The organism is Streptomyces sp. NPDC087263 (genome assembly GCF_044744645.1).
Lineage (GTDB): Bacteria > Actinomycetota > Actinomycetes > Streptomycetales > Streptomycetaceae > Streptomyces.
Map to the genome: position 1 here is coordinate 341014 of NZ_JBIUYT010000004.1, position 56858 is coordinate 397871.

Annotated in this window: 50 protein-coding genes and 1 pseudogene (2 of these 51 only partly in view); 28 read left to right on the forward strand and 23 right to left on the reverse strand. The window is 70.5% G+C overall.

All coding sequences use genetic code 11. The annotated features are described in order from the left end of the window. The 3 genes from ACIPC1_RS14890 to ACIPC1_RS14900 form a co-directional block, all read right to left on the reverse strand. A protein-coding gene (locus ACIPC1_RS14890; protein ID WP_365430183.1) for an SCO5918 family protein crosses the window boundary here: on the reverse strand, nt 1-169 show its 5' portion. Its footprint begins 161 nt before the window's first position; only the first 169 of its 330 coding nucleotides appear in the window; the start codon lies at nt 167-169; the stop codon falls past the left edge of the window. A gap of 85 nt (nt 170-254) precedes the next feature. Continuing rightward, nucleotides 255-1799 carry a DEAD/DEAH box helicase gene (locus tag ACIPC1_RS14895; protein ID WP_402516859.1) on the reverse strand — a complete coding sequence of 515 codons (1545 nt, stop codon included), beginning with the start codon at nt 1797-1799 and terminating at the stop codon, nt 255-257. A 386-nt stretch (nt 1800-2185) separates the two neighbouring features. Then, the gene (locus tag ACIPC1_RS14900) at nt 2186-2389 is read right to left on the reverse strand and encodes a cold-shock protein (RefSeq protein ID WP_055611897.1); all 204 of its coding nucleotides are present in this window, start codon (nt 2387-2389) and stop codon (nt 2186-2188) included. A 429-nt stretch (nt 2390-2818) separates the two neighbouring features. On the opposite strand from ACIPC1_RS14900, the gene ACIPC1_RS14905 reads away from it, so the two are divergent. Beyond that, nucleotides 2819-4153 (forward strand): hemolysin family protein, encoded by a 1335-nt coding sequence (locus ACIPC1_RS14905; RefSeq protein ID WP_402516861.1) that lies wholly within the window; start codon nt 2819-2821, stop codon nt 4151-4153. Beyond that, nucleotides 4150-5175 carry a hemolysin family protein gene (locus tag ACIPC1_RS14910; RefSeq protein WP_402516863.1) on the forward strand — a complete coding sequence of 342 codons (1026 nt, stop codon included), beginning with the start codon at nt 4150-4152 and terminating at the stop codon, nt 5173-5175. The genes ACIPC1_RS14905 and ACIPC1_RS14910 overlap by 4 nt, the downstream gene beginning before the upstream one ends. A gap of 36 nt (nt 5176-5211) precedes the next feature. Here ACIPC1_RS14910 and ACIPC1_RS14915 read toward each other — a convergent pair whose 3' ends face one another. Beyond that, entirely contained in the window at nt 5212-7167 is a 1956-nt protein-coding gene (locus ACIPC1_RS14915) for an Ig-like domain repeat protein (protein WP_402516865.1), read from the reverse strand. A gap of 325 nt (nt 7168-7492) precedes the next feature. Here ACIPC1_RS14915 and ACIPC1_RS14920 point away from each other — a divergent pair, with 325 nt between their 5' ends. The 4 genes from ACIPC1_RS14920 (at nt 7493) to ACIPC1_RS14935 (ending at nt 11438) form a co-directional block, all read left to right on the forward strand. Beyond that, nucleotides 7493-7987, forward strand: a complete 495-nt coding sequence (locus ACIPC1_RS14920) for a hypothetical protein (protein ID WP_402517634.1) — start codon at nt 7493-7495, stop codon at nt 7985-7987. A 220-nt stretch (nt 7988-8207) separates the two neighbouring features. Beyond that, on the forward strand, nt 8208-9539 hold the full coding sequence (locus ACIPC1_RS14925; RefSeq protein WP_402516867.1) for an acyltransferase: 1332 nt from the start codon (nt 8208-8210) through the stop codon (nt 9537-9539). A 341-nt stretch (nt 9540-9880) separates the two neighbouring features. Then, the gene (locus ACIPC1_RS14930; protein ID WP_402516869.1) at nt 9881-10900 is read left to right on the forward strand and encodes an acyl-CoA desaturase; all 1020 of its coding nucleotides are present in this window, start codon (nt 9881-9883) and stop codon (nt 10898-10900) included. Nucleotides 10901-11036: 136 nt separating this feature from the next. Further along, nucleotides 11037-11438 (forward strand): DUF5994 family protein, encoded by a 402-nt coding sequence (locus ACIPC1_RS14935; protein WP_402516871.1) that lies wholly within the window; start codon nt 11037-11039, stop codon nt 11436-11438. On the opposite strand, the gene ACIPC1_RS14940 is transcribed toward ACIPC1_RS14935, so the two are convergent. From ACIPC1_RS14940 to ACIPC1_RS14980, 9 genes are all read right to left on the reverse strand, one after another. Continuing rightward, complete coding sequence (locus tag ACIPC1_RS14940) at nt 11404-11997, reverse strand: DUF5994 family protein (protein WP_402516874.1); 594 nt, start codon at nt 11995-11997, stop codon at nt 11404-11406. The genes ACIPC1_RS14935 and ACIPC1_RS14940 overlap by 35 nt on opposite strands. 189 nt (nt 11998-12186) lie before the next feature. After that, nucleotides 12187-12366 (reverse strand): hypothetical protein, encoded by a 180-nt coding sequence (locus tag ACIPC1_RS14945; RefSeq protein ID WP_402517674.1) that lies wholly within the window; start codon nt 12364-12366, stop codon nt 12187-12189. Between the two features lie 22 nt (nt 12367-12388). Then, complete coding sequence (locus tag ACIPC1_RS14950) at nt 12389-12745, reverse strand: PRC-barrel domain-containing protein (RefSeq protein WP_384377630.1); 357 nt, start codon at nt 12743-12745, stop codon at nt 12389-12391. Between the two features lie 233 nt (nt 12746-12978). Continuing rightward, entirely contained in the window at nt 12979-13377 is a 399-nt protein-coding gene (locus tag ACIPC1_RS14955; RefSeq protein WP_402516876.1) for a hypothetical protein, read from the reverse strand. A gap of 171 nt (nt 13378-13548) precedes the next feature. Next, nucleotides 13549-14154 carry a hypothetical protein gene (locus ACIPC1_RS14960; RefSeq protein WP_402516879.1) on the reverse strand — a complete coding sequence of 202 codons (606 nt, stop codon included), beginning with the start codon at nt 14152-14154 and terminating at the stop codon, nt 13549-13551. 200 nt (nt 14155-14354) lie between these two features. Then, complete coding sequence (locus ACIPC1_RS14965; RefSeq protein WP_402516881.1) at nt 14355-15071, reverse strand: GAF and ANTAR domain-containing protein; 717 nt, start codon at nt 15069-15071, stop codon at nt 14355-14357. A gap of 78 nt (nt 15072-15149) precedes the next feature. Then, complete coding sequence (locus ACIPC1_RS14970) at nt 15150-16022, reverse strand: ANTAR domain-containing protein (RefSeq protein WP_402516882.1); 873 nt, start codon at nt 16020-16022, stop codon at nt 15150-15152. A gap of 91 nt (nt 16023-16113) precedes the next feature. After that, on the reverse strand, nt 16114-16548 hold the full coding sequence (locus ACIPC1_RS14975) for an STAS domain-containing protein (protein ID WP_402516885.1): 435 nt from the start codon (nt 16546-16548) through the stop codon (nt 16114-16116). 656 nt (nt 16549-17204) lie between these two features. Further along, on the reverse strand, nt 17205-17852 hold the full coding sequence (locus tag ACIPC1_RS14980; RefSeq protein WP_402516887.1) for an Lrp/AsnC family transcriptional regulator: 648 nt from the start codon (nt 17850-17852) through the stop codon (nt 17205-17207). A 161-nt stretch (nt 17853-18013) separates the two neighbouring features. Between ACIPC1_RS14980 and ACIPC1_RS14985 the strand changes: the two genes are divergently transcribed. The 7 genes from ACIPC1_RS14985 to ACIPC1_RS15015 all read left to right on the forward strand — a co-directional run bounded on the left by ACIPC1_RS14985 (nt 18014) and on the right by ACIPC1_RS15015 (nt 25276). After that, nucleotides 18014-19600, forward strand: coding sequence for an ABC transporter substrate-binding protein (locus tag ACIPC1_RS14985; protein ID WP_402516890.1), 1587 nt, complete (start codon nt 18014-18016; stop codon nt 19598-19600). Between the two features lie 4 nt (nt 19601-19604). Next, nucleotides 19605-20777, forward strand: a complete 1173-nt coding sequence (locus ACIPC1_RS14990; RefSeq protein WP_402516892.1) for an ABC transporter permease — start codon at nt 19605-19607, stop codon at nt 20775-20777. Between the two features lie 68 nt (nt 20778-20845). Next, entirely contained in the window at nt 20846-21712 is an 867-nt protein-coding gene (locus ACIPC1_RS14995; protein ID WP_402516895.1) for an ABC transporter permease, read from the forward strand. After that, nucleotides 21709-22494: an ABC transporter ATP-binding protein gene (locus tag ACIPC1_RS15000; RefSeq protein ID WP_402516897.1), complete on the forward strand. Its 786-nt coding sequence runs from the start codon at nt 21709-21711 to the stop codon at nt 22492-22494. The genes ACIPC1_RS14995 and ACIPC1_RS15000 overlap by 4 nt, the downstream gene beginning before the upstream one ends. Continuing rightward, complete coding sequence (locus ACIPC1_RS15005) at nt 22491-23453, forward strand: oligopeptide/dipeptide ABC transporter ATP-binding protein (RefSeq protein ID WP_402516899.1); 963 nt, start codon at nt 22491-22493, stop codon at nt 23451-23453. Before ACIPC1_RS15000 ends, ACIPC1_RS15005 begins: the two co-directional genes overlap by 4 nt. Before the next feature lie 114 nt (nt 23454-23567). Beyond that, the gene (locus ACIPC1_RS15010) at nt 23568-24713 is read left to right on the forward strand and encodes a M24 family metallopeptidase (protein WP_402516901.1); all 1146 of its coding nucleotides are present in this window, start codon (nt 23568-23570) and stop codon (nt 24711-24713) included. A 68-nt stretch (nt 24714-24781) separates the two neighbouring features. Beyond that, complete coding sequence (locus ACIPC1_RS15015) at nt 24782-25276, forward strand: YybH family protein (RefSeq protein WP_402516902.1); 495 nt, start codon at nt 24782-24784, stop codon at nt 25274-25276. Here ACIPC1_RS15015 and ACIPC1_RS15020 read toward each other — a convergent pair. Continuing rightward, on the reverse strand, nt 25231-26187 hold the full coding sequence (locus ACIPC1_RS15020) for a helix-turn-helix domain-containing protein (protein ID WP_402516903.1): 957 nt from the start codon (nt 26185-26187) through the stop codon (nt 25231-25233). The two genes, ACIPC1_RS15015 and ACIPC1_RS15020, sit on opposite strands and share 46 nt — an antisense overlap. Nucleotides 26188-26309: 122 nt before the next feature. On the opposite strand from ACIPC1_RS15020, the gene ACIPC1_RS15025 reads away from it, so the two are divergent. Beyond that, nucleotides 26310-27380 (forward strand): saccharopine dehydrogenase family protein, encoded by a 1071-nt coding sequence (locus ACIPC1_RS15025; RefSeq protein WP_402516906.1) that lies wholly within the window; start codon nt 26310-26312, stop codon nt 27378-27380. On the opposite strand, the gene ACIPC1_RS15030 is transcribed toward ACIPC1_RS15025, so the two are convergent. Both ACIPC1_RS15030 and ACIPC1_RS15035 read right to left on the reverse strand, forming a co-directional pair. Then, nucleotides 27350-28282 carry a YihY/virulence factor BrkB family protein gene (locus ACIPC1_RS15030; RefSeq protein WP_402517636.1) on the reverse strand — a complete coding sequence of 311 codons (933 nt, stop codon included), beginning with the start codon at nt 28280-28282 and terminating at the stop codon, nt 27350-27352. The genes ACIPC1_RS15025 and ACIPC1_RS15030 overlap by 31 nt on opposite strands. Nucleotides 28283-28480: 198 nt before the next feature. Further along, a complete protein-coding gene (locus ACIPC1_RS15035) occupies nt 28481-28612 on the reverse strand; it encodes a hypothetical protein (protein ID WP_402516908.1) in 132 nt (43 codons plus the stop codon). A gap of 821 nt (nt 28613-29433) precedes the next feature. On the opposite strand from ACIPC1_RS15035, the gene ACIPC1_RS15040 reads away from it, so the two are divergent. The 3 genes from ACIPC1_RS15040 (at nt 29434) to ACIPC1_RS15050 (ending at nt 32714) form a co-directional block, all read left to right on the forward strand. Continuing rightward, complete coding sequence (locus tag ACIPC1_RS15040; RefSeq protein ID WP_402516910.1) at nt 29434-31305, forward strand: protein kinase; 1872 nt, start codon at nt 29434-29436, stop codon at nt 31303-31305. Between the two features lie 2 nt (nt 31306-31307). Then, entirely contained in the window at nt 31308-31712 is a 405-nt protein-coding gene (locus ACIPC1_RS15045) for a hypothetical protein (protein WP_402516912.1), read from the forward strand. 99 nt (nt 31713-31811) lie between these two features. Beyond that, a complete protein-coding gene (locus ACIPC1_RS15050) occupies nt 31812-32714 on the forward strand; it encodes a helix-turn-helix transcriptional regulator (RefSeq protein WP_402516913.1) in 903 nt (300 codons plus the stop codon). A 384-nt stretch (nt 32715-33098) separates the two neighbouring features. Here the strand turns inward: ACIPC1_RS15050 and ACIPC1_RS15055 are convergent, their stop codons facing one another. Continuing rightward, on the reverse strand, nt 33099-33920 hold the full coding sequence (locus ACIPC1_RS15055) for a hypothetical protein (RefSeq protein ID WP_402516915.1): 822 nt from the start codon (nt 33918-33920) through the stop codon (nt 33099-33101). A 364-nt stretch (nt 33921-34284) separates the two neighbouring features. On the opposite strand from ACIPC1_RS15055, the gene ACIPC1_RS15060 reads away from it, so the two are divergent. After that, complete coding sequence (locus ACIPC1_RS15060) at nt 34285-36243, forward strand: serine/threonine-protein kinase (protein ID WP_402516916.1); 1959 nt, start codon at nt 34285-34287, stop codon at nt 36241-36243. A 181-nt stretch (nt 36244-36424) separates the two neighbouring features. On the opposite strand, the gene ACIPC1_RS15065 is transcribed toward ACIPC1_RS15060, so the two are convergent. After that, the gene (locus tag ACIPC1_RS15065; protein ID WP_402516918.1) at nt 36425-37549 is read right to left on the reverse strand and encodes a lysostaphin resistance A-like protein; all 1125 of its coding nucleotides are present in this window, start codon (nt 37547-37549) and stop codon (nt 36425-36427) included. A gap of 137 nt (nt 37550-37686) precedes the next feature. Here ACIPC1_RS15065 and ACIPC1_RS15070 point away from each other — a divergent pair, with 137 nt between their 5' ends. Then, entirely contained in the window at nt 37687-40056 is a 2370-nt protein-coding gene (locus ACIPC1_RS15070; protein WP_402516921.1) for a histidine kinase, read from the forward strand. Next, the gene (locus tag ACIPC1_RS15075; protein ID WP_402516923.1) at nt 40056-40706 is read left to right on the forward strand and encodes a response regulator; all 651 of its coding nucleotides are present in this window, start codon (nt 40056-40058) and stop codon (nt 40704-40706) included. Before ACIPC1_RS15070 ends, ACIPC1_RS15075 begins: the two co-directional genes overlap by 1 nt. Nucleotides 40707-40915: 209 nt before the next feature. Here ACIPC1_RS15075 and ACIPC1_RS15080 read toward each other — a convergent pair whose 3' ends face one another. From ACIPC1_RS15080 to ACIPC1_RS15090, 3 genes are all read right to left on the reverse strand, one after another. Beyond that, complete coding sequence (locus ACIPC1_RS15080) at nt 40916-43069, reverse strand: PQQ-binding-like beta-propeller repeat protein (RefSeq protein WP_402516925.1); 2154 nt, start codon at nt 43067-43069, stop codon at nt 40916-40918. A gap of 473 nt (nt 43070-43542) precedes the next feature. Then, a complete protein-coding gene (locus ACIPC1_RS15085) occupies nt 43543-43767 on the reverse strand; it encodes a hypothetical protein (RefSeq protein ID WP_402516927.1) in 225 nt (74 codons plus the stop codon). A 209-nt stretch (nt 43768-43976) separates the two neighbouring features. After that, complete coding sequence (locus ACIPC1_RS15090; RefSeq protein WP_402516930.1) at nt 43977-44528, reverse strand: YcxB family protein; 552 nt, start codon at nt 44526-44528, stop codon at nt 43977-43979. A gap of 126 nt (nt 44529-44654) precedes the next feature. Here ACIPC1_RS15090 and ACIPC1_RS15095 point away from each other — a divergent pair. Next, a pseudogene (locus ACIPC1_RS15095) lies at nt 44655-44867 on the forward strand (VapC toxin family PIN domain ribonuclease); the annotation flags it as partial. 845 nt (nt 44868-45712) lie between these two features. Here the strand turns inward: ACIPC1_RS15095 and ACIPC1_RS15100 are convergent. Then, entirely contained in the window at nt 45713-48943 is a 3231-nt protein-coding gene (locus tag ACIPC1_RS15100; protein WP_402516932.1) for a BTAD domain-containing putative transcriptional regulator, read from the reverse strand. A gap of 179 nt (nt 48944-49122) precedes the next feature. Here ACIPC1_RS15100 and ACIPC1_RS15105 point away from each other — a divergent pair, with 179 nt between their 5' ends. From ACIPC1_RS15105 to ACIPC1_RS15130, 6 genes are all read left to right on the forward strand, one after another. Then, the gene (locus ACIPC1_RS15105) at nt 49123-49452 is read left to right on the forward strand and encodes a hypothetical protein (protein WP_402516934.1); all 330 of its coding nucleotides are present in this window, start codon (nt 49123-49125) and stop codon (nt 49450-49452) included. A 549-nt stretch (nt 49453-50001) separates the two neighbouring features. Continuing rightward, the gene (locus ACIPC1_RS15110; protein WP_172629543.1) at nt 50002-50223 is read left to right on the forward strand and encodes a type II toxin-antitoxin system VapB family antitoxin; all 222 of its coding nucleotides are present in this window, start codon (nt 50002-50004) and stop codon (nt 50221-50223) included. Then, a complete protein-coding gene (locus tag ACIPC1_RS15115) occupies nt 50220-50630 on the forward strand; it encodes a PIN domain-containing protein (RefSeq protein ID WP_402516935.1) in 411 nt (136 codons plus the stop codon). The genes ACIPC1_RS15110 and ACIPC1_RS15115 overlap by 4 nt, the downstream gene beginning before the upstream one ends. A gap of 275 nt (nt 50631-50905) precedes the next feature. After that, nucleotides 50906-51313 carry a CU044_5270 family protein gene (locus tag ACIPC1_RS15120; protein WP_402516938.1) on the forward strand — a complete coding sequence of 136 codons (408 nt, stop codon included), beginning with the start codon at nt 50906-50908 and terminating at the stop codon, nt 51311-51313. A gap of 154 nt (nt 51314-51467) precedes the next feature. Beyond that, the gene (locus ACIPC1_RS15125) at nt 51468-52667 is read left to right on the forward strand and encodes an AAA family ATPase (RefSeq protein WP_402516941.1); all 1200 of its coding nucleotides are present in this window, start codon (nt 51468-51470) and stop codon (nt 52665-52667) included. 20 nt (nt 52668-52687) lie between these two features. Next, nucleotides 52688-54307, forward strand: a complete 1620-nt coding sequence (locus ACIPC1_RS15130; protein WP_402516943.1) for a VWA domain-containing protein — start codon at nt 52688-52690, stop codon at nt 54305-54307. A 1726-nt stretch (nt 54308-56033) separates the two neighbouring features. Here ACIPC1_RS15130 and ACIPC1_RS15135 read toward each other — a convergent pair. Beyond that, on the reverse strand, nt 56034-56417 hold the full coding sequence (locus tag ACIPC1_RS15135) for a hypothetical protein (RefSeq protein ID WP_402516944.1): 384 nt from the start codon (nt 56415-56417) through the stop codon (nt 56034-56036). 153 nt (nt 56418-56570) lie between these two features. On the opposite strand from ACIPC1_RS15135, the gene ACIPC1_RS15140 reads away from it, so the two are divergent. Continuing rightward, a protein-coding gene (locus tag ACIPC1_RS15140) for an SGNH/GDSL hydrolase family protein (RefSeq protein WP_402516946.1) crosses the window boundary here: on the forward strand, nt 56571-56858 show its beginning. Its footprint extends 2916 nt past the window's final position; only the first 288 of its 3204 coding nucleotides appear in the window; the start codon lies at nt 56571-56573; its stop codon lies beyond the right edge, outside the window.

Sequence of the window (56858 nt, forward strand, 5' to 3'; positions counted from 1 at the left end):
CGCGGCGGTCCTGCCGGGTGATGACCTCGCCGACCTGCTTGGCGGGGTAGTGGCAGCGGCCGATGATCACGGACTCACCCGTGATCGGCTCGGGCTTGACACCCTTCATCGTTTCCAGAACCCCGCTCTTGGTGAGGTCGAACGGGAAGCGGGCGATGACACAGCGCATGATGCCTCACATGGGAGGGGGAGGAAGGGGACGAGCTGCTGACCGGGGCCAGGGCCGGGGTGGGTGGAACGGTCCACCGGCGCCGCTAGGCCGCCGGGTTGGCGGCGGGCCGCCGCTGCCCGGTGCGGCCGCGACGACCACGGGAGGACGAGGACGACGAGGAGGAACCGCCGCGTCGGCTCCGCTCCACGACCGGCGCCTTGATGACGACCGGGATGCCCGAGGGGGCCTGGGCGCCCGTGATGCGGTTCAACTCCGCCTCACCCGAACGCACTTGCGTGTTCTGCGGGGTGATGCCGGCGGCGGCCATCAGCCGGGTCATCTCGCGGCGCTGGTTGGGCGTCACCAGCGTGACGACGCTGCCGGACTCGCCGGCACGGGCCGTACGACCACCGCGGTGCAGGTAATCCTTGGGGTCGGTCGGCGGATCCACGTTGACGACGAGGTCGAGGTTGTCGACATGGATGCCGCGCGCCGCGACGTTCGTCGCCACCAGCACCGTCACATGCCCGGTCTTGAACTGGTCCAGGGTCCGCGTGCGCTGCGGCTGGGACTTGCCGCCGTGCAGGGCGGCGGCACGGACGCCGCTGCTCAGCAGGTGCTCGGTCAGCCGGTCCACCGCGTGCTTGGTGTCCAGGAACATCAGCACCCGGCCCTCGCGCGCCGCGATCTCGGTGGTCGTCCGGTTCTTGTCCGCGCCGTGCACGTGCAGGACGTGGTGCTCCATGGTGGTGACCGCGCCCGCTGACGGGTCGACGGAGTGGACCACCGGGTCGGTCAGGTAACGCCGGACCAGCAGGTCGACGTTCCGGTCCAGGGTGGCCGAGAAGAGCATCCGCTGGCCCTCGGGACGCACCTGGTCGAGCAGTGCGGTGACCTGGGGCATGAAGCCCATGTCAGCCATCTGGTCGGCCTCGTCGAGGACGGTGATGGCGACCTGGTTCAGCCGGCAGTCGCCACGGTCGATGAGGTCCTTGAGCCGGCCCGGCGTGGCGACGACGACCTCGGCCCCGGCGCGCAGCGCACCGGCCTGCCTGCCGAGCGACATCCCGCCCACCACCGTGGTCAGCCGCAGCCGTACGGCACGGGCGTACGGGGTGAGTGCGTCGGTGACCTGCTGGGCGAGCTCGCGGGTGGGGACGAGGACGAGAGCCAGCGGCTGCCGCGGCTCGGCACGCTGACCGGCCGTACGGGCGAGCAGCGCCAGCCCGAAGGCGAGGGTCTTGCCCGAACCGGTGCGGCCACGGCCGAGTACGTCACGACCCGCGAGGGAGTTCGGCAGGGTCGCCGCCTGGATCGGGAAGGGCACGCTCACGCCTTCGTTTCCGAGCGCGGCCAGCAGCGGCGCCGGCATGTCGAGATCGGCGAACGCCTCGACGGCGGGGAGACCGGGTGTGATCGTCTTCGGCAGTGCGAACTCGCCCTGCAGCGCGGCCGGCCGGCGTCCGTAGCTTCCGCCGCGGCTCGGAGCACCGGAGCGGCCGCCGCCGCTCCTTCCGGAGCCGGAGCCGCCGGAGCCGTATCCCCCGGAGCCGGAGCCGCCGGAGCCGTATCCCCCGGAGCCGGAGCCACCGGAGCGGGTGCGCGCGAAGCGATCATTTGTGCGGGTACGTGTGCGGTCGCGATTCAATGCGGAACCTTCCTTGATATGGCACGTATCAAGGAATTCCCGCAGCGAATGAGCAGCGCAGAGAATCGCAAGAACGAGCCGAAGACAATGCGAGACCGAAATCGGTCGGCAGTAAGTACTCACCGGATACGGCACCGAATTGAATGGCGCGATCCTGGTGGTGGGACCGGGTATTGCGTGCGGGCGGGTCCAACTGAACTCGTGAATCCCGCGGATCCGACGGATATCAATCCGGTTCGACAGCGGGTCTGGCAGGCGGATTGATATCCGGTGCCTGTCCGTCATGGTGTCCGGATGGCATCCGGAGCGGGTCCGTGTACGGGAACGCAGCGAGCTGGGGCCCGCACCCCAAGGTGCGGGCCCCAGCTGCGAAGTAAGCGTCAGCGTCAGGCGGGAACGATGTTCTCGGCCGTCGGGCCCTTCTGGCCCTGCGCGATGTCGAAGGTGACCTTCTGGCCTTCCTGGAGCTCGCGGAAGCCCTGGGCGGCAATGTTCGAGTAGTGGGCGAAGACGTCGGCGCCGCCGCCGTCCTGCTCGATGAAGCCGAAGCCCTTTTCCGCGTTGAACCACTTCACGGTACCAGCAGCCATGTTGAAATCTCCTTCGGGGCGGTGCTCGGACTGCACACTGTGCGCACTCCGTGTCGCCGTGATGATTACCCTCAGGATTTTCTGGGGACCACAACTGCAACTGAGATCAACAGTAGCACGCTGCGACCGGCGATGTGTGATAGGTAAATCTGTTCCGCCGGTCGACGGAAAAACCCTCATCGTGCCTCGCGGCAAATTCTCACTTTGCTGTCACAGATATTGCCTCCCTCGGGCCCCAACGTTTCTGTCGGGGTGTGGGCCGGCGACGGAGGCGGGGTGCCGGGCAACTTTGCGATCCCTTTACACTGGACGCGACCTACGACCACGAGTACGACCGAGGAGCGACGGTTCCGCGATGGGTGAACCTCCCAGTACCAGCCGTGCCACATCCCGCCCGCCCGGCATGCGCAGGGGATCGGGGGTGGCACGGTGACCGAGATCCTGCTGTTGCTCCTCGCCCTGCTGCTCACGCTCGCCTGCGCGCTGTTCGTGGCGGCCGAGTTCTCCCTCACCACCGTCGAGCGCGGTGATCTGGAGCGCGCCGCCGAGGCGGGTGAGCGCGGCGCGGACAGCGCGCTGAAGGCGGTACGCCGGCTGACCCTCCAGCTGTCCGGCGCACAGCTCGGCATCACCGTCACCTCGCTGGTGATCGGCATGCTCGCCGAGCCGTCGTTCGCCACGCTGCTGCGCGGTCCGCTGGAGGCGGTCGGCCTCGGTGGCGCGGCCGCAACCGTCGCGACCCTGCTCGGCGTGGTCATCTCCACCGTCGTGCTGATGGTGGTGGGCGAGCTGGTGCCGAAGAACTGGGCGATCTCGCGTCCGCTGGCCGTCGCGAAGGCGGTCGCGGGTCCGCAGCGGGGGTTCACGGCCGCGTTCGGGCCGTTCATCCACCACCTCAACAACACGGCGAACCGTTTCGTACGCCGAATCGGCCTCGAACCCGCCGAGGAACTGGCCACCGCCCGGGGACCCGAGGAACTGGTCGCGCTCGCCCAGCACTCGGCCGCCGAGGGCGCGCTGGAGGCGGACTCCGCGGAACTCTTCGTCCGCACCCTGCACCTGAGCGAGCTGAACGCGGAGAACGTGATGACCCCGCGGGTGGACGTGCGGGCGCTGGAGGCGCGCGCCACGGCCGCCGACGCGGCCAACCTCACCCACGCCACCGGACTGTCCCGCTTCCCCGTCTACGCCGACAGCCTCGACGAGGTCGTCGGCACCGTCCACATCCGCGACGTCCTGGCCCTGGAGCCCGCCGAGCGGGCCGTCACGCCGGTCACCGCGCTGGCCACCGCCGCGCTCCTGGTACCCGACAGCCTGCCCGCCGACCGGCTGCTTGAGCGGCTGCGCGAGAGTCGCACCATGGCCGTCGTCATCGACGAGTACGGCGGCACGGCGGGCGTGGCGACGGTGGAGGACATCGTCGAGGAGGTCGTGGGCGAGGTCCGCGACGAGCACGACCCGATCGAGGCCCCCGACCTGCTGCCCGCCACCGCCACCGAGGACGGCCGCGCGGTGTGGGAGGCGGACGGCAGCGTACGGATCGACGAGCTGACCGGCATGGGGCTGACCGCGCCCGAGGGGCCGTACGAGACCGTCGCCGGACTCATCGCCACCCGCCTGGCCCGTATCCCCGCCGAGGGAGACACCGTCGACCTCGACGGCTGGCGGCTGACCGTGCTGGACGTCGAGCACCATCGGGCCGACCGGGTCCGCATCACCGAACCGGCGGCGGCAGCGCGGCGGATCACGGAGGAAGCCCGATGACCGTCGTCCAGCTCGCCATCGGCGCCCTGACCCTGCTGACCAACGCGTTCTTCGTCGGGGCGGAGTTCGCGCTGATCTCGGTGCGCCGCAGCCAGATCGAACCCCGCGCCCAGGAGGGCGACAAGCGGGCCAGGATGACCCTGTGGGGGCTGCGGCACATCTCCGCGATGATGGCCACCGCCCAGCTCGGCATCACCGTCTCCTCGCTGGTGCTCGGTGCGGTCGCCGAGCCCGCGATCGCGCATCTGCTGGAGCCGGCCTTCAAGACGGCGCACATCCCGCACGGCCTGGTGCACCCGATCGCCTTCGTCCTCGCGCTGACCGTGGCGACGTATCTGCACATGCTGATCGGCGAGATGGTCCCGAAGAACATCGCGCTCGCCGCCCCCGTGACCACGGCGCTTTACCTCGGCCCGCCCCTGGTGGCCCTCACCCGGGCCCTGAAGCCGGTGGTCTTCGGGATCAACGCCTTCGCCAACGTGCTGCTGAAGCTGTTGCGGGTGGAGCCGAGGGACGAGGTGGAGTCGGTGTTCACCGACGACCAGCTCGCCCGTATGGTCGTCGACTCCAGGGCGGCCGGACTGCTCACGGCCGCCGACGGCGAGCGGCTGCGCGACGCGCTGGAACTGGGCACCCGCCCGGTCGGCGAGATCCTCGTGCCGGTGCCGAAGATGCGCACGGTCGACCACACGGTGACCCCGGCGCGGCTGGAACGGGCGGCCGCCGAGGCGGGCTTCTCGCGCTTTCCGGTCACCGGCGAGGACGGCACCCTGCTCGGCTATCTGCACATCAAGGACACCCTGGGCGCCGTCGACCGCGACCGCCCCTTCCCGCCCGCCACCCTGCACCCCGTCACCCGGGTCCGTATCGACACCCCGCTCGACGACACCCTCACCGCCCTGCGCGCCATGGGCAGCCACCTGGCCGCCGTCACCGGCGAGAAGGGCGCGGTACTCGGCTTCGTCACGATGGAGGACGTGCTGTCGGAACTGGTCGGCCCGGCCCCGGCCACGCGCACGTGACCGGAACCGGGCCGTCAAGAACCCTTGCGGGGCGGGCTAGTTGGAGAAGTACAGGTACTTCCAGGAGCCGTATGTCGTCGAGTTCACGGTGTCGCCGGACGAGCCGTTGATGTACGCCGACCGCATCCGCGCCCGGATGCCGGACTCGCCGGGCGCTCCGAGGCTGACCGCCGACTTGCCGTTCGTGGCGAGGGCGAAGTACTCCGAGCCGGACTTGTACCAGGAGCCCTGGTAGTAGACCTCGAGTTCGAGGCGCTGCTTGCGGCCCGGGTAGTACGACATGGTCGTCGTCAGCACCGGGTCGGTGTTCTTGTGGAACCAGTAGTACGACGTCGAGCCGATCTTGGCCGTCTTGTAGTGCTTGGAGACGGAGGTCGAGATCTTGACCCGGGCGAACGCCGTCACCTTCACGGTCCTGGGCGCGTAACGCGCGTCGCCCTTGAAGACCGCGGTGATCTCCGTGTCCCGCGTCATGTCGACCCAGGCACCGATGTCGCCCTTGGAGTTGACCTTCCCGGTCTTCAGCAGCTTCTTGGGCTTGTCGCTGCCGAAGGGGTTCGCCCAGATCTCGACCGTGCGGTTCTTGTACGTCGAGCCGAGGTGCGCGGTGAAGGCGACGTCGGTGCCGTAGTTGTAGACCTTGCCGTTCTTGTTCAGGCTCAGCGCCGGCTTCGCACGGGAGACCGTGACCTTGTCGGACGCCGTGGCCGTGATGTGCTCGGCGTCGCCCGCGTAGGTCACCTTGTAGGTGACCGTGCCGCCGGCCGGCGGGGTGTCATTGAAGCTGTACGTGCCGTTCGACTTCACCGTGACGGCGGGCAGCGCCTTGCCGTTGGGGCTGTCCAGGTCGGTGCGGGTGACGGCCAGCTTGGCGCCGGCCGGGAGCGGCACGGTCGCCGAGAGCTTGCCGGTGACGGTGAGCTTCTTGGCGCGGGTGGCTGTCGCGGGGGCGCTCACCGTGAGGGTGGGGTTGTTCATCGTCGGCTGGGTCAGGATCTTGACCGTGTAGCCGTTGCTGCCCAACACCAGGGCGAAGATCCGCGAGGAGTCCGGCGACCACGTCACCGTGGACGCGACCTGCGTGCCGGTGCTGTAGGTGCGGACCGGCTGGGTGGCGTTCGGCCGGTAGACCGCCACCTTGGTGCCGTTGACCTGGGCGACCAGGCCGTTCGCCGCGACATCGGCCTCCTGCCCGGACGGGTAGGAACCGGACTCGGTGAACTTCCCGTCCGCGTAGGCGTCCCGGACAGCGCCGTTGACCAGCACCTCGTCGGCGCCGGCGACGAGGTCGATGTCCCCGATGCCGTCGTTCAGCGTGTAGTCGCCGTTGTACCAGGCGGTGAGCCGCGCCGTGCCGTCCGAAACGTCGACGACGGCCATCGAGTCCGTGGAGATGCCGGTCTCGCCGATGGCCAGCACGCCCGGCCGGCCCGGGTCGGTGTCCAGCAGCGCCTGGCCCCAGATCCCGGACGAGGTTCCCTCGGTCGGGAACTGCGTCATCGTCACCGGGTCGGTCTCTCCGGCCGGGTCCACCGCCGGGTCGACCGAGCCCAGGTCGCCGTCCCACTGGTCGCCGTACGTGAACCACACCTTGCCGTCGGCGAAGGCGAGCGAGCGGGGGCCGGTGTCGGTGGGGACGGTGTAGCGGGTCTCGATGTCGAGGGTGGCCGCGTCGATCGCCACGATCTCGTGGCTGTTGGGCAGGGCCGCGTAGAGGGTGGCGCCGTCGTCGGACACCGTCAGGCCGGCGACCGTACCGAGGCCGCTGACGGTGTCCAGAAGGGTGCCGGAATAGTTGGCGGCGTGGATCCTGCCGTAGGTGCTGTCGGCGACGAAGACCCGCTGGAGGGGGCCGTCGGCGACCAGCGCGCCGGGCGAGGAGGTGGTGACCGGGACGGCCGCCGAGGCCGCGCCGGTCGTGGCGACGCTCAGCGCCGCCGAACTGAAGAGAACCGCGAGCGCCGTCGCGGTCGAAATGCTGCGCCTGCGCACAGTGATGTACCCCCACAAGAAAACCCGGTGGATGGCCGGGAGTTGAGAACGCCGCGCAACACCCGGACCTGACCGCCGAAATGCGGTGACGCCGGGGCGCGGCTGCTGTCAGCAGCGTATGGCATGCCTGTGACAGATGAGGAGGGAGTTTCCGGTGAACAGGTTCGAGCCGGGGTCGGGAGCGCCGCGACCGTCGCATTCCCGGCGATGTGCCGGCGCGGCTGAACCGCACGGCCGCCTCTCCCGTCTGACAGGCCAACACGTGGGCGGCGTACGGCTGTTCACTCACCAGGCACCGCGCAACCGCTGGAGGCACCCCTTGGCCATGGTCGGCCTGTTCTGGATCACCGAGGACGCCGTGTACGTGGGAGCCGAGCCCGTCGGGACGGCGTCCGGGGTGCGGCTGACGGAGGGCGGGGTCGAGACTCTGGGAGAGGGCAACGGCGCGTTCTGGAGATGGGACGAGGTGCAGGGGATCGCGGTCAGCGACCTCGTCGTACGGTCCGCGGGCCGGCGGCTCGTCTCCATGGCCATCGACTCGCTGGTCGTGCTGGTGACCGGCGACGGCGAGTTCCCGCCCGCCTTCACCGTGCACGTGGAGGCGGCCGACGACACCGTCGCGGTGAGCGCTCTCCCGGCTGTCTCCGGTGGGATCTACCTCCAGGTCGAGCGCGAACTCTCGGGCATCGTGCTCGACCGCCTCGCCGACGGCGGCGCGTCCGTCGGCGACCTCCTCTCCTGGCGGCGCGAGCAGGCCGACGACAGCACCCCGCGCCGCGAGGAACGCGAGGCGCTGCTGCGGAAGTGGTCGGGGGAGTAGCTCCGGCCGGAGCTTCCGTGGTCGTTCTCCAGGTGGAGCCTGAGCGGGCCCACGCCGTAGGCACCACCGTTCGGGGCCTTGCTGAGCAGCGCGTGGCCGAGGTTCGCGCTCCTTCTCCGTGCCACCGCGGTGCGCGGATCATGTCGTACCGGGCACGAATCGGTTGCGGCCCGGGCTTCCCGCCGCGGTCCCCGTCGGCACTGCGGCAACATCACGACGTATGAGCAGAGACCGCTACGTCGACTTCCTGCGCGCGTGGGCGATCGTGCTGGTGGTGCTCGGCCACTGGCTGATCACCGCGCTGGTCCGGGAGCCCGGCGGGGAGATCGCCGCCCCGGAGCTGCTGGCGACGATTCCCTGGACCCAGTGGCTGACCCTCGGGTTCCAGGTCATGCCGCTGTTCTTCCTGGCCGGGGGCCATGCGGCGGGCGGCTCCTGGGCGCGGACCCGGGCGGCGGGCGGGACGGCCTCCGGGTGGGTGGGAGGACGGGCGCTGCGGCTGCTGCTTCCGACGGCCGCCTACAGCGCGTTGGTGCTGTCGGCCGTCGGGATCTGCTCGGCGGTGGGCGTGGACCGGGACACCCTCGCGCTGGTGGGCTGGGCGATGGCGATGCAGTTCTGGTTCCTTCCGGTGTATCTGCTGCTCAGCGCCCTGACCCCGGCGCTGCACGCGGCACACCGCCGCCGGGGGCTCGCCGTTCCCGTGGCGCTGGGCGTGGTCGCGCTGGTGGCCGACGTACTGGTCGTGAAGGCCCACACGCCGTACGTCGGACTCCTCAACTACGTGCTCGTGTGGGGTGTCGCCTACCAGCTGGGCTTCTGCTGGCGGGACGGCCTGCTGACGGCGGGGCGCGGGCGCACGTCGGTCGTGATGGCGGCGGGCGGTGGGCTTGCCTTCGCCGCGCTGATCACGCTCGGGCCGTTCCCGGTCAGCCTCATCCTGGTGACGGGGCAGACCCCCAGCAACACCAATCCGCCGTCGGCCGCGATGCTGGCGTGGGTGGTGGCCCAGGCCGGGCTGTGCCTGCTCGCCGCACCGGCCCTGCGCCGGCTCCTTGCCCGCGAGCGGGTCTGGCGGTCGGTGCGGCCCGTGGGCGGCGCCAGCATGACGCTGTACCTGTGGCACATGCTGCCGGTGCTGGTCGCGGCCGCCGCCTTCTACCTGACGGGGCTCGCACCCCGGCCCGAGTTCGGCTCGGTGGCCTGGTGGGGGCTGCGGGTGCCATGGCTGCTGGTGCTCGGCGTGATCCTGGCCGGTGTGGTGACGGCACTGCGGCCGCTGGAGCGCGGGCTGACACTCCTGTACGAGCGGACCAGGCCGGACGCCGGCCCACACCGCCCCTGGCCGCTGTGGCTCGGCCTGGCGGCGAGCATCGCCGCGCTGACCCGCTTCGCCGTGCGGGGGTTCGCGTACGACGGCCGGTTCCCCGTCCTGCCCGCGCTCGGCCTGGCACTGGGCACGGCGCTGGTGATGGCCTCCGGACGGACGGCGGTGCGCCGAAGCCCGGGCAGGCCCAGGAGCCCCGAGGACGTGCTGGAAGAAGCCGCCTGACGTCGGGCCGCCGGCCATCGACCGCCGAGGCCCGGCTCCCTTCGGGCACCCAGGAGTACGGTTGAGTCGCGAGGACCGTTCGTCTGCCGGTGCTCAGGCCGGTGTCGGCCTCGCGGTTCTCCCGCATCGACCACCCGGGGTGCTTCGCGCTCGGGGCAGCTTCCGCCCTGCGACCACCGAAGCCCTTCCCTTCCCCTCCCCGACCGGCGTGGCTCCGCCGGCTCTTCGCCTGTGACGACGGCCCAGCCCTCAGCCACCCGGCCGCCGCACATCACCTGTCGTTTCACCGGAGCAGCCCGTGACCCCGGCCGCACCACTCGCACCGAGGTCAAGGAGTTCCGATGTCGCTCAGTTCCACCACGTCGAACACGGCCCAGCCTGTCCAGGAACAGGACCCGGGTCAGGAACACGAACAGCAATTCGTGTACGACGGGCACGTCCCCTTCCCCGACGATGTTCCGGCGCCGCCCCGCGACAGGGGTGCGCGGATGTACGTCAGCGTGACCGCGGCGATCGTCGTCCTGCCGTTCGTGGTGCTCGGCCTGGCCGGCTGGCTGCTGTGGGGCAGGCTCATCCACCCCGTCGACATCGTCGTCGCGGTGGTCTTCTACACGGTCACATGTCTCGGCGTCACGGTCGGCTTCCACCGCGGCCTCACCCATGGCGGCTACCGGGCCGTCCGCCCCCTGCGCATAGCGCTCGCGATAGCCGGTTCGATGAGCTTCCAGGGTGACGTCATCGGCTGGGTCGCCACCCACCGTCGCCACCACGCCTTCACCGACCGGCCCGGCGACCCGCACTCCCCGTACCGCTACGGCACCCATCTCTCCGGCCAGCTGCGTGGACTGCTGCACGCGCATGTCGGCTGGCTGTTCCGCAACGACGTGACACCCGCCGAGCGGTACGCCCCCGACCTGCTGGCCGACCGCGACATCCAGGCCGTCTCCCGCGCCTTCCCGCTGCTGTGCCTTCTCACCCTCGCCCTGCCGTTCGGGCTTGGCTGGGCCATCGGCGGCAGTTGGCTGTACGGCGTAACGGCCTTGCTGTGGGCGGGACTTGTCCGCATCGCGGTGCTCCACCACGTCACCTGGAGCGTCAACTCGCTGTGCCACATGATCGGCGAGCGCCCGTTCCGGACCCGGCGCCACGACCGGGCCACCAACCTGTGGCCGCTCGCTCTGCTCTCGTTCGGTGAGAGCTGGCACAACCTCCACCACGCCGACCCCACCAGCGCACGGCACGGCGTCGACCGCGGTCAGATCGATCTCTCGGCCGAGGTCATCCGCCTCTTCGAACGTCTTGGCTGGGTGAGCGAGGTGCGCTGGCCGGCGCCGGAACGCGTGGCCGCCCGCCGGGCGTGATCACCCGGGCCCACCGATCGTCGTACGGCAGTCCGTCGCCGTACGGAAGCCGATAGCCGTACGGCAGTTCGTGGCCGTACGGATTCCGTAGCCGTACGGGCAGTTCGTCGCCGTGCGGCAGTCACCAGGAGCCCTCATGGCCATCGCACTGCAGGACCCGCTCCCCCCGCACCCCCTCCTCCGCCTGCGACTCGCGCCCCGCGGTGGCCTGCCGCATCCCATCGACGGTGCCTGGTGGCCTCGCTCGTACGACCTGCTCGCTGAACTCCCGAGGCTGCTCGCCGGGTTGCCGCGCGCCTGGGGTCACATCGGCAGCGTCACGGTCAACGGGGCGACCTGGGCCGCGACGCCCGGCCGGACGCTGGTCCTGGACCGGGTGGTGCGGCTGCACAGATCCACCGCCGTGTCCGCTCCGCACACGGTCTGTCTGCTCGCCCCCGGGCGGGGGCGCTGGGACCTGCTGGTCGTACCGCCCGACACTGCGCCGGACACCGCCGAGCCGCTCATGGCAGCAGCCGCGGGATCTGCTGGGCGCTGAGGGCCACGGCGGCGGCCGGGTAGGGCGAGGGTCCGTCCTCGTCCTCCGCGATCTCGTCGGTCCCCTCGGATTCATGGCCCCGGTCGGCCTCGGGGCTGCCGTGGAGGGCCAGTTCGGCCGCCATGAGCGCGCTCGCGGTCGTCGCGGGGCCGACGCCCGTGCTCGCGGCGGCCATCAGGCGTGCCGCTGCCGGGGCACCGGTCTCCGGCGGGATCACCAGCAGGTCCCAGGAGCCGGCGGTGTAGGACAGCAGCAGGATCTTGTGCGGGTCCAGCTCCCGGGTGAACCAACCGATCTTCACCGCATGGCCGTTGACGGGCACCATGCGCGGGATGACCGGCCAGTGGGTCGGGTTGACGGCGATCCGGGTGATCCGCCCCCACAGGGGGTCCAACACCTCGGCCAGAGTGGAGAGTTCGGCTGTCAGGTCCCGCGAGCGGGGCCACCAGGCGCCGTCCAGCAGTCCTTGGGACGCGCCCACGGGCTTCAGCGCGAGGCGGGCGGCCGGAACCCTGAAGGGCACGATCCGCAGCGGGGGATGGTCGGTGGTCGCGGACATCGCGCGAACCTGTCTCCCGGCCGGCGCTCTTGGGCAGCGGCCCGGTGTTGTCACTCGCCGAGAACGACACCGGCGTGGCGGCCGGTGCGCGGCATACTCTCGATGCGCCCACGCTACTCTCCCGGGCCGCCGAAAGGACGCCGACGGGAGACGGGTTGCGAACCGTCCTTCTTCGGTCGCCGGGACCGGTCAGCGCAGCGGACGCCGCCGGGTGCGCCGGGACAGTCGCACGGTGGCGAAGGACACGTCGGCCACGAGTACCAGGATGCCGATGATCAGCAGATAGCCCAGACCGTCGGCCGCCGCGCCGATGATTCCCAGCACGACGGCCACGAGCGCGAGGAGCAGGAAGAGCACCAACTCGAACACCTCCCTTGGGCCGGACGGGCGATCAGCGGCGCGCGAGCTGCCGCTCGCCGCCCGCGCCGGGCTGATAGGCCAGGCCGTAGTACTCGAAGATCCCGGGTTCCTGCTCGGCGGGCAGGACGTCGTCCGTGCCGATCGAGGGAGCCTTGCGCACCTGGTTCCGGTCGTAGGAGACCTTGACGTAGCCCGGCCCGAGGAGTGCCTTGTCGAGGGGGACGAAGACCAGCCGCCGTCGGGTCGGCAGCCCGGTCAGGACGGTGACCACGGACGGTTCGTCGGTGGCGGTGTCCACGTAGACCGCTTCGAGCACGCCGATCTTGTGCCCCTTGGGGTCGACGACGTCATGGGTGCGCCACTCGCGGATGTCGGCTGCCTGGATCATGCCGTCTCCCTCCTGCCGAGCCCACGGCTGCGGCAACGACTCCGGCGCGGACACACCGGAGTCGACCTTCCGGGCGGCCGCACGTGAGAGTGCGCCGACCCGGTGTCCATTTTACTGCGGATAGCGCCTCTCGGTATATTTATCTGTTTCTTCCCATTTACCGGAATTGATGCAATCGGTGGGAATGCCGGAACCGGAATTCCTTGTACGGCTACGGCTCGAATGCCGGCCGCCTAAATGCGCAGCAGCCGCTGTGTGATCTCCCGGTACTGCCTCAGCGCGAGCCGGAGCTCGGTAGCCCGCGCCTCCGGGTCCTGACTCCGGTCCTGACCTTCGCTCTGACCTTCGCCCTCTTCGTGTGCCCGCTCCTGCTCCTGCCATGCGGCGTGCAAGTCGCGTCGCCGTTCGGCGAGGGTGGTCACGAGCTGGGCGGTGGCTTCGTCGAAGGCGGCCTCGGCCTCTTCCAGGGCCTGGGTCGGGTTGTCGGCGAAGGTGTTCAGGGCCTTCTGGAGGCGCAGGGTGAGCTGGTTGCGTTCGTCCGAGGGGAGGAGCGGTTCGGGGCCCGGGGTGCGGCGCTCGGCGCGGCCGGGGAGGTTGCTGGCGGGCTGCTGGGCGCGTGTCTGGTCGTACATCGTCGTGTGCCACTTCCCTGTGCTTCGTGCCGGCGAGTGCCCACGAGGTGTGGTCGCGGCCGGGGTGCGGGCGGCTGGTGGACGGCGGGCACGCCGACACTACGCCTGAAGGCCGGCCGGACGAGCCGGGCGAAGCGGCCGGTGCGGTCCTGCGGGGCCGGCTCCCGTCGGCTATTCAGGCCGTTGCGTCCGGGCATTGTGGGCCAGGCCGTCGGGATGGGCGGGCGAACGCTCCCCGAGGGGGAGGACCAGGACGCGCAGGACCGCGGGACCGGGCGTGGCCGGCCGGTGGATCCGGCCCACCTCCTGCCAGCCCCAGGTCTCGAAGGCGGCACGCGCCGGACGGTCGGACGGGTCCGCGAGGGTGGCGCCGAGGGACGCCTGGTGGTCGTCGAGCAGTCGCTCCTGGAGCCGGCGGGCGAGCCCGCGGGTGTGTTCGTGCGGGTGGACGAGGGTTTCGAGGATCGCGAAGACGTGCCCGGAGGCGGTCAGCTGTTCCAGGTTCCGCGGAAGGGGTCCGTCGAACCCCTCCCACCAGGAGCCGTCGCGCGGCACCGGGTATCCGAAGACACAGCCGGTCAGGGCCCGCGCCTCGGCCACCAGCATGTCGAATCCCGGCAGTTGTACGCCGTCCGCCAGGCGTTGCAGGAAGTCCTCACGGCCGCGGAACCCGTCGCCTGGCCGGGTCTCGGAGGACTCCACGTACAGATCCGCCAGGTCCTCCCGCATTCCCTCGGCCTGCCAGCGGTTCAACCGGCGCAGGCGCACGACGTCCATGGGGGAGAGCGCTGAGCTTTCGGGGGTGTTGTCCGGTTGCCGGGAAGTGCGCATGGGCGCCTCGGTTCAGGAGCCGTACGGGACAGCCATCAAGGCCGACTGACGTGGTGGCGCCGGGGTCCGGGACGTCCGCTTACCAGCGTACTCCCGAACGGGCGCCGCGCCGGGGCCAGTTGGGCCGGTGGACTTCGGGATGCCTGTCAGGGCACCAGGCCGGGGAGGGGCTCGGAGTTGTCGATGAAGGCGCGGGCCACGTCGGACAGCCGGCGGTTGTGGGAGCGGGCGTAACTGCGCAGTGCGGTGAAGGCGCGTTCCATGTCGATGCCTTGGCGTTCGGCGAGCTTTCCCTTGGCCTGCTCGATCAGTACGCGGCTGTTCAGGGCCGACTGCAACTGCTCGTTGAGGACGGTGTTGCGGTGTGCGGAGCGCTGTTGCAGCAGGCTGATGGTGGCGACGTCGGCGAGGGCCTGGGCGAGGGGTGCGGCGGCCGGGTCGAAGGGGCCGGGGGAGGCGCGGAAGAGGTTCAGGGCACCCACGACCTCGTCCCGCAGGCGCATCGGAAGGGCCTGCACCGCCCCGAACCCACTGAGCCTGGCCTGGACGGCGAAGCGCGGCCAACGGGCGGTCTCCGCGGCGAGGTCGGTGACGATCACCGGTGCGCCGGTGCGGAAGCAGTCGAGGCAGGGGCCGTCGTCGTTCTGGAGCTGGAAGAGCTCCAGCAGGCGTACCTCCTCGTCGGAGGCGGCCATCACCCGCAGTTCGCCGTCCCGGTCGGCGAGCAGCACCCCGGCGGCGCTCACGCCGAGCAGACCCACGCAGCGGTCGGTCAACAGGCGCAGGAAGTCGATCAGATCGAAGTCGGCGACCAGGTTGTCCGCCAGTTCGACGAAGGTCCTGGCAAGGAGCTGCTGATTCATTCTGGGCACCCTCAGTTGGGACTGTTCCCGCCGGGACGGGGCGGGAGGTGCGGCGCGTTCCTCGGTGGCACCGGTGCGTCAGGGTTCCTCGTCGGTCCGGTCCGCCACCGGCCCGGTCGCTGTTTCGGCCTCGGTCCCAGTCTCGGCCTTGTGTGTGGTTCTGTCTCCTGATTCCGGCGCCGTCCCTGTCTCTATCCCTGTCCCTATCTCTATCTCTGTCTCTGTCCCTCTTACTGTCCCCGTCTCGTGGGAGAAGAGGAGCCGGCGTGCCACCACGTCGGCGGCCACGTCAGCGAGGCGGCGTTCGTGGGCGTAGGCATGGGCGCGGAGCCGGACGAAGGCATCTTCGATGCCGACGCCGAGTTGGACGGTGAGCATGCCGGTGGCCTGGTCGATCTCCGCCCGGTACGCGCCCAGGTCCTCGATGGGGCCGAGCGGCCCGCCCGTGGCGTCGATCCGCGCGTCGAGCAGCACGAGGGTCGCAAGATCGGCGAACGCGAGCGCGTCGGCGAGTTCCTCCGCGTTCAGCCGTACCGGGTCGTGGGCGTACAGGTCCAGAACTCCGGGGCTGATCGCCCCCACGAGCAGGGGGAGCGCGAAGACGGCGGCCGCGCCGGCTGCCAGGGCCGCTTCGACGAACACGGGCCAGCGGCCCTGCAGTTCCGCGGCGCGCAGATCGGACGTCAGGACGGCCGAGCCGCGGTTGAAGGCGTCCACGCAGGGGCCCTCACCCAGAGTCAGCTGTAGCTCCTCCAGCTGCTCGCTGATGGCGTCGGTGCTCCACAGAGGGTGACTCGCCGCGGTCCTGGACATCGCCGACACCCCGGCGCCGCCGACCGGCAGTGCGATCACGGCAGCGGTGCACACGTCCACCACGCCGACCCGGCCGCCCCGCAGGGCCGCCTGTTCGGCGACGAGCGACTGGATACGGGCCGACCGGCTGTCCGGCATCACCCGGGCCGCCGGGTCCAGGCATGGTGGGCCGGTTCGTCCGGCCGTGCGTCCGTCCGTTCCCCGACGGGACCGGGTGGGGGCCGGGCGGTCACAGCACGCCCCGGGCGGCGGAGATGGCTGTGACGAGTCGGCGCAGACCCTGGAAGGAGGGCAGGGTGGGTGAGGCGGCGGGGGTGGTCGGGTGGGGAGACGTTTTCGGCGTGGACGGAGGGCGCACGAGCAGGAAACCCGTGTCGGTGACGTCCACGATCACCAGCAGTGTGTACGGCGGGTGGTGCAGTCGGAGGGAGCCGCCGGCCTCGACGGTGTGCTGCCACGCCTCGATGAAGACGTTCAGTCCGCTGCAGTCGCAGAAGGTGAGGGAGGCGAGGTCGACATCGATCGTGCGGACGCCGTCACGCAGGCATTCCTCCAGCGTCTCGCGTACCCGGGGGGCCGTTCCCAGGTCGATCTCACCGGCCAGGGTGATCAGAGACCGTTTCTTCCTGTCGTGCCGATGGACGTTCAACTGGGACAGGGGCATGACGCCTCGGTTCGGATGACCGCCCGGACGGCGAACGCGGTGGCGGCGCCGGACTCCCGGCACCTCTTGGCGTGCTCCGGAACGGTCGGGTGTACGTTCGGCGGAGAAGGGTCGGCGGCCGGTCCGGCAGTCTCTGCACCGGACGGGTGAACGGCCCGCCTGCCTCCAGGGCGATACGCCGGGCGACCGGGCCAAGGGCTCGTCCCCCACAGCGATCTGTGCTCAGCAACAACGCGCCGCCGAGGTCTGGAACGTCTGCGCTCACCATAGCTCTCCCCCATGCCCGGGTGGCCGTCTGCGGAGGACGGATACATGCCGGCTCCCGAACGACGGTGCCCGAACGACGGTGCCCGACGGCGAGGGGGACACCGTCGGGCACTGGTCTTCGGGCCGGAGGGATCCGAAGTTCCCTGAAGTTCCCTACTGCACCGTGGACTTGAGGGTCGCCTCGACGTTCCCCCGGGTGGCGTTGGAGTACGGGGGTACGGGCACACCTCGTCAGGAGGAGGGCCGGTGCCGCGTGCAGACCTGCACCTGGGCGGGCGCCCTCGCCGATGTCGGCGCCTGGACCCCGGGTGACGGGCGGGGCACGCCGAGGCCACAGGACCAGCGCGGGCGCGGTGGACAGCCCGCGCCGGACCGCCTGGCGGAGGCTGTCAGTCCTCCGGCTCTGAGGCGCGTTGGAGGTCGGCCCGGCCCTCGGCGGCGCGGATGAAGCGGGTCATGCCGAACTGGCTCGTTCCGGGGGTGTCCTGGGGGGTGCCGGTGGCGGACTCGGTGGAGCGGGGTGCGGTCGGCAGGACGTAGGGGCGGCGGAGTACCTCGTCGAGGATGATCACGGTCTCGGTGGCGCGGACCGCGGGGATGGTGGACAGCCGGTCGGTGACCAGGCGGTGGACGGCGGAGACGTCGGCCACCCGGATCTGGATCATGGCGTCGTGCTGGCCGGTGGTGACGGCGCAGTACTCCACCTCCGGCATCTGGGCGAGCGCGGTGCGGAACTGCTTCCACAGCTCCTGGCGGACCGTGACGAAGATCAGGGCGCAGATCTCGAGACCGACCCGGTTGTGGTCGACGCGGGCGCTGAAGCCGTTGATCACGCCGTCGGCGCGGAGGGCTTCGAGGCGGGTGTAGGCGTTCGCGCGGGAGACGCCGACCCGATCCGCGAGGGCGGCGACGGAGATCCGGCCCTGCGCGCGGAGGACGTCAAGGATCTTGAAATGCACCGAATCCAGGGCAAGCCCGATGCCGATCCGTCCAGTGCGCCGTTCATCCGGGGGCTCCAGAGTGGACTGATCTTCCATGTTCGCGCCTCTCCGTTGATTTTCGTCTCGCACTGGTCCCGTCGGCCGAGAGTCCTGGTTAGTTTCAGGCCACCCTACTGGCGAATCGTCCAGGTCCCCGCCCGGCGCCCGCCTGCTCTCGCCCGGCCTTCTTCCGCTCGGCCCTGCTCACGGAGGCACGCATGCCCAGAATCAGTGCCGGGTCGTACCCGGCGGCCCTCTCCCTCGTCGCGGTCGCGGCGCTCGCCCTGAGCGCCTGCTCCGCCGGTACGAGTGCCTCCGGCTCCGCGGGTGGAAAGACCCTGGTCGTCGACACCTCGTTCAACCTGAAGACCGCCGACCCGGGTCGCGAGTTCGAGCCGACCGGGCAGATCGTGGACAAGGCGCTCTACGAGACGCTGCTGACCTTCAAGGGCTCCGACGTCACCAAGCCGGTGCCCGGCCTCGCGTCCTCCTACGAGCAGTCCACGGACGGCAAGACGCTCACCCTGCACCTGAGGGCGGGCGCGAAGTTCGCGGACGGCAGCGCGGTCACCGCCGACGACGTGGTGTTCTCGCTGAACCGGGTGATCGCGCTCAAGGGCAACCCGTCGTTCCTGCTCGACGGCGTCACGGTCACCAAGACGGACGCGTCCACCGTCACCCTGGTGTCCAAGAAGGCGAACCCGGCGCTGCCCTTCATCCTCCCCAACCCCGCGCTCGGCATCCTCAGCGCGAAGACGGTCCAGGCTCACGGTGGGACGGCGACCTCGGCGGACGCGGCGGAGAAGTACCTCAACACCACGTCGGCCGGCTCCGGCCCGTACACGCTCACCTCGTTCAACACGAACACCCAGGTCGTCCTGGCGAAGAACCCCAACTACACGGGCTCGGACAAGCCGACCTACGACAAGATCGTCCTCCGCAACGTCCAGGCGCCCACCCAGAAGCTGAACGTGCAGCGCGGCGACAGCCAGATCGCCCTCGACCTCACCTCCGACCAGGTCAGCGGGCTCGGCGGCGGGCTCACGGTGGACAGCGGCGCGTCCTCGGACGTGATCTTCCTGCTGCTCAACCAGGACACCAAGGTCAGCAGTACGACGGCCAACGCGAAGTTCGCCGAGGCGGTACGCAAGGGCATCGACTACAAGAGCCTGCTCTCGCTCGCCGGTACCGGCTCCGTCCAGCCCGCCGGAATCATCCCCTCGACCTTCCTCGGCGCGCTGCCCGCCTCGGAGGCCGCGGGCCGCGACCTGGCTGGGGCGAAGGCGGCCCTGAAGGCGAGCGGGATCGGCAAACCGTCCGTGACGCTCGGCTACGCCAGCGACCTGACCGTCGACGGCCTGTCCCTCCAGACCCTCGCCGAACGGGTCCAGGCACAGCTGAAGGAGGTCGGCATCACCGTCACGCTCGCTCCCGCGCCGACCACCACGGAACTGGACAACTACCGCAACGGCAAGGAGCAGTTGGGCCTCTGGTACTGGGGCCCGGACTATCCGGACCCCAGCGACTACCTGGCCTTCCTGCCCGGCAACCTGGTCGGCCTGCGCGCGGGCTGGAAGGCGGGCGCCGACCCCGGCCTCACCGCGCTCGGCGACAAGGCGGCCACCACGATCGGCGACGACGCCCGCAAGACGCTGTACGAGCAGATCCAGACCCAGCTGAACGCCGATGGTCCCTTCATCCCGCTGATGCAGCCGAGCCGGAACACCGTCTCCGCCGCGTCCGTCACCGGCGTCGCCTACAACCCCGTATGGACGATCGATGTCGCCGCGCTGGGTTCCAAGTAAGCGGGTGAGCGGCGAGGGCGAGGCGGGAGGAGAGGGCGCGAGCAAAGGCGCCGGTACGGGTGCGGGCGGCGGTGACGGCGATCGCCTCCTCGCGGGCCGCCCGACGGCCCGCCGCCTTCCCGGCCTCCTCCTCCCCCGCCGCCGTCTCCTCGCCCACCACCCCCTCGCCCGTTTCCTGCTCCGCCGCACCGCCACCGCCGTCCTGCTCGCCCTCGGCGTGACCCTGGTGACGTTCGTCCTCACCAACCTGGTGCCGGGCGACCCGGCGGCGGCCAACCTGGGCCAGCGGGCGATCGGCGACCCGGCGATCGTCGCCCAGTGGCGGCACCAGAACGGCCTCGACAAGCCACTGCCCGTCCAGTACGTCACCTACCTCGGCAACCTCCTCCAGGGCGACCTCGGCGAGTCCCAGCAGAGCCACCAGGCGGTCCTCACCGACCTGTCCACCGCCGTCCCCGCCACCCTGGAACTCGCCGGGGCCGCGATCGTGGTCTCGCTGGTCGTGGGCGTGGCGTTCGGTGTCATCGCGGCGCTGCGCCGGGACCGCTTCACCGACCAACTCCTGCGTGTGGTCAGCCTGTTGGGGGTGTCGGTGCCGACCTTCTGGCTGGCGCTGCTCGCCTTCTACGTCTTCTTCTACCGGCTCGGCTGGGCGCCGGGCAGTGGCCGTCTCGACCCCGGCATGACCGCCCCACCGCACGTCACGGGCCTGTACACGGTCGACGCGGCACTCGCCGGACAGTGGCCGGTGTTCTGGAGCGCGGTGGGCCATCTCGCCCTGCCCGCCCTGGTGTTGACGGCATACACCGTCGGCCTCCTCACCCGCTTCACCCGCTCCGCCGTCCTGGAAGTGCTGAACCAGGACTACGTCAGGGCGGCCCGCGCCAAGGGTCTGCCCGGCCGGACGGTCCTCTTCCAGTACGTGCTCCGCGCGGCCCTCGTGCCCGTCATCACCGTCGCCGGACTGGCCTTCGGGGCCCTGCTGTCGGGCACCGTCCTCGTGGAGTCGATCTTCGCCTGGCCGGGCCTGGGCGCGTATGCCTACCGCAGTGCGACCACCCTCGACCTGCCCGCCGTGATGGGCGTCGGACTGGTCGTCGGCATCGTGTACCTGACCGTCAACCTCGCCGTGGACGTGCTGTACGGCGTGATCGACCCGAGGGTGAGGGTGCAGTGAAACGCAGTCCTGAGGGTGCGGCGAATTCGAGTCTTGAGGGCGCGGTGGAATCCGGTCATAAGGGTGCAGTGAGGTTCAGCCTGTTGAAACGGCTGCCGCCCGCCTGGCGCCGCCCGCTCGCCGTCACCGGCGGCCTGGTCGCGGTGGTCTGGCTGGTCATCGTGATCGCCGCTCCGCTGCTCGCCCCGCACGATCCCCTCGCACAGGACCTGCCCCGGCTGGCCGCCCCCGGCGCCGGGCACTGGTTCGGCACGGACGAACTCGGCCGGGACGTGCTCAGCCGCGTCCTGTACGGCGCCCGGGTCTCCATCCCGCTCGCGCTCCTGCTGGTGGTCATGTCACTGCTGGTCGGCGGGGTGCTCGGGGCCTGCGCCGGGTTCTTCGGGCGCTGGGTGGACGAGACCGTGATGCGCATCGCGGACCTGGTGTTCGCCTTCCCCACCGTCATCCTGGCGATGGTGGTCGCCGCCGCGCTCGGTGCCAGCCTGCAGAACGCGGTGCTGGCCGTCCTGGTCGTCTCCTGGCCGTCGTACGCCCGCGTTACCCGGGGCCTGGTCATGGGGCTGCGGAATCGCGAATTCGTGCTCAGCGGACGGCTGTTGGGCTTCTCCGCCTGGCGGTCCCTGCGCGTGGACATCCTGCCCAACGTGCTCGGCCCGCTGCTGGTCCTTGCCACCCTCGACATCGGCACCGCGACACTCCTGCTCTCCGGACTGTCCTTCCTCGGGCTCGGTGCCAAACCGCCGACCGCCGAGTGGGGCGCGATGGTGGCGGACGGCACCCAGCAGTTCGACAAGTGGTGGATCGGGGTCTTCCCCGGCCTGGCCATCCTCACCGTCGTCCTCGCCTTCAACTTCCTCGGCGACACGCTCCGGGACGCCCTCGACCCCGGCACGGCCCGCACGATCGGCGCGGAGAAGGAGCGGGTCGCATGACCGACGGCAACGTGCTGGAGATCAGCGGCCTCACCCTCGACCTCGGCGGCCGTCGCATCCTCGGCGGCGTCGACCTCGCGGTGCGGCCCGGACAGGTGCACGGGCTCGCGGGCGAGAGCGGATCGGGCAAGACCATGACCGGTCTTGCGGCGCTCGGACTGCTGCCGCCGGGCGCCCGGACCGGCGGCCGGATCGAGCTGGAGGGTAGGGACCTGCTGACCCTGCCACCCCGTCAACTGGCCGCGCTGCGCGGGCGATCGGTGAGCATGGTGTTCCAGGACCCGTCCACCAGCCTGCACCCCATGCTCAGCATCGGACACCAGCTCACCGACCACCTGCGCCACCACCTGAAGCTGAACCGCAAGGCCGCCAAAGAGCGGGCCGCCGAGCTGCTCACGCAGGTCCGCATCCCCAACCCCCTTGAGGCGCTGGGGCGTTACCCGCACCAGTTCTCCGGCGGGATGCGCCAGCGCATCGCGATCGCCATCGCGCTGGCCTGCGAGCCGAAGGTGCTGATCGCCGACGAGCCGACCACCGCCCTCGACGTGACCGTGCAGGCCGGCGTCCTGCGGCTGCTGCGCGGCCTCTGCGACGACCTCGGCCTCGCCGTCCTGCTGGTCACCCACGACCTGGGCGTGATGTCCGCGATCGCCGACGAGGTGAGCGTGATGCGCCACGGCCTGGTCGTCGAGACCGGCCCACGCGGCCGGGTCCTCACCGACCCCCAGCACGCGTACACCCGCCAGCTCCTGGACGCGCTCCCCGGAAGGAGCACCGTATGACGACCCCTGTGACCCGCCACCCGACCGCCCCCCTCCTCTCGGTGGACGACCTCGTCGTCCAGTACCACCGGCCGGGCGCGCCGCCCACCCGCGCCGTCGCCGGGGTCAGCCTCCAGGTGCGGGCCGGTGAAGTCGTCGGGCTGGTCGGGGAGTCGGGCTGCGGCAAGTCCACTCTGGCCCGCGCGGTCTGCGGTCTCACCCCGCCCTCGGAGGGCCGGATCAGCTACGACGGCACACCGGTACGCCCGCTGCGGGTGCGCCGTCGCGACCCCGCCCTCACCGCCGTCCAGATGGTCTTCCAGGACCCATACGGCTCCCTCAACCCCCGGCGCCGGGTGGGCGCGCAGATCGCGGACGGCATCCGTACGGCCGCCGTACGCGGTGAGGCGTCGGAAGGCACCACCCCGGAGGATCTCCTGACCCGGGTCGGGCTGCCGGCGAGTGCGGCACAGGGCTACCCGCAGGAGTTCTCCGGCGGCCAGCGGCAGCGCATCGCCATCGCCCGCGCGCTCGCCGCCCGCCCCCGGCTGCTCGTCGGCGACGAACCGATCTCCGCTCTCGACGCCTCAGCCCAGCTCCAAGTGGCCACCTTGATGCGGTCGTTGGCCGTCGAGTCGGGCGCCGGGCTGCTGTTCATCAGCCACGACCTGTCCGTCGTACGGCTGATCGCCGACCGGATCGCCGTGATGTACCTCGGGCGGATCGTGGAGACCGGCCCCACCGCCGAGGTCTGGGCCGACCCACGGCACCCCTACACCCGGGCGCTGCTGGCCGCCGTACCGCAGCCCGACGGGGCGGGAGTGCTGCCCGCCGAACTCCCCGGCGACGTGCCCGACCCCGCCGACCCGCCGAGTGGCTGTCGTTTCCATCCCCGTTGCCCGCAGGTCTTCGACGGCTGCGACCGCGAGGAACCGCAGCTGATCGCCGGGGGCGTGGCGTGCCGGTTGTACGCGGTCTGACCAGGTGGCGTTCCACGGTGGTGCCGCCCGGTGTCCGGTCAGGCCCCCAACTCAACGCGCCCATGCCGTGATCGCGGCACCTCCCGTGGGTGCCCCACGCTTCCAGGAGACCCGATGCCCGAAGACGACCGCCCTCGTCCCGTCGAACCGGCCGCGGCCCTGTACCCGGCCGGCCGCCTCGACGAGGCCAGAAGAGCCACGGCCCGAGCCGGTCTTGACGCCCTGCTGATCTCGCCCGGTGCGGACCTGCGCTATCTGACCGGCTACGACGCCCTGCCGCTTGAGCGGCTGACCTGCCTGGTCCTGCCGGCCGAGGGCGACCCCTTCCTGCTCGTACCGGCCCTGGAGGAACCGGCCGCCCAGGCGTCGCCGGCCGGTGACCTGGGCATCGAGATCACCGGCTGGCACGAGACCGACGACCCCTACGCCCTCGTCGCGGCCCGGCTGCCCGCCCGGACGGCCCGCGTCGGCGTCGACAACCGCATGTGGGCGGAGAAGACCATCGCCTTCCGTGCCGTACTGCCGGGCGCCGAACAGGAGTTGGCCGGGAGCGTGCTGAACGGGCTGCGGATGCGCAAGACCCCGCAGGAGGCCGCCGCCCTGCGCCGGGCCGGCGCGGCCATCGACCGGGTGCACGCCCGCATGGGCGAGTGGCTGCGGGCCGGACGCACCGAACGCGAGGTCGGCCGGGACATCGCGGACGCGATCATCGCCGAGGGGCACGCCCGCGTCGACTTCGTCATCGTCGGCTCCGGACCCCACAGCGCCAGCCCGCACCACGAGGTGTCCGACCGTACGATCCGGCCCGGCGACCCCGTGGTGGTCGACATCGGCGGCACGACCCGGGACGGCTACTGCTCCGACTCCACCCGGGTGTACGCGGTGGGCGAGCCGCCCGCCGACTTCCGTCGGCTCTACGACGTACTGCTGCGCGCCCAACGTGCCCAGACCGACGCGGTACGGCCCGGCATCACCGCCGAGCGGCTGGACTCCATCGGCCGGGACGCCATCTCCGACGCCGGATACGGGCCGTACTTCATTCACCGCACCGGACACGGCATCGGCCTGGAGAGCCACGAGGAGCCCTACATCGTGGCCGGCAACCCACTCCCGCTGGAGCCCGGCATGGCCTTCTCCGTCGAACCCGGCATCTACCTGCCCGACCGGTACGGAGCGCGGATCGAGGACATCGTGATCTGCACGGAGGACGGCGGGGAGCGCCTCAACCGCAGGCCCCGCGACCTCGTCGTACTCCCTTGACCCGAGCCGCGACCCAAGGAGACGAGGCGAGCCGCCCCTCGCTCCACCACTCACCCAAGGACCCCGTCATGCCCGCTTCGCCGTCCCGTTCCGCCCGTCCCGCACCCGACGGCGGCGCCCGCCCGGGTGCCGCACCCGCCGACCTGGCCGAGGTGTGGGCGGTGATCACGGGCATGTACGAGGGCTACACCGCGGGCGACCGCGAGCGCATCGACTCCTTCCTCCACCCCGAGGCCACCGTCTGGGACTCGGCGACCCCCGAACTCCTCTGCGGAAAAACCGAGTTGGACCGCATCCGGGACGGCCGCCCGACGACCGACGGCGCCCCCGCCGAGACCGGCCTCACGGCATACGACCAGGTCGTCGACGTCTTCGGAGACCTCGCCGTGGCCCGCTACTGGCTACGGGTCGACTTCCGCACCGCCCCACCTCAACTGGCCCGCAACACCGCGGTCCTGCGACGCGCACACCCCGACGGCCACTGGCTCGTCGTACACCTTCACGAGGACATCCAGATTCACGAGGAGTCGGTGCGGGGCCGCGAGCGGAAGGTTCGGCGGTAGGTGTCCGGAGGCACGCCGATCGTGCGGTTGAAGTGTCGGCGCAGTGTGGTGGCGGTGCCCATGCCGGTGGCCGTCGCGATGGCGTCGACCATGTCGTCGGTGGTCTCCAGCAACTCCTGTGCGTGGCGGATCCGTTGGGTCAGCAGCCATTGCAGCGGAGTGGTGCCGGTCACCGCCCTGAAGTGGCGGCCCAGATGGCGCGAGCTCATCCCTGCCCGGTGTGCCAGGTCCTCCACGGTGAGCGGTTGGTCGAGGCGTTCGATCACCCAGGGGAACAGCGCGGCGAGCGGGTGGTCGTCCCGGGCGGGCACCGGGGCGGCCACGAACTGCGCCTGGCCGCCCGCCCGGTGGGGCGGCACGACCAGTCGGCGGGCGACGGCGTTGGCGACGGACGAACCGTGGTCGAGGCGGACGAGGTGCAGGCACAGGTCCATCGCGGCGGCCTTGCCCGCGGAGGTGAGCACGCTGCCGTTGTCCACGTAGAGCACGTCCGGGTCGACCTCCACCCGTGGGTAGCGGGCGGCCAGGACGTCGGTGTGCGCCCAGTGCGTGGTCGCGCGCTTGCCGTCCAGCAGTCCGGCGGCGGCCAGCACGAACGCGCCCGTGCACAGCGAGGCCACGCGCGCCCCTGCCTCGTGGGCCGCCCGCACCGCGTCGACGAGATCGGCGGGCGGCTCCTCGTCGACGTCCGCCCAGCCGGGGACGATCACGGTGTCGGCAGTCCGGAGCCGGTCGAGCCCCTGGTCCGGCTCCAGCCGGAACCGGCCCACCCGCACGGCGTCCGACCCGCAGACCTGGACGTCGTACCAGGAGACGCCCACGCCGACCGGAGCGGCGCCGAACACCTCGTACGCCATGGACAGTTCGAAGTGCAGCATTCCCTCGGTGACGGCCAGCGCGACGGTACCCATGTCCGAAACTGTACGGGGTACGTCGTTCCGGACACTCACGGTGGGCCGCTCGTTCTCGCGAGGATGTTCTCAGCGGGGCAAGCGGATCATTCGACCAGTTCGATTAGTGCGGGGGAGTACCCATGGGATCGGTGTCGGAATCGGTATCGGGGCAGATGGTGACGGTGTTCGGTGCGTACGGACACACCGGGCGCTTCGTGGTGGCAGAGCTGAGGGCGCGCGGGTTCGTCCCGGTTCTCTCCGGCCGGGATGCCGGCAAGCTGCGGGAGTTGGCGGCGTCCACGCCCGGACTTGAGGTCCGCCCGGCGTCGGTGGACGATCCCGCCTCGCTCGACCGTGCCCTGGACGGGGTGGACGCGGTGATCAACTGCGCCGGACCCTTCGCCGTGACCGCCGCTCCCGTGATCGAGGCGGCCTTGCGCGCCGGGATTCCGTACGTCGATGTGGCGGCCGAGATCGAGGCCAACCTCGACACGTTCACGCACTTCGCGGACCGCGCCCGCGCGGCGGGAGCGGTGATCGTCCCCGCGATGGCCTTCTACGGCGGCCTCGGTGACCTGCTGGCCACGGCCGCGATGGGGGACTGGACGGCGGCCGACGAAGCGGACATCGCGTACGGACTGAGCAGTTGGCACCCCACTCCCGGGACGCGCACCGCGGGCACGGTCTCGCGGGAGCGGCGCGGCGGCCGGCGTGTCCGCTTCACGGACGGGCGGTTGGACTACCACGACGACGAGCCGACGCTCCTGAAGTGGCCCTTCCCCGACCCGATGGGCACCAGGGCGGTCGTCGGGGAGTTCACGATGGCCGACGTGGTCACCATCCCCAGCCACCTCGCCATCCCCGAGGTGCGGACCCACATGACGACCGAAGCGGCCGGAGACCTCTCGGCCCCCGACACCCCGGCGCCGACCGCGGCCGACGACAACGGGCGCTCCGACCAGACCTTCCTCGTCGACGCCGTCGTACGCTCCGGCGGTACCGAACGGCGCGCTGCGGCAAGCGGCCGGGACATCTACGCCGTCACCGCACCGCTCGTGGTGGAGGCGGTCCAGCGCATCCTCACCGGCCGGACCCGCACCGTCGGCGTCGCCTCCGCGGGCGAGATCTTCGACGCACCCGACTTCCTCCGCGCACTGTCCCCGCACATCTCCTACGCGTACTACGGGACGGGTGGCGTCTCCGTGCTCTGAGCACGGGGGCCCGTGTCCTTGGAGAGTTCCGCGGCGAACTGCGCTCCGGCGAGCAGCGCCAGGTTCGACAGCCACAGCCAGATGAGGAAGACGACGATGCCGGAGAGCGAGCCGTACAGCCTGCTGTAGGCGCCGAGTGTCGAGGCGTACGACGAGAAGCCCGCGGAGACGGCCAGCCACAGCGCGGCGGCCAGCGCACCGCCGGACAGGCTGTGCCCGCGTCGGCGCGCGACGGGCGGGCCTGTGTGGAAGACGACCACGACCAGGAGGGCGACCAGGCACAGCAGCACCGGCCAGCGCAGCAGGCTCCACGCCCAGGTCGCGGTGGCGTCGATGCCGAGGGTACGGCCGACGGCCTCCGCGAGCGGGCCGGTCAGCAGCAGGGTGAGCGAGCCGACGAGCAGCAGACCGAGGAGTACGAGCGCGGTGAGCACGATGCGGTGCGCCTTGCGCCAGGTCGAGCGCTGGTCCTCGACGCGGTGCATACGGTGCAGGGCACGGCGGAAGACGGCGAGATAGCTGGTGGCCGACCACAGTGCGCTGGCCGCACCTGTCACGAGCAGTGGCCAGACCGTCCCGTGCGCGTCCAGCGCGTGGGACAGGACGGTGTGCAGTTCGGCGCCCGACTGGGCCGGGGCGTAGGCGGTGACGTGGCTGATGAACTCCTCGGCCGTGTCCGGGCTGATCAGACCGAACCCCAGGACCGTCGCCAGCATGGCGGGGAGTACCGCCAGGATCGCGTAGTACGTCAGCGCCGCCGCGTAGTCCGTGATGTCGTCGTTCCACAGCGACACCGGAGTGCGCCGCAGCGCGCACCGCCAGCTCGCGGCCCGCCGTGGCCATCGGGGCCGACGTGCCCGGCTGACCTCGCGGGCCACCTCGACGTACGGCTCAGCGGACACGGGGCAGGCGGTGCGAGGCCGCACTCGGGCGGAGTCGGGTGTGTAGTACGGCGTGCGGGGGAGGGCCGGGTTCCAGCCGGAGACGCAGGTCCACTTCCAGCCGTCGGCCGTGCCGGGGCAGTACCCGGGTGTGTTCCACCACATGCCGCTGAACGTCCCGCTCGGAGAGGGTGATGCAGCCCGGCTGCACGGCGGCGTTCATCGACGGCTCCGCTCGGAAGCGTCCCGCATGTTCCGCATATCCCCTATGTCCCTCGCGTCTCCGAAGCTGTCGGCGAACGCCAGGGCCATGCCCGCGATCATCCCCAGGAACGGTGTGCTCGTGCTCATGCCCATCCACCTCTCACCCGCCTCCCCTTCTGCCCCTGCCCGGACGTGCTACTCCACGCGCGCCTCGGATGCGCTCGCGGACTCCTGGTGCGGAGGCGGCCTGGAGCCACCGGACAGAATCTGGCCCGGTGGCCGTTCCGCCCCGTGGTGTGGGTGGGACGGCGGGCCCAGGACCGGGGGTGGTACTGCTGTTCCTACCCCCGAGGCTGGCGGCTGCCGTGTCCTGTGGAGGAAGATCAGGCACGCGAAGGTTCCGGCGAGTTCGACCCCGAACCGGAGACAGTCAGAAGCCGTTGTCCAAGCGGATCCGGGCCCTGACTGAGCCAACACAGACCCCCCAATGGCGGCCGCACTCCTCATGGAACCGACCAACAGTCCTGGAGCCGCCCTGCGCCCTGCGCGCGGCACTCGGCCCGGCGCGCCTTGGACAGGGGCCGCTTCCGGGCCCGACGGCGGGCCGATGACGCCGATCCCGGCGCCGGACGGTGCACCGCTTCAGCCGTGCACCTACAGCCGCGCTCCGCGCTCTCGGTATCCACCGGGGCTGCGGGGACTCGCCGCTCTCCTCGTAGGCCCCTTTCGATGAACGACATCGATGAACGACATCGATGAACGACATCGATGAACGACATCGATGAACGACATGAGGGATATCGATGCGGGGGCGTCACCTGGCCAAAGCATGATCGCTCCCTTCGGGTGATGACAGCGCACTCCTCAACACGCCGTACCCGAGGGGCCGTTGGTCGTATGGTCGGTCGGCGGAGCCCTGTCGCGCCGTCGGCCCGATCGGTCCTGAAGCAGTGGAAAGGAACCCCACGGTGTCCGACACAGGACGGCTGATCGTCGGCCGCTACCGTGTCCTCGGCCGGATCGGCCGAGGCGGTATGGCCACCGTGTGGCGCGCCCACGACGATCTCCTCGGCCGCGAGGTCGCCGTCAAGAAGCTCCACCCCCAGCCGCATCTGGACGCCGACGAACTCGCCACCCTCTTCGAGCGCGCTCGCCGCGAGGCCCGCAGTGCCGCCCGGATCAGTCACCCCAATGTCGTTGTCGTCCACGATGTCGTGGAGGACGAGGGTCTGCCCATCATTGTGATGGAGTACGTGCCTTCGATCACCCTCGCCGACCGGATCAAGGCGCATGGCCCGGTCCCGCCCGAAGAGGCCGCCCGGATCGGCCGCGGTGTACTCGCCGCGTTACGGGCGGCGCACCGGGCCGGGGTCCTGCACCGGGACGTCAAGCCGGCGAACGTACTGCTCGCCGAGGGCGGCCGGGTGGTCCTCACCGACTTCGGCATCGCCCAGGCGGCCGAGACCTCGGCTCTCACCCGCACCGGCCAGTTGGTCGGGTCGGTCGATTTCATGGCCCCCGAGCGCCTTGTCGGCGGGCCGCCGGGCCCGGAGGCCGACCTGTGGGCGCTGGGCGCCACGCTGTTCCAGGCGGTGGACGGGCGTTCACCGTTCCTCCGGGACACCGTGACGGAGACGATGTACGCCATCGCCATGGAACCGGCTCCCGAGGTAAGGGCCGCCGGGCCGCTCACCTCACTGATCCAGGGTCTGCTCACGAGCAAACCGGCCGAGCGGCTGTCCGCCGAGGACGCCGAGCGCCTCCTGCGGGCGGTGGATGCCGACCCGCGACGAATACGGCGAGTGGGCTCCTCCACCACTCCGCCCGCCGCCCGTGCGGCGGCGGCCGCCACCGCTCCGGCTCCGGCTCCGGCTCCGGCTCTGGCTCCGGCTTCGGCGGCTGCGAAGCCGCAGTCGCGCTCGCAGCCGGAACAGGACTTGAAACCGGAACCGAACTCGAAGCCATCACGGGCCTCAAACTCATCACCGGCCTCGGAACCATCACCGAAGTCACCGCGCAGTCCACGCAAGGCATCCGCCGCCGACATGGAAGCCCCGGCAGCGGAACGCCCCCAGCCCGCCCCGACCGACTCACAGACGCCGCGTCCCTCCAGCGGCCGAACGGTCCGTTCGAAGAAGCTGCTCGTGCTCGCCGCAGTGGTCGCCACGGCGGCACTGATCACGACCGCGTTGCTGGTCAACACGATGACGGAGAAGGACACCAGCGACGTCACGGCGTCCGGCACGCTCCCGACCGACGGCACCACGCCGTCGCAGTCCACGGACACGCCGACAACCTCTTCCCTCTCCTCCTCACCGTCGAGCTCCACGAGTTCGGGCGGCACGTCGTCGACGGCGCACCCCCCGTCGCAGCAGTCGGCGACCAAGGCCGGACAGGAGGATTCCGCCCCCGAACCCGGAGACGAGAACCCGACCACCGACAGCGGATCCGGCTCATCGGACGCCCCCGCCACCGGCCAGACCCTGGTGGTCCCTGCCACGGAGAAGTGTCTGAGCGGCGGCGCCGGGACCGAGGGGATCCAGCTCATCCAGGCCACGTGCGACGGCTCCGCGACGCAGCGATGGCAGATCGGATCGGACGGGAGCTTCCGGTCGTCGGGGAAATGCATGACCGTGGCCGGAGGGGCCAGCGATGACCGGACCGAGATCCAACTGACTGGGTGCAGCGGCGACGCCAGCCAGCAATTCCACTTCTCCGGTGCGGAACTGCTGGGTGATCAGTCAAAGAAATGCGTCACCATTTTCGGGGGCACGAGCGGAACGGTGGTGGTCCTCTGGGAATGCAGCGGCTGGGACAACCAGACCTGGACGATTCGGTGACCATGACCATGACCATGACCATGACCATGACCACGGCCACGGCCAACGTCACCTCGGCCAACGTCACCTCGGCCCGACCCGCTGCACCGGCGGAGTACCGGCCGGACGGCCGGACGGCCGGACGGGGAGGTGCTTGCCACGGCCCGGCGATCTCCGAAGCCGCCGACACACAGGACGGCCCGCGCGTAACCCTGCCGGACGACGCCGCACGCTCGGCGGGCCGCCCCACCGAGCACGACGTCCATGTCGAACTACAGGTCTCGCCTCAAGTCCCGCACGTTTTAAGGGCGTTATTGGCGCCTCTCGGCGAGACCACCGCCGCGCGGCGGACCGTCACCTTCACGCGGGAGCACTGGGCAGCCATGCCCGACGCGTCCGGCGACGCTCTGTCGGGCGGCGCGCCCTAACCCGACACCGATGGCCAGAGCTCGACTCTGTGTAACGAATCCACTGTTCGGCCAAAGAAGCTTCGTGTCGTCCGCGGCGCCTGGACGACGATGACCCGCATGGCAACGATGAATCACTTCGGCATGGCTCTGCGCGGCTGGCGTGAGCGTATGTCACCGCTGGACAGCGGGCTGGAGGCAGGCGGGGAGCGGCGCATCCCTGGACTGCGCCGCGAAGAACTGGCCAGTTTGGCAGGCATATCGGTCGACTACCTGGTGCGGCTGGAACAGGGCCGCGCTCGCAACCCCTCGGCCCAGGTGGTCACCGCCCTGGCCAGAGCGCTGCGTCTCGACCCGTCCGAGCGTGACCACCTGTTTCGCTGCGCCTACCTTGCACCGCCCTCCGCCGGGAACGTCTCCAGGCACATGCCCATGAGTGTGCAGCGACTGGTACACGGATTAGGAGGGATTCCCGCCGGGGTCTTCGCCGCTGACTGGACCATCATCGGCTGGAACAAGATGTGGACGGCCGTAGTCGGCGATCCCAGTGCGTACGGCTGGGCCGAGCGCAATCTCGTCGCCGGGATGTTCCGGGCGGGAGCCGGCCGAGACCGGGATCCCATTGCGGCATGGCCCGTCCGGTCATGGAAGGGCAGCGAAGCGCAGGAGGAGGACCTCGTCGCCGACTTGCGTGTGACAGCGGCCGCCCATCCCCATGATGTACGTCTTTCCGCACTCGTCGAAGGCTTGCTTCGACGCAACCCGCGCTTCGCCCGTCTGTGGTTCAACGGCACCGCCGGTCCCTATGTCGGCGACCGCAAGACCATCGAGCATCCAGTGGTGGGTGACATCGCCCTCGACGTCGATGTCCTGATGCCTGCCGGCACCGGCCTCAGGATCATCACGTATGCGACTGCGGCCGAGACCACCGACGTAGAGAAGATGGATGCTCTACGTGCGGCTTGTCATCTGCCGCGAAACGGTCTGTCCCGTCCCGATTCAGAGATCTCCAGCCTCGACTGAAGATCGTGCCCCGGGCAGCCGGGCAGCCTGCCAGCCGGGCAGGAGGACGCAACGGCCGGCGGGCTGAGCGCCGACGAGCGCCACGCGCCGGCATGGCCGCGCGAGGTGCGGATCTGGGCGGCCTGCGGCCAGGCGACTTCTCGGGGAGTGGCGCGAACGCGCACTCTCAGCCTGGGAAGCGACGACGCTTGGGCGGTCATATTGCAGGTGACCTGCGGGGGTTCATCGTGTCGGTGTCGTCGTGCGGGTCCGTTCGCCCCGCTGTCGGCCGTGGTTGCCCGCTCCACGGGCACGCGGTGGGCACGGCTTCGAAGTACGACGGGGAGAGCGAGTGAGCGAGCCCCGTCGCCGCACCCCGTCGCCGCATTCCGGCCGGCCCGCGGCTCAGTGGTCGTCGGTGATGGTGGTCGCGATGCCGTTGCTGATCTCGACCTCGGCGGAGAAGCCCTTCTTGGCGGCCGTCTCCAGTTGGGCCTCGGTGCACTCGACGCCGCCCTCGCCGCCCGGTCCGGTGTTCACGGCGTCGCAGATGTCGTCGTAGCCCATGATCTTGGTGTCATCGGCGACGAGGAACTGCTGCTCGGTGCCCTTCATGTCGGAGACGGTGTACTTGCCCGGCGCCAGGTAGGACACGTTGCCGAACCAGGTTCCGTTGACACCCTTGCCCTGGTCGATGCCCTCGATGACCGACTCGTCGCCGCCGGAGGACGAGTCGGAGTCCGACCCGGAGGAGCCGGAACCGGAGTCGGCGTCCTGCTGGGCGGCGCGGCGCTCGGTCACCAGGGTCGCGGCGCCGTTCTTCATCTCCACGTCGGCGTTCACAGCACCCTTCTTGAGGGCCGCCTCCAACTGGTCCAGCGTGCACGGCGCATCCACCTTGGAGCCGGCCTGGCCGCATATGGTGCCGACGCCGTAGACCTCGGTGTCTTCGGCGACCCAGAACTGCTGGTCCTCCTTGCCCGGTACGGACACGATGTACTTGCCCGGGGCGAGATAGGTGACCTTGCCGCTCTTGAACGAGCCGCTGACGCCCTTGGAGCTCTTGGCGTCCGACGTATTCTCCGCGGCCGCCACCGGGCTTGCCGTGTCCGTCGGGCTCTTGCCGGACGAGCTGTTGTCCGTGCCGTTCTGGCATGCCGTCATCAGTAGTCCGGCGGTGAGCGTGGCGGTGGCGACGAGGGCCTGGCGCAGGTGGCGGTTCAGCACGGGAGATTCCTTCCGGAGGCGGGGTGGCAGGGAGCCGGCGACGTTTCCGCCCCTTCCCGCTCTGTGATCACTATGAGGAGGCCCAGCTCCCACAGGTCACGCCTGTCCTCGCTTCAGAACAGTGCGGTCACACAGCCGTGACACAGCAACACATCGGCGGTGAAAGCCGGTTGTCACCGTTGGCGGCGGTTGGAGGGGACCGGCGTGTGCTGTTCGGCGCGCTCCTCCTCATCCCGGCCCGGCGCGCTGTGGGGGTTCTGGGCGGGTCCGCGCGAAGTCCGGTGAAGCAGATCACTGCCAAGTCCATGCTGAGTACACTCCGTCACCTGTCAGGAGGGTCGGCTGTGGGGCGAGGGGTGGGGCGGTGCTGGTGACGCCGGAGGCCGGGGACAGGATCGCTGACCGGTATCTCTTGCAGGAGCCCATCGGCAGAGGCGGAATGGGCGTCGTCTGGCTGGCCTGGGACGAACGGCTCGAACGGCCGGTCGCGGTCAAGTGCGGGCGCCTGGACGACGATCGGGCCACCCGACGGCTCATGGGCGAGGCGCGCAATGCCGGGCGGCTGCACCACCCGAACATCGTGGGCGTCTTCGACTTCGTCGACGAGGGCGCCACTTGCTGGATCATCATGGAGTACGTCCCCTCGCGCAGCCTTGCGCAGATCGTGACGGAGAGCGGCCCGCTCACGCACGAGGAGGCCGGGTCGATCGGCTGCCAGATCGCGGCCGCGTTGGTGAAGTCCCACCACGCGGGCGTGGTGCACGGCGATGTGACGCCGGAGAACATCCTCGTCACCGGCGAAGGCATCGCGAGACTGACCGACTTCGGGATCTCGCGGGCCCTGTGGAGCGACGTCACACACAGCGCGCCGGGCAGTGTGCGCGGCAAACCCCGCTATCTGGCACCGGAGTTGGCCAAAGGGCAGCCCGCGGGGGAGAAGTCCGACGTGTTCTCCCTCGGCGCCTCCCTGTTCGCGGCGGTCGAGGGCCGGTCGCCGTACGGGGAGGCCGAACACCTCATGGCGTATCTGGCTCGGGCCGTCGAGGGACACATCGAGCCCATGCACAGGACCGGCCCGCTGGACGGGCCGCTCACCGAGCTGCTGGAGGTGGAGCCCCGGCGCCGGCCCGACGCCGCCAGGGCGCAGCAGCTCCTGACGCGCGCGGCGCCCCCGCCCCCGTACATCCAGGAGCAGTTGCACGACAGCCGTACGGGGGACCGCACGCTACGGCTGCCGCGACTCCTGCGCCGCGCTGGGGACTTCACGCCCTTCATGCTTCAACCGCCACAGCCCGTACGTCGACGACGCCGCCGCCAGCCCTTGGCGATCGCGGCAGTCGCGGTGGTCGCGGTGGGCGCGATGACGGCCGGTCTCGTCGTCTTCGGCCCGTGGGCCTCCAAGGACGATGGTGACAAGGGGAGTCGTACCGGCGCGGCCGACGCGAAACCGTCGGCCACGGCGCGGGCCGGCGCCATCGGCGACGAGCGCACGGCGGACCCCTGCGGGCTGCTCGACGCGGCTTCGCTGAGCCGCTTCGGCGACACCGCACTGGACCCTGACTACGGGGAGATCGACCGGTGCGACGTCCTGGTGCGCAACAACAGCGGTGACGACAACGCGGATGTTCAGGTCAACCTCGATTCGGACCGGGACGATTTCGACGACATCCAGTCCACCCGCCTGGTCGGCAGCCTCACCGTCGTGACGCTCAAGCGCGACGGGACGGCCTGCGCACGGGCCGTCCTGACCACCGACGGCAAGCAGGTCCGCGTCATCGGGAAGCAGTTCGACACCCCGTCGCCCGACCCCTGCGAGATGGCCGACGCCGCCACCGACCACGTGGTCGGCGTACTGGCCGAGGGCCCGGTGCCCCGGCGTTCGTCGTCGCCGGCCGCGGACTCCCTGGCCCGGCTCGACACCTGCACGCTGCTCGATGCCACCGAGCTCAAGCGGCTTCCCGGCGTCGAGGTGGACAACCGGGACCGTGGCTTCGGTTCCTGGGACTGCGACTGGTCGAGCGATGACAGCGACCGCGCGGTGGAGATCCAGTTCAGCCAGGACAACTCGCTGGACGCCGACGACGGAACGCCGGTGAACGTCGCGGGCACGAAGAGCTACTTCATCGCGGACGAGGCCGAGGACGACAGCTGCACCGTACGGACCCCGCACCGCACCTACACGGACCCGGTCGGCGACCGCACCACCGAACTCTTCCAGCTGACCGTGTACGCTCCGCAGCCGACCGGCCAACTGTGCGACACCGCCACGGAGTTCGCCGCCGTCGTCGTACAGAACATCGCAAAGCGACTGCCCCCGACGTGACATGACCGAGCCGGGGACGGCACGGAGGCACGGTCTCGGCGGAAGCCGTTACGGATACCTTGCGTACGCAACCCGGCAACCCGGCAGCCAGCAACCGGCAGCCAGCGGGAGGTTGTCCGTTCTTACCGGCACGTCTTACCGGCACGCCAAGGGCACGGCTGCGAAGAACGGGCTCTGCCCGTCAGCGCGACGTCCGGTCGGCGACACCGGGCGGAGGAGCGGAAGGAGCCGCCCCCAGGGGCCGATCCGGCGCGTCCGTGCGTTCGGTGCACGGGACCGGAACCGGAACCGGCACAGGGACGCAGGGGAGAGGGGCGTGAGCGGCGGGGACTTGGGGATACGCGGCGGAGAAGGGCAGCGGCGGCGGGGCCGGTGCCGGTGTCGGCGCGGGGACGGCGCGTGTCGGAGTGCGGCGGCGCGCCAGCCAGAGGACGGCCGCCGTGTACAGGGCGATGCCGGCCAGGTCGATGGCCACCAGCTGCCAGGGAGCGTCCGCGGCGGTGTCGTCGCTCTTCAGGCCGTCGACGACGGCGGCCGAGACACCGAAGGCCAGGAGGTTGTTCACGGCGTGCAGTCCGATCGCCGCCTCCAGGCCGCCGGTGCGTACGGTGAGCCAGCCCGCGGCCACCGCGAACACGGCCAGGTCGGCGAAGCCCCACGCGGTGCCCCAGCCGTGGGCGGCGGCGAACAGGACGGCCTGTGGCACGAGCGCCCACCAGGGGGAGCGAACGAAGCCGCCGACCGCCTGCGTGAGCCAGCCGCGGAAGACGTACTCCTCGGCGGCCGCCTGGAGCGGCACCAGGAGGACCAGCATGGCGAGGGCCGGGCCGAAGACCTCCCAGCCCGCCCACCGCGACGGCGTGGCGTCGTCCATGGGCAGCAGGAGCATGGCCCCGGCGGTCACGGCGAGGACCAGGAGGGCTGCCAGCACGCACAGTCCCAGCCAGCGCCACCGCAGTCCGCCGGTCACGGACGAGACCGTGCCTGCCGGGCGGCGGCCGGTCCAGCGCACCGCGAGCAGGACGACGGGCAGGGCGGAGGCGATCACCAACAGGTCGAGGGCGGTGCCTGTGACGGGACCGAACTCGACGGTTCCGTCGGGGGCTTCGGGGTACCCCCAGGCCGCTCCCAGGGCGAAACTGAGGCCGTAGAGCAGTGCGGCCACGAGCACGCACGCCACGGCCACGAACCCGGTGCCCAGCACGGGCCGCCACCATCGATGGCGTGCTGAGGCGCGGGCCATGCGGTGGTAGGGGAGCAGTTCGGGGAGGGGCGCGGGTACCGGTGCAGCGAGCGAAGTCGTCATGGAGACAAGCCTCGCCGCGGGCCTGATTCCCCACATCGGCCGCGGGCACGAACGGCGCCTCTGTCGGAGGGTAGAGAGCGGCCTCGTACCTGGGGCCGGTGTCGCGCCGCAGTACCCGGCCCTACGCTCGTGCCGAGATGGAGACGACACGCAACTGGCTGCTCCCCGCGCTGCTCGCGGCCGCCCAGATCGCCTGGCTGTGGCCGGGAGCCGGCTTGGCCGGCGCGGAGGTGCCCGGGGCGGCGGCACTTGTCGCGGTCCTGGGCGCGGTGGTCGCCGAGACGGCCGCGCTGGGCCGTCGACGGCAGGCGCCGGTCCGGGCCCTGGCCTGGTCCCTCGGCACTCTCCTGCTGGGCCAAGTGGCGTGGCAGGACGGCTACTCCGGGGCGGGTGCGCCTATCGCGCTGTATTCGGTCGCGGTCCGCTGTCCGGTGCCCGTGACCGTACGCGCGCTCGCCGCGGCCGTGGGCGTCGAGTGGTTCCTGTCGATCGTCCATGTCGGGGTCCGGCCCGCGCTCGCCTCGGAGTGGGTGCTCGGTGCGCTCCTGTACGCCGTCTGCGCGGGGCTCGGTGAGGCCCGACGGCAGTGGCTCAAGGGGCGGTCGCTCGCGGCCCGTCGGCTGGCCGGCGCGGAGGAGATCCGGCGGCGGGCGGGCGACACCGAACGGCGGCGGCTGGCCCGCGAACTGCACGACGTGAGCGCCCATCACCTGACCTCCGTCGTCATCACGGCCGACGCCGCGCGCAGACTCGGCGGCAGCAGGCCCGAGTTGACGGCCGAGGCGCTGTCGTTCGCCGAGCGCACCGGTACCGAGACCCTGACGGCGCTGCAACGGCTCGTCGGTCTGCTGCGCGCCGTCGACCGTTCGGATCCACGTCCGATGACCGCGCGTATCGAGGAACTCATCGCCGGATTCGGCCGGTTGGGGCGTCCGATCGATGCCGTGCTCCCCGCCGACCTGGCCGGTCCGGCGGCCGAGGCGGTCCACGGAATCGTCCGCGAGGCCCTGACCAACGCCTTGCGGTACGCCCCGGGCTCCGCCGCGCACGTGAGCGTCCTGCGCGGTGAGGGCGTCCTGGAACTGGGCGTCGACAACGCTCCTCCGCGCGGCGCGGCGCCGGACGGAGTCGGCGGCGTCGACGGCCTGGGGTCGGGACGAGGCGTCGCGGGGATGAAGGAGCGGGCCGCGGCCGTGGGCGGGGAACTGTCGGCCGGCCCCGCACCCGGCGGTGGCTGGCGGGTCCGGGCCACGCTGCCCGACGTCACGGGGCCGTGGGGTCCGCCCGAGGGCGCGGGTCGGCGTGACGTGCTGCGGGAGCAGCGGCTTGTCGACCCCGCGCTGGTGTGCACGGCGACGCTCCTTCCTCTGTTGCTCGCCCTGGTCACCGCGGAGGAGTGGACCGGCGCGAGCCTGTGGACCGCGGTGCCCGGCCTGCTCGTCGTGGCCGTGCTGCTGGCCGCGCACGCGGCGCCGCTGCTGTGGCGGCGGCGCGCTCCCTGGCCGGCGTTCCTCGGCGTGCTGGCCACGTCGTGGCTGTGGCCGGCGGCGGTCGTCGGGGTCGGCCTGCCGTCGCGGGTGTCCGAGTTCTTCGCCGGCGGAGCACTCGTGGAGCTGCTGGCGGTGTACGCGGTGGCGGTCTACGGCCGGGGAGCCGCCCGTACCTGGCCCGCGTGGTGTGCGGCGGCGGTCTCGCTCTCCGGGACCCTTGTCGCGACGGCGGGCGCGGACGGCGAGTTGTCGGGCGAGGACTTGATGGGGCCCGCCGCGGTGGTGATGTTCGTGCCGTTGGCCGTGGTGCTCGCCGTCGTGTTCGCCGGCCTGTGGGGTGCCGGGCTCGCCGTGCGGCGCCGACGGCTGCGGATCCTGGCCCAGGACGACTTCGCGCTGGCCGGCGCGCTGTGGCATGCGGAACGGGCCGCGGACGCCGAACGGCACCGGCTGGCGGCGAAGTTGCGCGACGCCGTCCTGCATCCCACAGCGGCACTGGTCGAACGGGCCCGGCAGGGGCGACTGGAGGAGGTTGCCGCCGGTGCCCGGTCGGCACTCGCCGCCATGCGTGAACTCCTGCACAGCCTGGGTGAGTCGGAGGACGGTGCCGGGCCAGGGCTCGCTCCGGCGCCCACCGCCGCGGACCTCGACACGCTGTGCCGGACCGTACGCGCGGCCGGTCGGGACGTGACGCTGCGGGGCCTGCCGGAGGCCGCACGGAATCTGCCGCCCGCTGTGACCCTGTCGGCGTACCGGATCGTGGAGGCGGCGCTCGGCGCGGGCGACCAGGGGCCGGCGCGGGTCACGCTACGCCGACGGCGGGACACCCTGCGCGTCACGGTGACGGGCGTACCGCTGGCCGTGAACGGCCCCGTGGCCGAACGCCTGAAGGTGCAGGTGGGGACACGGCCCGGACGTATCACTCTCGAACAGGCAGGTACCGTACGGGTGTTGCTGTCGACCCGGCCGAGTCCGCCGGAGTCCGTCCAGGAGGTGTTCCCGTCACCACACGCGTGATGGTCGTCGACGACCAGGCGGTGGTGCGCGCCGGATTGGCCGCCATCGTGGACGCCGAACCCGATCTGACGGTGGTCGCCGAGGCCGGTGACGGGGCGTCGGCGGTGTCGCTCGCCGCCACCGAGGCGCCCGACCTCGTCCTGATGGACATCCGCATGCCCGGCATGGACGGCCTCACCGCGACCCGTCTCATCACCGCGCAGGAGCGCCCGCCCCGAGTCCTCGTCCTGACCACCTTCGACCTCGACGCCTACGTGTACGAGGCGTTGCGCGCCGGAGCCTCGGGGTTCCTGCTCAAGGACGCCCTGCCCGAGGACCTGCTGTCCGCGATCCGCGTGGTCGCCACCGGAGAGGGCATCCTGGCCCCGACCGTGACCCGCCGGCTCATCGACACCTTCGCCCAGGGCGCCCCGCAGCCGCCGTCCGTGACGGGTGCGCTGTCCTCCCTCACGCCGCGCGAGAGGGAGGTCCTGCTGCACATCGCGTCAGGCCTGACGAACGCCGGGATCGCCTCCGCCCTCGGAGTGACCACGGGCACCGTGAAGACCCATGTGAACGCCCTGCTGTCCAAGCTGGGCCTGCGGGACCGGGTACAGGCCACGATCCTGGCCTACGAGAGCGGACTGGTCAGGCCGCGCGGAACAGCCTGAGCGCGGAAGCCACGCCCGGCCCCGCCCCGACTGAGGCACAGGCACAGGCACACGGATGGCACGCCGTCCCAAAACGCATCGGGGAGCGTGCCCCCTCGTCGGCGTTGCTGCGGTCGCGTGCGGACAGGGGGGACGGTGGTGGCAGGGGTGACGCTGCCGACAGGGGTGACGGTGGTGGTGCCAGTGGCGGCGTCAGACCTGTCGGCCGGTCAGGTGGGCCCGTCCGGACTCAGGGAGAAGGCCGTGTCGCCGGCCATCGCCACGATCGCGTCCTTGACGAGCAGCACTTGCGGCGGGGTGTTCTGCGCCTTGTCCCCGGGGTCGTCCAGTGCGGAGGTGCGCCATATTTCCGCTCCGGTGCGGCTGTCCAGTGCCAGCAGGCGGCCGAAGCGGTTGGAGAAATAGACCCGCTTGTACGTCGCCGACACCGCGGGCGCGGACAGGCTCTCCATGTCCGTCGCCTTCTGCCAGAGTTGCTTGCCGCTGTCCGCCGACACCGCGGTGACCGACCCGTTGGACCGGACGAAGTAGACGACGCCGTCCACAAGGGTGGCCGCGCCGGTCAGCGGACGTGCCAGCGGTATCCGTCTGACCTGCCCGGTTTCCGGGACCACTCGCAGCAGCGCGTTGTACGGCCGTTCGTACCCGGCCTCGTACACGTCCTTCGCGGTCTGGGGGGCGAGGAACACGGGTTGCCCGCTGACGGCACCGAGCGCTTCCGCCTTCTGGGGCAGTGCGGCGGTTTCGGTCATGCTGTCGGCTTCGAGCCTCATCAGCTCGACCGGGGCCTGGCCGGGCTCGGTGCCGGCCGAGCACAGGGCGTAAGGGACGCCTCCCAGCGCCGACGGAGTGCAGTACTCGTCCAGCGAGGGCGCCCGCCACAGTTCCTTCCCGGAAGGCCCGTAGGCGACGAACGACGAGTAGTCGGGGGAAAGGGTCAGCAGTCCGCCGTCGTACAGGACCGCGTCCTCGGACTTGCTGATGTCGCGTTGCCACCGCCGGTCCCCGGTACCGGCGTCGAGGGCCACTACGCGCCTGTTCGCATCGTCCGGATCCTCGTACACGTAGACCAGCCCGTCGCGGACGCCGATCGGTTGCGTCCCCTGAGGGCGGGTACCGGCCCGCCACACGGTGCGGCCGGAGGCCGGGTCGACCCTGGCGACCGTGACGCCCGTACCGCCACAGAACAGGGCGTTTCCCTCCGCCACGCACCCGGGGTTCTGGTAGTCGAGAGGGATACCCGTCACGTCGTACCGCAAGGCCGTGCGCCACGGCTGCCAGCCGTCGGGCAGCGACGCGGCACGGGTCGTCGTCGTGGCGGTGGCGGTGACGTCGGAGGCGGTGGTCGTGTCCCGGCCTGACAGGGAGACGCCCACCCCGACACTCAGCCCCGTGACGGCCAGCGCCGTGCCGAGGCCGACGAGCACCCTCCGGGCTCGGCGTCCCTTGCCGGTGCCGGTCGCGACGTCCGCAGAGGTGGTGGCCGCGCCCTGAGGAGTGGGGCGGGGCCGGGGCTTCGCGGACTCCCTGGCCGTCCGGGGCGCAGCGGAGTCGGAATCCGGCAGCGCCTGGAGCATGCGATGCAGATCCGCCAGTTCCGGCCGTGCGGCCGGGTCCTTGTCGAGGCAGCGCTCCACGATGCGCAGCAACGCTTTGGGTACGCCGTCGAGGTCCGGGGCCTCGTACATGACCTGATAGCCGGTCAGGTACGGGCTGTCGCCGTCGAACGGTCCTGTGCCGACGGCCGCGAACACCATCAGAGAACCCAGCGAGAACACGTCCGAGGCCGGGGTGACGTCCCGGGGAGAGGAGAGCTGTTCCGGCGACATGAAGGGCGGAGTGCCGATCATCCGCCCGGTCACGGTGAGTCTCTGGTTGTCGGCAGCACGCGATATGCCGAAGTCGATGACGCGCGGCCCGTCCTCGGTCATCAGGACGTTGGCCGGTTTGAGGTCCCGGTGCACCAGGCCCGCCCGGTGGATGTCGCGTAGCGCCTCGGTGAGCCCCAGCCCCAGCGCGCGCAGGTCCCGCGGGCTCAACGGGCCGTCCTTCTTCACGACTTCGGCAAGATTGAACCCCGGCACGTAGAGCGTCGCCATCCACGGCCGGTCGGCGTCCGGGTCCGCGTCCACGACAGGCGCGGTGAAGGCGCCGCTCACTCTGCGCGCCGCCACGATCTCCTGCCGGAAGCGCGTGCGGAACTCCTCCTCCTGGGCGTACGGCCCGTGCACGAGCTTGACCGCAACCTGCCGCCCCGAGGCGGAGACTCCCAGATAGACGACTCCCATGCCGCCCGCCCCGAGCCGATCGAGAAGGGTGTACCCACCTATGGACTCCGGGTCCCCGGTGCTCAGGGGCGTCATCGCCGATCATCCTTCCCAGCGCCTGCCTGCCTCACGGGGATCAGAGTAGGGCCTGCCACCCCGGAAGCGGAGCGGCGGCTGTCACGGATCGGTGCCCTGAGCCCCACGTGCCCACGTGCCCACGCCTCGCCCATGCCTCGCCCATGCCCCTGTGCCGTGCGACGTCGCATCCGTCCTAGGGGGGCTCCACTTGCGGCCGCCCAGAGGGTAGTTGTGCCAGGACGGCCAGGACGGCCAGGACGGCCAGGACAGGGAATGAGGCGGGGCCGCCACCACGAGGTCGCCGTCATTCCATTCGCCTTGGGGACGACGAAGGTGGCCCGGGTGAACAGAGGCGGATCGACGCACGCCCAGCCGATGTGGTCGGGTGGAGGTGGGTGAAGGCCACCGTTCCGATGCCGTTGGGCGACCGCCCGAGCAGGGCCAGACTGCCGCGCAGCGAGCCGCCGTGCACCACGCCCCGGTCGGGGTGGTCAGGGTCCTCCGGCTACCGCGCGCGGGCAGAACCCGGCGTCGATCAGCAGAGCCCGGGTGCCGTGCTCGGCGAGCAGGCCGCCGGTGTTGGCGACGAGTCGGCGGGTGTCGTTGAGGTAGGCGCCGTACCTGTTCCAGTGGCCGTCGACGGCCACTGGAAGGCTGCCGGCCGGCTTCAGCAGCATCACCCCGTCGGGCACATGGCTGACCTTCATCTCACCCACGCGCAGGGTGCACCGGACGGTTCCGGCGGGCGATGCCGTAGGCCGAAGGCCGAACACGAGACGGCTTACGCCGTGTCGGGAGGATCCGTGCCCAAGTCCCGCTGTTCCCCGTGAGGCCCCGCAGGTTCTGGCACGCGAATGGCACGACTCACCCCCTCTCGCACGAAGCTTCATGGGCGGAGGCTGGTCTCTCTCTTGACGTCTGAGCCTCAAAGCCGTTTCAGGTTGTGGTCCAGGATCGCCCGGAGCCGATCAACGTCCGCGGGATCCTGGGCTCCCCTCTTGGGCAGTACCGCGACTCCGGCCGCGCGGTCGCCGCACAGCAGCACGAAGAGTCCGGGTGTCTCCAGATACTCCCGGAACGCCGTCCACTCGATGGTGAGAGACGCCCGCTCGCCGGTGATGGCCGTGCCATGGTCGTCGGCCACCATGCGGCACTGCCCGTACGTCTCCATGACGCTGAACATTCGGCGGGCCATGGTGCGCAGCCCTCGTACAGCACCCCAGGACGTGGCTACCACAACGAGCACCAGCGTGATGATCAACACGGGCAGCGTGGCATCTTGGACGATCGAGAAGACGACCCCAGCGACTACCGCGATCAGCGGCCCCATAAGCAGCTGAGCCCGGGCCGCCGGCGACCGACGGGCTCGCGCACGGAGCGCCTCCTCGAAGTCCGCAGCCGTCAGCCGGTAGGTGAACTCCACCGCCGGACCACGGTCTGTGCCTTGTTGTGAGGAATCCCCGCCCTTGGTGTCCATGACAGGGATCCTAGCGAGGGCGCCTCGGCCGGATCGGGCCGCTCTGCCAAGATCGGCAGACGCCCCTGCTCCACTCCGAACCCGGTTGCCGTCAAGGCATAGGCCAACTGTGCGCAGTGGCCGCTCGAGATCACGCAAGACCACTTGGGCGCCGCGCAGTCCCTCCGAGTCCGCCACGGCGCGCTCGACCTGGACCTCGCCGACGCGGTGAACGTGGCGCTCGCCGCCGACTACGACACCGACGCGATCCTCACCGTCGACCGGCGGGACTTCCGGGCCGTACGGCCGTGGGGCCGTCACAAGGCGTTCCGGGTACTACCCGACGACCTCCCGCTCTGACACGAGATTCGGCTGTGGCCAAGCGCGCGCACCTGCAAGGGGCTTGGGTCCTGACTGTCGGAGCGTGATGCGGGAGCGTGCGGAGCCGTCATGGAACGGCGGGCTGAGTGCTCTCCCCGCGCGAACTCCCTTGATGGCCATGTGAAATCGCAGGTCAGCGACGTGCTGCACCGTGAACGAACTGCACCCGCAAGGCGCTCGTGCCCTCCGCGTGCCACATCCTCCGGCCCGGGGGTGCGGGCAAAACGCCGAAACGACCTCTCAATAGACAACCCCCAGGCCTATGACCTGGGGCTTCAAGAAGAGCGGGTGACGAGAACCGAACTCGCACTCTCAGCTTGGGAAGCTACGGCGCTTGGGCGGGCTCTGTAGCTCTGACCAGCACAGATGTCGTGCAAGTGCGGCGCCGCGAGGCCCGTCTCGCGCCCGTGTTGACCGTGGTTGTCCGCGCTTACGGGCACGGATTGGGCACGGATTGGGCGCGGCTTCGGCCCAGGCGGTTCGGCAGCTCTGCCTCGCCCTTGGCGAGATGCGCTGGGCGCACACCCGGCAAGGCGTGTGCGGCCGCCATTGCATGCGTATCCAGGTGGCGCAGTCTCCGGAAACCCCACGCTCGCTCACCGTCTCAGGGCGCCAACGAGAGGGGTACGAGCAGGTGTCGTGCCGACCAGGCGGCAGCGGTGCGGAACGTCGCCGCGATGATGGGCGCTCTGGCCGGCTCACAGACGCATCGGCTCTTGGTCGCGCAGTTCCAGGTCAGCCTTGCCTTCGAGGATGTGGATGAAGTCCTCCCTGGGGTGCTCGAACCAGCAGCGCTCGGACTTACGGGCCCAGCCGAGGAGACGTCACCGGCCGAGATCCTCGTACTCCGTCTCGGGTACGCCGATGTCCGAGAAGATGTCCCGTGCCTGTCGCCTCATCAGGTCGACGGTGGCGCTGTCGGTCTTCCGGTGGGCGCGGGCGAGTGCCATGAGGGTGCGGGCCTCGCCGAGTCGGTGGCCGGTCTCGCGGTGTACGGCGAGGGCCTCCTGGCCGAGCTCGACGGCTGTGCCATGTGCTTCCTCGGCCTCCGCCGTCTCGCACAGGGTTGTCAGTGCCTGGCCCTCCACCACGCGGAACGAGTGGGCGCGGGCCAGGGCCAGCGCCTGTTCGGCGTGGGTGCGGGCCTCGTCGTACCGGCCCGCTTCCTTGTAGGTGAGGGAGAGGCACAGGAGGCTGTCCGCTTCGGCCCGTCTGAATCGCGCCTCGCGGGCCAGGGCGAGAGCCTGCTCGCCGGACTGAAGAGCCCGGTCCATCTGTACCAGGCGTCGGTGGGCGGCGGCGATCGTGTTGAGGATGCTGGCCTGAACCCAGTGTCGTTTCGTCTCCTGGACCAGGGCGAAGGCTCGTTCGGCCTGTTCCAACCCTTCGCCGTGGTGGCCGAGTTCGACATTGATCTTCGCGAGGGCGTCGAGCATCATCGCCTGGCGGCCGTGGCGGTACGTGGCCCTCTTGTCGGAGGCCACCTCCGGGCCGAGGAGGTCGAGTCCGTCGGTGAGACGGCCGAGTTCCCAGTACACCCCTCCGAGGACCTGCAGGGCCGTGTCGGCGTCCCAGGAGCTGACCTTTGTCTCCAGGCCGACGGCACGTTCCAGGTGGTCCGCGGCCTCGTGCAGCCGGCCCAGATCCCGGCAGGTCAAACCCAGGCCGACCATGCCGAATCCTTCGAAGTGGCGATGTCCGATATCCCGGAAGATGCGCAGGCCGACGGTGAAATCGTCGTGCGCACTCTCGAGGCACGCCATGCTCCACCGCGTGAAGCCTCTGAGGCCGAGACCCGACGCTTCGCCCATCGTCCAACCGAGCTCCCGGCTGATGTCCAGTGCGCGTGTGGCGTGTTCCATCGCCTGTAGGACCTGCCCCCGGTCCCATCGTGCCGCCGCAACGCTGGAGTGCATCGCTGACTGGCCGAACATGTCCCCTTCGGTCTCGGCCGCGTCCAGTGCTGTCTGCGCGATGGTCCGCCAGGTCTTCCGTGGCAGATGGATCCAGAAGTCGCCGAACAGTGCGGAGGTCAGGTGCCAGGCGACGGGGCGAGGGCCGTGGTGGGCGGCATGGTTGATGACGGCGAGCAGATTCGCCCGTTCAGCATCCAGCCATTGTCCGGGCGCGTCGGCCGACGGCATGCCTGGGTGCCTGCCGGGACGGAGATTGTTGGGCAGCTCCGGAAAGAGTCCGGCCCCCGCGGTGGCGCGGGTGGCGTTCAGGAACCAGACCAGGAGCCGTTCCAGGGCGGCTTTGCGGTCCGACGCCTCCTCCTCCACCAGCGCACACTCCTGTGCGTACTCGCGGAGGAGATCGTGGAAACGGTAACGCCCCACCGTCGCGGGTTCGATCAGGTGGGCTGAGGCCAGTGCACCGATCAGCCGCCGGGCCTGCGGCAGTGGCGCATCCAGGAGCGCCGCCGCGATCTCGGCGGTGAACTCCGCCCCCGGAAACAGGCCGAGCAGGCGGAACAGCCGGCGTGCGCCGGGTACCAGGACCCGGTACGACACCGAAAAGGCCATACGTAAAGGAGAGTTGGCGTCACCGTCCGACTCCAGTGCTTCCAGCCGGTTGCCCTCGGCCATCTCGGCGACGAGGTCGGCCGTCCGCAGGGCCGGATCGCCCGCGAGCCTGGCGGCGGCCACGCGCAGGGCCAGGGGGAGGCTGCCGCAGAGCCGGATCAGTTCTCCCACCGCGTGTGCGTCGTCGACCCGGTCCGTGCCGAGGGTCCGGCGCAGCAGTGCGCGGGCCTCGTCAGGCTGGAGGAGACCCAGGGGCAGGGCGTGGGCGCCGTCGTGGGCGACGAGGTCGCCGAGCCGGTTGCGGCTGGTGACGAGGACGCGGCAGGTCGGGCTGCCGGGCAGCAGTGGTCGTACCTGATCGGCGGAGGCCGCGTTGTCCAGCAGGACGAGCATGCGCCGGTCGGCCAGCAGGGTACGGAACACGCGGCTCTGGGCCTCGTGGTGCGGCGGGATCTCCGACGCCGCGAGCCCCAGGCTGCGGAGCAGCAGTTCAAGGGCCTCGCCGGGTTCGAGGGGCTGCCGGTCGTGGTCGAAGCCGTGCAGGTTGATGTAGAGCTGACCGTCCGGGAAGCGGTCGCGGACCTGGTGTGCCCAGTGCACGGCCAGCGCGGTCTTGCCGATACCGGCCGCACCGCCGATGGCGGAGATGACCACGGTGCTCGCTGTCCCCTGCACCCGCTCGGGCGCAAGCAGCGAGTGGAGTCGGTCGAGTTCGCCGGTGCGGCCGGCGAAACCCGGAGTGTCGTGCGGGAGTTCGGCGGGCACGGCGCTCTCGCGCGGTGCGGAGAGCACCGACGGGGGCGGACGCAGAAGGAATGCGTCGTCCTGGTGCAGTACCGCTTCGTGTACCCGGCGCAGTTCCTCACCGGGATCGGTTCCGAGCTCGTCACGCAGTCGTACGCGCAGGTCTTCGTAGGTTCTGAACGCTTCCGCCTGACGTCCGCGGCCGTACAGGGCCCGCATGCGCAAGGCCGTCAGCGACTCGTCGTAGCGGTCAGCCGCCGAAGACGCCGACAGTCCGCTCAGGTCGTCGAGGGCATCGCCGAACCGGCCAAGCAGAACGAGGCACTTGAGCCACTCCAGCCGAAACGTCCGTCTGCGTTCCTCCAGCCGCTGCCGCTCCTCCAGCGCGAAGGGGCCCGGCAGCCCGGCCAGGGGCTCGCCTCGGAACAGCCTTATGGCTGCGGAGAGTTGGCCCGCGGCGCCGGCCAGGTCGCCCGACGCGACGGTGCGCAGCGCCTCGTCGACCCGTTCCTCCAGATCCGCCGTATCGAGCCTGACCTCCTCGACGACGAAGCGGTACCAGCCCTTGCCGCTGCGGATCACCGACTCCGCGGGCGGGGTGCCTTCCGGATCGAGCACCCTGCGCAGCGAGTTGACGTGAGTGGGCAGCACCTTGCGGCCGCCTGCGGGAGGCTCCTCGCCCCACACCGTGTCGAGCAGCCGCTCATGACTCACCACGGACCCTTGGCGCAGCAGCAGAGCGGCCAGCACGGCTTGCCGCTTGATCGGCCCCAGCTTCAGCGGCACCCCGCCCCGCCATGCCCGTAAAGGTCCAAGCACTTCGAACCGCAGCAGCTGAGGAGATCCCTCGTCCACCCCGAAGCCTCCGCTCCCCTAAGTCATCGGAATTTCATCAGAATTGCAGCACTCCCAGCCATGGTGAGGGACACGACATCGCACAACCCGCACAACCGAAGGGGGTCCCTGTGACCGAAGTGGAGTTCGTGGCCACCGCGTTGGCCATGGGGGCGGCGGCCGGACTCACCGCCACCTCGCGAGGAGTCGTCCGCGGCCTCCACGCCGAGCTGAGGGAGGCGGTCCGCCGACGATTGTCCGGTGGCGGCGACGGCGGGCGGGGCGGATACGGCGTACGGGTTCTGTACGCCTACGAGACGGACCCAGATGTGTGGCGAACCCGGCTGCTCCAGGTGCTGGCCTCCGAGCTGGAGACGGACGAGGAGATCCTCGGGGCGGCCCGCGCAGTGCTCCGCGCGGAAAGAAGGAAAGGGCACATCACCGCGGTCGTCGGTCAATGACGGAGTGGGCGACCTTTCTGGCCATGCTGTTGGGCGCGGGTATCGCCATGGCGGTCTCGCTACTGGTGGAAGCCCGCAGGGACCACCGTGAGCTGGGGCGGGAGGCCGGCAGACACACATACGACATCACGTGTGGCCGGCGCAGGACCCGACCGCAGCTGCGACTCCACATGGAGCTCTACGCGGGCAAGGGAGCCGACGGACTCGTCTTCCTGTGGCGAAGCGACGGCGCGTCGGCGGATTCTACGGCTTTGACCTGCGCAGATACCTTCTCTCCGAGGTGGGCGTCAGGGTCGGATCGCACCGCTGTTGACCGTGGTTGTCTGCACTCATGGGCGCTCATGGGCACGGGCGCCACCAGCGGCCGGGTCACACGTGAGCGCGACGCCTTGCACTGACTGGATCGCATCGCATCGCATCGCCTCGCGGACCGATCTCGGGTGTCCGTCGCGACAGCACATGCCGGGATCCGACACACAGCCGTGGACCTGCGAATGTTGGTGACGTATTCTTCCACATACATCACCAACATTGTGTGGGAGGTGCGGTATGTCTGTGACCCAGATCGACATCGACGACGACGCTCTGGAACGCGCCATGGCTCTGTCCAAGGTCAGGACCAAGAAGGAGGCGGTCAATCTCGCTCTGCACTTCTACGCCGAGCAGCAGGAGCGTGCGGCGCGCATCAGCCGTCACTTCGAGCGTGCGCGTGAGTGGGGTGCCGTCGAGGACGCCGAGCGTCTGCACCGGGCGGAGAAGCACAGTCGGTGATCTACTTGCTCGACACGTCCGGCCTGGTCCGGCTGCTCCGCGACCCGAAACTGCAATCGGCCTGGTACGACGCGATTGATGCCGGAGCCATCGCATCCTGCTACGCGCAGCGCGCCGAGTTCCTGTACGGCGCCCGAAACGGACGCGAGTACGACGAGATCGCGGAAATGTTCACCGACCTTTACCCCGACGCCTCCGTGCCCAAGAACGCGGGGCGCTGGATCAGCGCGGTGCAACACCGTATGGCCCAGGCCGGGGAGCATCGCAGTGCCTCGGCGGTGGACCTCATCATCGCCGCCACAGCGGCCCACCACGGCCTGGCTGTCCTCCACGACGATGCCGACTATGGCGCGATCGCCCGGCACGCATCCGACCTGACCGAGCACAACGTCCACGACATCGCCTGACCCGGGCCCCCGGGCTGTCCGACGTCAGGCGAAGGTGGTGATCAAAGAGCGAGCGGAAGTCACGAGGGATACGAGTCCGGGGGCGCCCTCGCATGTGGCCAGGATCTGTCCCAGCGTGCTGCTCGCCACGGAGCGGCCACCGGTGTCGTCGAGGCGTTGCTGGGCGGCGGGATCGAGAAGGAAGACGCACTGCCGCTAGTCGTCGAGGCGGCCTTGCTCGGCCGCCAGTTGCTGGCGGATGCGGTCCAGCAGGGTGGTGAATTCCTTCTCACGACATGAGGCTGAGCCCCGACCCCAACGTCCCCACATTCCGTGAGCTTCAGGCGCTGCCCACAGACCCCGATGCGCTGCTGGAGAAGATCTACGCCGGCACGGAGGGGGAGGGGCAGACCAAGGAGAGCGCGGCGCTGGAGAAGATCGGCGACATGCTGCCCGACGCCACGCTCCTGCCCGAACTGGACGCCGCGCTCTACCGCGTGGCCGCGAAGATCCCGGGCGTCTCGGTCGTCACCGACGCCCAGGACTACGCCGGCCGCTCCGGCATCGGCCTGAGTTTCCAGGAGCGCGAGGGCCGCACTGTCTGGGTCTTCGACAAGAAGTCCCTCGACTTCCTGGGCTCGGCGGACGAGGCGCTGCTGGATGTCGGGGTCGCGGACAAGGCAGGCGAGACGCCGGCCGCATGACTCCCCGTTCAGGGCACGCCATGGGCACGACGCCATGACGCGGACGAGTCCCGGAGTGGCCGCCAGTACCCTCGGCTACCTTGCACCTCGTCGTAGCCTCGCAGGAAGAACCGTCTCGTCAGCCCAACAGGGCATCAGAGGCTAGGAGTTGACAATGGGCGAGCCGGGCGCGCAGGACACGGCCACGAGGCTGCGGGCGATCAGCGACGAGTTGTCGGACCGCTTCTACGAACGCGCCGACGTGGTGCGGACTTTGATCGTGACGCTGCTGGCCGGGCAGCACTCGCTGGTGCTCGGCCCGCCGGGCACGGCCAAGTCCGAGCTGGCCAGGGAACTCACGGGCCGGTTCGAGGGAGCGGCCTACTGGGAGATCCTCCTGTCGAAGTTCACCGCGCCGACGAGGATGTTCGGCCCCATCGACGTCGCGGCACTGGCCCGGGGCGAGTACCGCCAGGTGTACGAAGGCCGCGCCACGACCGCGCACATCGCGTTCATCGACGAGATCTTCAAGTGCTCCACGGCAGCGCTGAACGAGACCTTGGGCTTTCTCAACGAGCGGATCTACCACCCCGAGAGCGGCGGCGAGCCGATCCCCTGCCCCCTCATCGGCGCCATCACGGCGAGCAACGAACTGCCCAGCGGGGACGATACGGCCGCGATCTACGACCGGCTGCTGGTGCGGATCGAGGTCGGATACCTGGAAGACCCATCGAACTTCGCCGCGCTGGTCCGCTCCGCCGTCAGCCGCCCGGCGGCACCGACACGGACCACCGTCGAACTGGCCGCGTTGCAGCACGCCGTGACCGAAGCCGTCCCGGCCGTGGACGTACCCGACGTGATCGTGGATGCGGTGTGCACCCTGCGGGCCGCCCTGCGCCGCAAGGAACTCGTCGCCTCCGACCGCCGCTGGCGGCAGGCGGTGGGCCTGCTCCAGGCGTCCGCGTACCTCGACGGCCGTCCGGCGGTCGCCGAGACCGACCTGTCGGTGCTGACCCATGTGCTGTGGGACTCCCCCGCCGAACGCCCGACCGTCGAGCGCGAGGTGCTGCACCTGGTCAACCCCGATGGCAAGGAGGCACTCGACCTGGCCGACACCATTGATGAACTGGAGGCCCAGCTCGACGCCATGGCTGGGCAGTCCCGCGAGGCGCTGAGCGAGTGGGTCATCAAGAAGGCCCACAACCAGCTCGCCATGGCGGGGAAGCGGCTGGAGAAGCTGCGCGAGGAGGCGGCGGGCGCCGGCCGCACCACCGCCGCCATCGACCGGGTCACCGGCCGCCAGCGCGCCGTCCGCGCCCGCGTTCTCACCGAGGCGCTCGGGATGGACGCGAGCATGGTTCAGGCGCAGCTTTGAACGCCGGGGGATCAGGACCCATGGACGGGACACGGGGCAGGCTCGACGAACTGGCGAGCCGGGCCGGAAAGTGGCTGGGCGGATCCGCCGCCTCATCCGAGCAGCACACCACGGCCGTGGTCGCGGACCGGTTCGACCGGCTCACCTGGCAGGACACCTATGGGCAGTCGGCCGGACTGCGGGACCTGGCCGAGGAGTTGAATCAGCACTACGACCACACCGCCGATCTCCTGACCGACGCGTTCCTGGCCGCCTACAAGGTCAGACCGCGGTTGCGTGAGCGCGAGGACATGGACCCCTCCAGACTGGTCGATCACCAGGTCATCACCTCACTGGTGGAGTCACCGGAGTTCGCCGAGCTGCACCGGGAGACGGCCGGCGACCCCTACGCCGCCGCCATGGCCGTGCTCGCCCAGGCCGCCGCGCTGCGCCGGATACTGGAGCGCTCCCGGGATGCCCAGGAACAGGCCGAGCAGGCGAAGAAGGCCCGGCAGGCCGCCGAAGGTGCGGCGGCCGCCGTGAGCGAGGCGCTCCAGGAGGCCGCCGATGAGGCCGACGAGGACGGCACCGTGCCGTCCCCCGCCGGCGATGCCGTACAACAGGCGATCGAGGCCGCCGAAGCAGCCGAGGTCACCGCGCGGCAGGCCGCCCGGGCTGCCGCGCAGGCCCTCACGGCAGCGACTCCCGGCATCCGCGCCGTCGCGCGGAACGCGGCGGCAAAGGCAGCCGAGGGCGCACGGCAGGAGACCGCGCTGATGCGGGCATGGGGAGTCGGTCCCGGCGAGCTGGAGCGGATGCCGTTCGACCAGCGGGCCCGGCTCGCCGAGCGGCTGCGGACCAGCCGTCTCGCCGAGTGGGCCGAACTGATCGGCCGTTTCCGGCAGATGGCCGCCGGTGAACGCGCCCACAAGGTCGAGAACGCCACCGGAGAACTGGTCGGCGTCACCCTCGGCAACGACCTCTCCCGCGTCATCCCCTCCGAACTGGCCAACCTCGGCCTGCCCGCCCTGCGCGCGGTGTTCGCCGCGCGCTACGCCGCCGGGGAGCTGATGCTCTACGACAGCCAGGGAGAGCAGACCACCGGCCAGGGCGCGATCATCGCGTGCGTGGACACCTCGCACTCCATGTACGAAGCAGGGCCCGGCGGAGTCACCCGGGAGGCGTGGGCCAAGGCGTGCGCCCTGGCGCTGCTGGACCAGGCCCGCGACGCGGGCCGTGACTTCGTCGGCATCCTGTTCTCCGCCGCGGACAAGCTCCAGGTCTTCCGCTTCCCGGCCGACCGGCCCGCCGGCATCGCCCAGGTCCTCGACTTCGCGGAGACCTTCCTCGGCGGCGGCACCAGCTACCAGAGGCCGCTGTCAGCGGCCGGCGAACTGCTGGAGGAGGAGTTCGACGACGCCGCCCGCATGCGCGGCGACATCGTGATGCTCACCGACGACGACTGCGGCGTCACCGAGAAATGGATGCGCGGCTGGAACGAGGCCAAGCACCGGCTGGGCTTCCGCGTCTTCGGCGTGGCCATCGGCGCCCCGCGCGTCGCCGAAGGCGACTCGGTCCTGGACGCCCTGTGCGACAACCTGCGCTCCATCGAGGACTTCACCGACGTCCACGCAGCCGCCGACCTCTTCCGCGTGATCTGACGCGGGCCGCCTCCCCGGCGACGTGGTGGTACGTGGCTCCAGCCGGGCCTTGGGTGGCAGAGACTGCTCCGCTGCTGACCGCAGTACACGTTCTCCCGACCGGGGCGATCGAATGTGGGAGCGCTGATACCGCGACAACCTTCCTTGGCCAAGAAGACCCCGCAGGACTGGGACATCCTGGAGCAGGAGCTGTTCTCGGCCGGCGTACGTCCTGCCGAGGTGGAAGCCGGATCGCGGCGCCTTCTGGCTGAAGCCCGTGGGCATCAACTGGCTGAAGCGTGCTAGCAGTACGGGCTGGCGCAGAAGAATGTGGCGGCTCTCGTGGGGGTGAGCATTGCTCGTGTCGTCGCCCACTGTGTCGAGGCACTCGGCGGCCGACTGGATTCGGTTGCCGACTTCGGTGACCGAACAGTGCGTGTGCCGGTGAGCGGTGGTCAGAGCAACGCGGCAGCGCCGTCCGCCCCAAGGACTTGGGATGACGCTGTGCGTCGAACCCTCCAACAGCGTTCTTCGGGGAACGGCAGGCTGAGAGCCTCCCCTACTCGAATCTCACCACGCATCGCACAAAGGCGCTGGTCAGCGGTGAACTGGAGCACGATGAGTGCTGCACGCGTGCCCCCCGTCAAGCCCTCGTGCCCTCCAAGCGCCCGATCTCGGGGTGTGTATCGGTGCATAGCGGTGCGAAAAGGCAAGAGAGGCAGCGGCAAAAGAGAACAAGCCCCAGGCCACTGACCTGGGGCTTCAATATGGAGCGGGTGACGAGAATCGAACTCGCACTCTCAGCTTGGGAAGCTACGGCGCTTGGGTGAGCCATATAGCTCTGACCTCCGCGGATTCCTTCTCCTTGGAGTGCTCGTGAGGGTCGGATCGCACCGCTGTTGACTGTGATTGTCCGCTTTTATGGGCACGTCAAGGGCGCGATGCCGTGGAGTGTCAGGACATCGCGCAGGCGTGGCGGTCGATGGCTTGGTTCGGCTCAATCGGCTGTCTTTTCCGTGAACATTGTTGCGAGTGCACACATCAGATTTATTTAGGGGCACGTTGCGGCAGGCACGGCCGGGCCGGAGATCTTTGACCGTGCGAGTTACGGAGGGGTGTGACGGCCTGACGTGGGCCGCGCTGTGCCAGAGGGATGAGGTATGCCGTTGGCGGTGGGTTGACGGTTGAGGGGCGGGCTCGGCGCGAGCAAGTCCGGCTCGCAGCAGCTGACTTGGTCGAGGCCCGGGTCGGTGAGGGAAAGGTGGCTGGGCGGTTCGGGAGGACGCGAATGCGGGCGAACCGCTGACTTCGGGCCCTGGCTGCGGGCGGTCGGCAGGCCGCGGTCTCCAACGGTCCCGGCGGTGTCCGCTGCAAGCTTGATGCGGGTCAACCGGCCGTGCTCGATCTGCTCCCGCACCGGATCGGCCGGAGCGTGCAGATCCCGGCCCGCAAAGCCGGACCGGGGGTGGTACTTCTGTTCCCACCCTTGGGACTTGTGACTGCCGTGTTTCCTGGAAGATGATCAGGCACGCGAAGGATCCGACGGGATCGTTGACCACAATCGTCAGACCTTTATGACGTGAGAGACCGGCGCCACCCGGCTCGTGGCCGGGGCCCGCAGTGCCACGGGCGCGGCAGACCCCGAACCGGAGACAGGCATGACTGATCAACCGGACTCAAACGCACGCACCGTCGACGAGTTCGGGTCCCGGCCACTGATTCGGTGCGAGGCGCTTGAGCGGTTCGACTACCCGCGGAAATATCGGAAGCCACCTTCGGCGGCGACCCGTGCCTCCGCGTCGAAGCCGACCCGGAGGTGTTCGGCGTCCGGCCAGCCCTCCTCGGTGAAGGCGGCGACGACGTCCTGGCGCATGAGCTCGATCTCCGGCAGCAGCGCCGCCTCGGGCAGGTCGTCCCCGGTCCCGGCGGCGCCCGGAAAATACCAGGTGGGCAGCCGAGCGGCGTCGCCGGCCAGGAGCACCCACACCACCAGTTTCGTTGGGTCGATATCGACGGCGCCGTACCACAGTGCGGAGGAGAAGCGATCCCGGCTGCGGACGACGAGTTTTCGGCGCGCGTTCTCGAGAGCACGGTCGCAGCATTCGGCGCGGGTGGAGTGGGTGTTCGGCACCCGAGGACTATCGCAGGCGAAGAACGCCCGGGCAATAGCGGCGGCGTGAGGTGCCGGTTGGATAACACATTGCGAAGACGGAGAGGAATGTTGATGACCAGAACGGCAGCGGCTGCGGCCCGATCGAGACGCTGGGCCAGAACATCCATACTGATGATTCTGGCCTTGATGGCGACGCTTCTCTTCGCGTCGCAGACGGCGGTCGCCGCTGATACGCCGGCCACCGAGGATTACGGCACGGAGGGGGTGATAGCCAACTGCGCGCCGCCCCGGGAGTGCCTCGAACCTACCGTGGCAAACCTGGAGCGAGCCTTGACCACCAGGCCCAATGAGGCGATGTTCTGGACCGGACGCACCGTACTCAGCGGTGAAGAAAGAAGCATGGAGCACGTGGCGGCCGAAATAGCGGCGGCTGAGGGCGGCACGACCCTGGAAATGGCC

Bases quoted from the DNA above. Each gene is read 5' to 3' on its own strand.
- ACIPC1_RS14900 (WP_055611897.1), bottom strand. From the start codon at position 2,389: ATGGCTGCTGGTACCGTGAAGTGGTTCAACGCGGAAAAGGGCTTCGGC.
- ACIPC1_RS14910 (WP_402516863.1), top strand. From the start codon at position 4,150: ATGACCGTCGTCCAGCTCGCCATCGGCGCCCTGACCCTGCTGACCAAC.
- ACIPC1_RS14920 (WP_402517634.1), top strand. From the start codon at position 7,493: ATGGTCGGCCTGTTCTGGATCACCGAGGACGCCGTGTACGTGGGAGCC.
- ACIPC1_RS14925 (WP_402516867.1), top strand. From the start codon at position 8,208: ATGAGCAGAGACCGCTACGTCGACTTCCTGCGCGCGTGGGCGATCGTG.
- ACIPC1_RS14930 (WP_402516869.1), top strand. From the start codon at position 9,881: ATGTCGCTCAGTTCCACCACGTCGAACACGGCCCAGCCTGTCCAGGAA.
- ACIPC1_RS14935 (WP_402516871.1), top strand. From the start codon at position 11,037: ATGGCCATCGCACTGCAGGACCCGCTCCCCCCGCACCCCCTCCTCCGC.
- ACIPC1_RS14940 (WP_402516874.1), bottom strand. From the start codon at position 11,997: ATGTCCGCGACCACCGACCATCCCCCGCTGCGGATCGTGCCCTTCAGG.
- ACIPC1_RS14950 (WP_384377630.1), bottom strand. From the start codon at position 12,745: ATGATCCAGGCAGCCGACATCCGCGAGTGGCGCACCCATGACGTCGTC.
- ACIPC1_RS14955 (WP_402516876.1), bottom strand. From the start codon at position 13,377: ATGTACGACCAGACACGCGCCCAGCAGCCCGCCAGCAACCTCCCCGGC.
- ACIPC1_RS14960 (WP_402516879.1), bottom strand. From the start codon at position 14,154: ATGGACGTCGTGCGCCTGCGCCGGTTGAACCGCTGGCAGGCCGAGGGA.
- ACIPC1_RS14965 (WP_402516881.1), bottom strand. From the start codon at position 15,071: ATGAATCAGCAGCTCCTTGCCAGGACCTTCGTCGAACTGGCGGACAAC.
- ACIPC1_RS14970 (WP_402516882.1), bottom strand. From the start codon at position 16,022: ATGCCGGACAGCCGGTCGGCCCGTATCCAGTCGCTCGTCGCCGAACAG.
- ACIPC1_RS14975 (WP_402516885.1), bottom strand. From the start codon at position 16,548: ATGCCCCTGTCCCAGTTGAACGTCCATCGGCACGACAGGAAGAAACGG.
- ACIPC1_RS14980 (WP_402516887.1), bottom strand. From the start codon at position 17,852: ATGGAAGATCAGTCCACTCTGGAGCCCCCGGATGAACGGCGCACTGGA.
- ACIPC1_RS14985 (WP_402516890.1), top strand. From the start codon at position 18,014: ATGCCCAGAATCAGTGCCGGGTCGTACCCGGCGGCCCTCTCCCTCGTC.
- ACIPC1_RS15000 (WP_402516897.1), top strand. From the start codon at position 21,709: ATGACCGACGGCAACGTGCTGGAGATCAGCGGCCTCACCCTCGACCTC.
- ACIPC1_RS15005 (WP_402516899.1), top strand. From the start codon at position 22,491: ATGACGACCCCTGTGACCCGCCACCCGACCGCCCCCCTCCTCTCGGTG.
- ACIPC1_RS15010 (WP_402516901.1), top strand. From the start codon at position 23,568: ATGCCCGAAGACGACCGCCCTCGTCCCGTCGAACCGGCCGCGGCCCTG.
- ACIPC1_RS15015 (WP_402516902.1), top strand. From the start codon at position 24,782: ATGCCCGCTTCGCCGTCCCGTTCCGCCCGTCCCGCACCCGACGGCGGC.
- ACIPC1_RS15020 (WP_402516903.1), bottom strand. From the start codon at position 26,187: ATGGGTACCGTCGCGCTGGCCGTCACCGAGGGAATGCTGCACTTCGAA.
- ACIPC1_RS15025 (WP_402516906.1), top strand. From the start codon at position 26,310: ATGGGATCGGTGTCGGAATCGGTATCGGGGCAGATGGTGACGGTGTTC.
- ACIPC1_RS15035 (WP_402516908.1), bottom strand. From the start codon at position 28,612: ATGAGCACGAGCACACCGTTCCTGGGGATGATCGCGGGCATGGCCCTG.
- ACIPC1_RS15045 (WP_402516912.1), top strand. From the start codon at position 31,308: ATGACCATGACCATGACCATGACCATGACCACGGCCACGGCCAACGTC.
- ACIPC1_RS15050 (WP_402516913.1), top strand. From the start codon at position 31,812: ATGGCAACGATGAATCACTTCGGCATGGCTCTGCGCGGCTGGCGTGAG.
- ACIPC1_RS15065 (WP_402516918.1), bottom strand. From the start codon at position 37,549: ATGACGACTTCGCTCGCTGCACCGGTACCCGCGCCCCTCCCCGAACTG.
- ACIPC1_RS15070 (WP_402516921.1), top strand. From the start codon at position 37,687: ATGGAGACGACACGCAACTGGCTGCTCCCCGCGCTGCTCGCGGCCGCC.
- ACIPC1_RS15075 (WP_402516923.1), top strand. From the start codon at position 40,056: ATGGTCGTCGACGACCAGGCGGTGGTGCGCGCCGGATTGGCCGCCATC.
- ACIPC1_RS15080 (WP_402516925.1), bottom strand. From the start codon at position 43,069: ATGACGCCCCTGAGCACCGGGGACCCGGAGTCCATAGGTGGGTACACC.
- ACIPC1_RS15090 (WP_402516930.1), bottom strand. From the start codon at position 44,528: ATGGACACCAAGGGCGGGGATTCCTCACAACAAGGCACAGACCGTGGT.
- ACIPC1_RS15110 (WP_172629543.1), top strand. From the start codon at position 50,002: ATGTCTGTGACCCAGATCGACATCGACGACGACGCTCTGGAACGCGCC.
- ACIPC1_RS15120 (WP_402516938.1), top strand. From the start codon at position 50,906: ATGAGGCTGAGCCCCGACCCCAACGTCCCCACATTCCGTGAGCTTCAG.
- ACIPC1_RS15125 (WP_402516941.1), top strand. From the start codon at position 51,468: ATGGGCGAGCCGGGCGCGCAGGACACGGCCACGAGGCTGCGGGCGATC.
- ACIPC1_RS15130 (WP_402516943.1), top strand. From the start codon at position 52,688: ATGGACGGGACACGGGGCAGGCTCGACGAACTGGCGAGCCGGGCCGGA.